34 protein-coding genes, 6 tRNA genes, 1 pseudogene and 1 riboswitch are annotated in these 41,125 nt (G+C 30.4%); of the genes and pseudogenes, 3 read left to right on the top strand and 38 right to left on the bottom strand.

What is annotated here, in order from left to right:
* Positions 1 to 74: 74 nt before the first annotated feature.
* The 9 genes from L3B96_RS25480 to L3B96_RS25520 form a co-directional block, all read right to left on the bottom strand.
* A tRNA-Arg gene (locus tag L3B96_RS25480) sits at positions 75 to 151 on the bottom strand.
* Positions 152 to 186: 35 nt separating this feature from the next.
* Positions 187 to 260: transfer RNA gene (locus L3B96_RS25485), tRNA-Gly, on the bottom strand.
* 16 nt (positions 261 to 276) lie between these two features.
* A tRNA-Pro gene (locus L3B96_RS25490) sits at positions 277 to 352 on the bottom strand.
* A gap of 7 nt (positions 353 to 359) precedes the next feature.
* A tRNA-Arg gene (locus L3B96_RS25495) sits at positions 360 to 436 on the bottom strand.
* A 156-nt stretch (positions 437 to 592) separates the two neighbouring features.
* Positions 593 to 666, bottom strand: a tRNA-Gly gene (locus tag L3B96_RS25500).
* A gap of 17 nt (positions 667 to 683) precedes the next feature.
* Positions 684 to 759 (bottom strand) — tRNA-Pro (locus tag L3B96_RS25505).
* 125 nt (positions 760 to 884) lie between these two features.
* Positions 885 to 1,364 (bottom strand): metallophosphoesterase, encoded by a 480-nt coding sequence (locus L3B96_RS25510; protein ID WP_077855961.1) that lies wholly within the window; start codon positions 1,362 to 1,364, stop codon positions 885 to 887.
* 85 nt (positions 1,365 to 1,449) lie between these two features.
* Positions 1,450 to 2,061, bottom strand: coding sequence for an XTP/dITP diphosphatase (locus tag L3B96_RS25515; protein WP_077855960.1), 612 nt, complete (start codon positions 2,059 to 2,061; stop codon positions 1,450 to 1,452).
* A gap of 213 nt (positions 2,062 to 2,274) precedes the next feature.
* Positions 2,275 to 3,252 (bottom strand): AIR synthase family protein, encoded by a 978-nt coding sequence (locus L3B96_RS25520; protein ID WP_077855959.1) that lies wholly within the window; start codon positions 3,250 to 3,252, stop codon positions 2,275 to 2,277.
* Between the two features lie 96 nt (positions 3,253 to 3,348).
* Here L3B96_RS25520 and L3B96_RS25525 point away from each other — a divergent pair, with 96 nt between their 5' ends.
* Positions 3,349 to 5,088, top strand: coding sequence for a hypothetical protein (locus L3B96_RS25525; protein WP_077855958.1), 1,740 nt, complete (start codon positions 3,349 to 3,351; stop codon positions 5,086 to 5,088).
* Positions 5,089 to 5,228: 140 nt separating this feature from the next.
* Here L3B96_RS25525 and L3B96_RS25530 read toward each other — a convergent pair whose 3' ends face one another.
* From L3B96_RS25530 to L3B96_RS25565, 8 genes are all read right to left on the bottom strand, one after another.
* Entirely contained in the window at positions 5,229 to 6,725 is a 1,497-nt protein-coding gene (locus L3B96_RS25530) for an ABC transporter substrate-binding protein (protein WP_077855957.1), read from the bottom strand.
* A gap of 165 nt (positions 6,726 to 6,890) precedes the next feature.
* The gene (locus L3B96_RS25535; protein WP_017209848.1) at positions 6,891 to 7,163 is read right to left on the bottom strand and encodes a hypothetical protein; all 273 of its coding nucleotides are present in this window, start codon (positions 7,161 to 7,163) and stop codon (positions 6,891 to 6,893) included.
* Positions 7,164 to 7,166: 3 nt separating this feature from the next.
* A complete protein-coding gene (gene ligA / locus L3B96_RS25540) occupies positions 7,167 to 9,158 on the bottom strand; it encodes an NAD-dependent DNA ligase LigA (RefSeq protein ID WP_011967701.1) in 1,992 nt (663 codons plus the stop codon).
* A gap of 19 nt (positions 9,159 to 9,177) precedes the next feature.
* Positions 9,178 to 11,445 (bottom strand): DNA helicase PcrA, encoded by a 2,268-nt coding sequence (pcrA, locus tag L3B96_RS25545; RefSeq protein ID WP_041893711.1) that lies wholly within the window; start codon positions 11,443 to 11,445, stop codon positions 9,178 to 9,180.
* Between the two features lie 270 nt (positions 11,446 to 11,715).
* Positions 11,716 to 13,353, bottom strand: a complete 1,638-nt coding sequence (locus L3B96_RS25550; RefSeq protein ID WP_011967699.1) for a methyl-accepting chemotaxis protein — start codon at positions 13,351 to 13,353, stop codon at positions 11,716 to 11,718.
* A gap of 179 nt (positions 13,354 to 13,532) precedes the next feature.
* Entirely contained in the window at positions 13,533 to 13,754 is a 222-nt protein-coding gene (locus L3B96_RS25555; protein ID WP_011967698.1) for a NifU family protein, read from the bottom strand.
* A 64-nt stretch (positions 13,755 to 13,818) separates the two neighbouring features.
* A complete protein-coding gene (locus tag L3B96_RS25560; RefSeq protein ID WP_017209844.1) occupies positions 13,819 to 14,253 on the bottom strand; it encodes a MarR family transcriptional regulator in 435 nt (144 codons plus the stop codon).
* 137 nt (positions 14,254 to 14,390) lie between these two features.
* The gene (locus L3B96_RS25565) at positions 14,391 to 14,735 is read right to left on the bottom strand and encodes a helix-turn-helix domain-containing protein (RefSeq protein WP_011967696.1); all 345 of its coding nucleotides are present in this window, start codon (positions 14,733 to 14,735) and stop codon (positions 14,391 to 14,393) included.
* Between the two features lie 134 nt (positions 14,736 to 14,869).
* Here L3B96_RS25565 and L3B96_RS25570 point away from each other — a divergent pair, with 134 nt between their 5' ends.
* Together L3B96_RS25570 and L3B96_RS25575 are read left to right on the top strand one after the other, a co-directional pair.
* On the top strand, positions 14,870 to 15,535 hold the full coding sequence (locus L3B96_RS25570; RefSeq protein WP_238948935.1) for an NAD(P)H-dependent oxidoreductase: 666 nt from the start codon (positions 14,870 to 14,872) through the stop codon (positions 15,533 to 15,535).
* A gap of 216 nt (positions 15,536 to 15,751) precedes the next feature.
* The gene (locus L3B96_RS25575; RefSeq protein ID WP_238948936.1) at positions 15,752 to 16,468 is read left to right on the top strand and encodes a pseudouridine synthase; all 717 of its coding nucleotides are present in this window, start codon (positions 15,752 to 15,754) and stop codon (positions 16,466 to 16,468) included.
* A 411-nt stretch (positions 16,469 to 16,879) separates the two neighbouring features.
* Here L3B96_RS25575 and L3B96_RS25580 read toward each other — a convergent pair whose 3' ends face one another.
* From L3B96_RS25580 to L3B96_RS25680, 21 genes and pseudogenes are all read right to left on the bottom strand, one after another.
* On the bottom strand, positions 16,880 to 17,698 hold the full coding sequence (locus L3B96_RS25580) for a transglycosylase SLT domain-containing protein (protein ID WP_238948937.1): 819 nt from the start codon (positions 17,696 to 17,698) through the stop codon (positions 16,880 to 16,882).
* Between the two features lie 46 nt (positions 17,699 to 17,744).
* On the bottom strand, positions 17,745 to 20,150 hold the full coding sequence (locus L3B96_RS25585; RefSeq protein WP_238948938.1) for a triple tyrosine motif-containing protein: 2,406 nt from the start codon (positions 20,148 to 20,150) through the stop codon (positions 17,745 to 17,747).
* Between the two features lie 253 nt (positions 20,151 to 20,403).
* Positions 20,404 to 20,835, bottom strand: coding sequence for a YaiI/YqxD family protein (locus L3B96_RS25590; protein ID WP_065418247.1), 432 nt, complete (start codon positions 20,833 to 20,835; stop codon positions 20,404 to 20,406).
* 7 nt (positions 20,836 to 20,842) lie between these two features.
* Positions 20,843 to 22,192, bottom strand: a complete 1,350-nt coding sequence (locus L3B96_RS25595) for a glucose-6-phosphate isomerase (RefSeq protein ID WP_017209837.1) — start codon at positions 22,190 to 22,192, stop codon at positions 20,843 to 20,845.
* Between the two features lie 413 nt (positions 22,193 to 22,605).
* Positions 22,606 to 23,421, bottom strand: coding sequence for an SDR family oxidoreductase (locus L3B96_RS25600; protein ID WP_238901152.1), 816 nt, complete (start codon positions 23,419 to 23,421; stop codon positions 22,606 to 22,608).
* Positions 23,422 to 23,503: 82 nt separating this feature from the next.
* Positions 23,504 to 23,872, bottom strand: coding sequence for a glucitol/sorbitol-specific PTS transporter subunit IIA (locus tag L3B96_RS25605; RefSeq protein ID WP_077830909.1), 369 nt, complete (start codon positions 23,870 to 23,872; stop codon positions 23,504 to 23,506).
* Between the two features lie 64 nt (positions 23,873 to 23,936).
* Complete coding sequence (locus tag L3B96_RS25610) at positions 23,937 to 24,617, bottom strand: fructose-6-phosphate aldolase (RefSeq protein WP_238948939.1); 681 nt, start codon at positions 24,615 to 24,617, stop codon at positions 23,937 to 23,939.
* Positions 24,618 to 24,733: 116 nt separating this feature from the next.
* Entirely contained in the window at positions 24,734 to 25,744 is a 1,011-nt protein-coding gene (locus L3B96_RS25615) for a glucitol/sorbitol-specific PTS transporter subunit IIBC (protein ID WP_077830911.1), read from the bottom strand.
* Between the two features lie 17 nt (positions 25,745 to 25,761).
* Positions 25,762 to 26,310 (bottom strand): glucitol/sorbitol-specific PTS transporter subunit IIC, encoded by a 549-nt coding sequence (gene srlA / locus L3B96_RS25620; protein WP_011967685.1) that lies wholly within the window; start codon positions 26,308 to 26,310, stop codon positions 25,762 to 25,764.
* A gap of 15 nt (positions 26,311 to 26,325) precedes the next feature.
* Positions 26,326 to 26,778 carry a transcriptional regulator GutM gene (locus L3B96_RS25625; RefSeq protein WP_077868522.1) on the bottom strand — a complete coding sequence of 151 codons (453 nt, stop codon included), beginning with the start codon at positions 26,776 to 26,778 and terminating at the stop codon, positions 26,326 to 26,328.
* Between the two features lie 14 nt (positions 26,779 to 26,792).
* A complete protein-coding gene (locus L3B96_RS25630; RefSeq protein WP_238948940.1) occupies positions 26,793 to 28,718 on the bottom strand; it encodes a PRD domain-containing protein in 1,926 nt (641 codons plus the stop codon).
* Positions 28,719 to 29,159: 441 nt separating this feature from the next.
* Positions 29,160 to 29,483, bottom strand: coding sequence for a hypothetical protein (locus L3B96_RS25635; RefSeq protein ID WP_011967682.1), 324 nt, complete (start codon positions 29,481 to 29,483; stop codon positions 29,160 to 29,162).
* Positions 29,484 to 29,901: 418 nt separating this feature from the next.
* Positions 29,902 to 31,434, bottom strand: a complete 1,533-nt coding sequence (gene guaA / locus L3B96_RS25640; protein ID WP_011967681.1) for a glutamine-hydrolyzing GMP synthase — start codon at positions 31,432 to 31,434, stop codon at positions 29,902 to 29,904.
* Positions 31,435 to 31,621: 187 nt separating this feature from the next.
* Entirely contained in the window at positions 31,622 to 33,079 is a 1,458-nt protein-coding gene (gene guaB, locus L3B96_RS25645) for an IMP dehydrogenase (RefSeq protein WP_011967680.1), read from the bottom strand.
* Between the two features lie 146 nt (positions 33,080 to 33,225).
* Positions 33,226 to 33,323, bottom strand: a riboswitch (purine riboswitch).
* A 112-nt stretch (positions 33,324 to 33,435) separates the two neighbouring features.
* Complete coding sequence (locus L3B96_RS25650) at positions 33,436 to 33,912, bottom strand: type II secretion system protein (protein WP_238948941.1); 477 nt, start codon at positions 33,910 to 33,912, stop codon at positions 33,436 to 33,438.
* A 323-nt stretch (positions 33,913 to 34,235) separates the two neighbouring features.
* Entirely contained in the window at positions 34,236 to 35,861 is a 1,626-nt protein-coding gene (gene groL, locus L3B96_RS25655) for a chaperonin GroEL (protein ID WP_171787321.1), read from the bottom strand.
* A 91-nt stretch (positions 35,862 to 35,952) separates the two neighbouring features.
* Entirely contained in the window at positions 35,953 to 36,237 is a 285-nt protein-coding gene (groES, locus tag L3B96_RS25660; RefSeq protein WP_008427174.1) for a co-chaperone GroES, read from the bottom strand.
* A gap of 407 nt (positions 36,238 to 36,644) precedes the next feature.
* Positions 36,645 to 38,135 carry a 4Fe-4S dicluster domain-containing protein gene (locus L3B96_RS25665; RefSeq protein ID WP_238948942.1) on the bottom strand — a complete coding sequence of 497 codons (1,491 nt, stop codon included), beginning with the start codon at positions 38,133 to 38,135 and terminating at the stop codon, positions 36,645 to 36,647.
* A 374-nt stretch (positions 38,136 to 38,509) separates the two neighbouring features.
* Positions 38,510 to 39,439, bottom strand: a complete 930-nt coding sequence (locus tag L3B96_RS25670) for a DNA glycosylase (RefSeq protein ID WP_238948943.1) — start codon at positions 39,437 to 39,439, stop codon at positions 38,510 to 38,512.
* Positions 39,440 to 39,960: 521 nt separating this feature from the next.
* Complete coding sequence (locus L3B96_RS25675) at positions 39,961 to 40,809, bottom strand: 3-hydroxybutyryl-CoA dehydrogenase (protein WP_011967675.1); 849 nt, start codon at positions 40,807 to 40,809, stop codon at positions 39,961 to 39,963.
* A gap of 191 nt (positions 40,810 to 41,000) precedes the next feature.
* Positions 41,001 to 41,125, bottom strand: a pseudogene (locus L3B96_RS25680) (electron transfer flavoprotein subunit alpha); the annotation flags it as partial.

Raw genomic sequence — 41,125 nt, forward strand, 5'->3', positions numbered from 1 at the left:
AACGATGGGACTCGAACCCACGACAACCAGTGCCACAAACTGGCGCTCTACCAACTGAACTACGTTCACCATAATGGTGCGTTTTAAGGGATTCGAACCCCCGGCCCACGCCTTAGAAGGGCGTTGCTCTATCCAGCTGAGCTAAAAACGCATATTTTTTATTATGTTACAAATACTAAATTTGTATGGAGCGGGTAGTGGGAATCGAACCCACCTTTCCAGCTTGGAAGGCTGGAGTATTACCGATATACGATACCCGCATATTTATTTTTTAAATGGTCGGGGTGACAGGGATTGAACCTGCGACCTCATGGTCCCAAACCACGCGCGCTCCCATCTGCGCCACACCCCGATTATAATGGTGCGTTTTAAGGGATTCGAACCCCTGGCCCACGCCTTAGAAGGGCGTTGCTCTATCCAGCTGAGCTAAAAACGCATATTCAACATTTAACTGCTTTTCAGACTTTTTTATTATACTCTATCCAAGCAATCTTGTCAATCACTTTTTCTTTGGAACGTTTTTTATTTTAACTGTTCCTTCAAACTTTGTCAAGACTTTTTAACCATTTTGATTAATATTATAATCTTTTAATGGAGCGGGTAGTGGGAATCGAACCCACCTTTCCAGCTTGGAAGGCTGGAGTATTACCGATATACGATACCCGCAAATATTAATCTTTTAATGGTCGGGGTGACAGGGATTGAACCTGCGACCTCATGGTCCCAAACCACGCGCGCTCCCAGCTGCGCCACACCCCGAGAATCTCAACCAGTTTTTTAACTTGTCACTCATCTCTCAGCGACAATGATTATTCTACAATATCAAATCTGTTTCGTCAATACCTTTTTTATAATTTTTCATAATAAATTTAAATATTTAATCATTATGCCCTGATTTCTTTTAAATATGCGTCTACTTCCCCATTATTATCGATGTTTATAAACCCTATACATCTCCCTTTAAATTTAGGTAATGATATACTTCCTGGATTCATTAATATCATATCATCTTCTTTCTCTACTAATTGTTGATGTGTATGACCGAATAACACAATGTCAGCATTTAATTCTCTTCCCCTATAATAGATATTATTCATAGAACTCTTTACCCCATACAGATCACCATGTGTAAAAAATATCTTTTTTCCATTCACTTCTATAACAGATTCCTTTGGATACTTAGTTGAATAATCGCAATTACCTGCAACAGCATATACTTTTCCTTTAAAAGTATTTTCTAATAATTCCGCATCATCAATGTTATCTCCTAGATGTATCAAAATATCGGCATCCTTTATTAGTCCCTTAGCCAAATTAATATATTTAGTCATCCTATGTGTATCACTTACAACTGCAATTAACATAATTTAATTTCTCCTCCTGCATTATTATTCATTTAACTCTTATATAGTAAAGAACCTATCTATCTAGAATAACTTTCTAAATAAATTAAATTAGTTTAATAATTACCTTTTTTAATTCCTTTAATGCCTTTCCTCTATGACTTATTTCATTTTTCTCCTCTGAAGTTAACTCAGCAAAAGTTTTATCTAATGGTTCGTAGAAAAATAATGGATCATATCCAAATCCGCCATCTCCATGTAGTTCTTCTATAATATATCCTTCCACTTCACCTGTAACTTTAAAATACTCCCCCTTATCTGTAAACATAGCTAATTGGCAAATAAACTTAGCTCCTCTATTGCTTTTTAAAACTCCTTTTAACTTGTTTAAAAGCTTTTCATTGTTTTTTGAATCATTTCCATGTTCCCCTGCATATCTAGCAGAATAAATTCCAGGCTCCCCATTTAAGTAATTTACCTCTAACCCTGAATCATCTGCTAATACAATAAAATTACTATCTTTTCTTTCTAACAAATATTCATATATTTCCTTTGCTTTCTTTTTTGCATTCTCTTCAAATGTTTTTCCATCTTCAACTACATCTATGTTTATACGCTCATCTTCCAATGATCTAACTTCTATATCTATATCTTTTAATATTTCTTTCATTTCTTTAATCTTTTTCTTATTATTACTAGCTAATATTAATTTTTTCATTATATATCTCCTTTTGCTCATTTACAATAAAAATTTCAAATTCCATAATTACCCTATAAGGTGCTTTAAAATCACTAGTTCTTTTGCCTTTCTATCACTAATAATAGTATCACTTTTTCATTTTTAAGTAACCTAACTAACGCTATATATTCCTAAATGACTTTTATATAACTACAACTAAATTACTTAAAACACATTAATCTTTTAGAATTCTTACTGTATGTTAAATAATTCATCTCTTTTAGGTGGTTCAACCTCTATTTCATTATCATTATCTATTAATAATGCTCCACTCTCACATATCTTTCCTATTATACTAGCCTCAATTCCACTTTCATTTAGAAGTTTTATAAACCCTCCACCATTTTTAGTAGTAATAAGCATACTCCCAGACGATATTAACCTAAGTGGATCTATTTTAAATTCCATGCAAACCTTTTTAGTTATATCCAACATTGGTATTTTCTCTTTAAATATTTTAAAGCCTTTATTTGATGCCATAGCAACCTCAAAAAGTCCTCCAAGTAGTCCTCCTTCTGTTATATCATGCATTGAATTAACGCCAAATTCTCCGCCTATTTTTCCTTCTCTAAGAACACTTAGCTTATTGATTAAATTACTTCCAAATTCTATCTCTTCTTTTGATAAAATTTTCTCAATTCTTGCTTTATGGTCATTTATTAAGATATATGTGCCCTCTAACCCTAATGTTTTAGTTACTATTATGTCATCTCCTAATTGCGCTCCTGCAGTTTTTACAGATTTACCTTTTAAATTTTTTCCTATCACTGTTACGGATATAACCATCTTATTTACTGCACTTGTTACTTCTGTATGTCCTCCTATAATCTCTACATTAATCTTAGCTGCTTCTTCATTAATTTCCTTCATGATTTCGTTTATCTCTTGTAATGTTGATGATGCTGGCGCTAATATTGTAACTAAAATACCTATAGGCTCTCCACCTGCTGATGCTATATCATTACAATTAATATGTACTGCTAGTTTCCCAACATTCTCACTTGCTCCTGTTATCGGATCTGTAGAAAATATTCCTTCATATTCTCCAAAATCAATAATAGAGCAATCTTCTCCAACATCATTTCTAATCTTTACCTCCTTTCTCTTAATTGTTTTATTATTTAATATGATATTTCTCAAATCCTCGAAATCTAATTTTCCTTCCTTCATTATAAAAACTCTCCTTTTATTTTTATTTTATGTACTTTTTGTTTACAAATTTCATATTAATGAATAAGATGAGAATTTTATGAGAGGTGTTATACATTGAGATATATAGGACCATTTTTTAGGATGAACAGTCTTTCCCAAAAAGAAATTAGTGGTCAACTTTTTTACTTATCCAAAGAATCAATAAAGACTTTGGTTCTAAACTCTAAATGCGGAATTTTAGCTCAAACTAGAGCTTCAAAAAAATCTCCTATAGAAGATATTAGCATATTAAATAATTTTTCTCCACTATTATGCTTATACAGGAAAGCTTCACCGTTATTTATTCATAGTAAAAGCAGCCCTAGTTTTGATGAGGCAAGTTTTAAAAAGGAAATAAGCCCTTCTACTAGTGCTCTTATGACTTTATGTTTACTTGAATTAAGCGAATATTATTCACATTATAGTGATGGAAAAAGAAATATAGTATCTCTTGAGAAACCATTTAAATTCCTTGCTAGAGAGCAGTTACAATTCTATTCTGAAAACTTACGAAATAATGAAGGCTTATTTATAGATAAAAAAAATATATCTGATGGAAATTCTAAGGGATTTTCTTTAATAGATAAAGATGATAAATTTAAATTTTCAGATCAAGCTTTTATGATGGCTGCTTACTTACTATACTCACATTATAATGATAGTGATGAACTTAGCAAAGATTATGCTGCATTTTCAAACGAAATTCTAGATATGTTTAAAACTTATAATTCTGTATTATATGATTTATCATTTAGTGAATGTATACAAATTTTTCTCGCTCTAAATATTCATTATAAATATTCGTGTTCACAAAATGCGAAAGAATTAATTTTAGACTTGGGTGACTTTTTGATTTCTAAATTTCAAGAAAAAGATTACTATATGGATTCTATAGATGATTGTGCATTATTTTCTATCTGTCTAATGGAAGCTTATAAACATACAGAAATAATTTCTTTTAAAGAATTTTCTAAAGAAATTACTGAAAAACTGATTGGTTTATATGATACAGATAAAAATATATTTATAAAATTGTCTGATAAGAAAGATAGTAAATACTCTTGCATTGAAATTAATCTATACCTTTTATGTTTACTTATGTATTCATTTCAAGAAGATAGGATTTCAGAACTACGACCTATTATTTCTGGTCTTTATAGAAAATTCTTCGTAAACGGCGGTCTTTTAACAAGTTGGCCTGAAGCACCAACCTTAGACGAGGTAGAACGATATAAGAGATTAAGCCTACGTTCTGATGATATGTTAGATGAGATATATTTTAGAATGCCAGTATTACCTACTCCTAAAAGCACAGGTTTAGCTCCTGTATTTGTTAAAAGCTTAAGTTATTCAAAGAAAAAAGATTCATTAACTACTAAAAGAACTTCTTTTGATAGTAGCAAAAATATATTCAACTTCTTTATGATTATCTACCTTCTTAAAGATATGGTTGAAGATTTTATGGAATTTATCCCACCATTAGGATTAGAAAGACTCTCTGATTTAGATAGCTCTATTGACTCAAATACTGGTTTTGCAACAACTGACGCAAATGAAAATAACTCTAATAATCCATTAGCTACATCTAGTCCAGAGAGTAATGTAAGTAACTTAAAGACACAATTAAACTTATCAAAATCAGAAGATCCTGTTGACTTTAAACAACCTGTACTCAATAGCTTTAATACTTTCAAAAAAAATACTAATATAGCTTCATTAAATAATGATAGTACGACTAAAATTAATCATTCTGTTAAAAATAAAAAACTAAAGAAAAATAAAGCACAACATCCACACAGTAAGAAAAAGTTTTAAGATTCATAGATATGGATATGACAAAAAACTATCCTTATATGTAAATCAAAATATAAGATTTACATATAAGGATAGTTATAATACGTTGTATTGAAAACATATGCTCTAGACAATCATTAATCTTAACCTTAAGACTATTGCTATTGTATTGTAGCAAAATTTATATTACCATTTCCATCTAATTTTAGATCAGATATCTTATCAGAAATTGCTATATTTTCATTATAAAACACCAACGGAAGAATATCGTAGTTATCAAATAGATTTTCTTCTAAGCTTGAATAATCTCCATTATTCTTAGTGATTAATAACTTTTCCAACAATTTATTCTGGTCTTCAGTTAGATATTTTTTAAAGTTATTATAAAAATCTGTTTTGTCAGATGAATTGGCATTATTATTAACCAAAATCATATCGTATCTTTTTTTCAATTCTTCATCTTCGAATTCTTCTTTTACTAAACTATATTTTATTGTTATATTTGTATTATTTTTAAACCAGTCTTCGATTGTTCTACATAAAATTCTATTCTCATCAGTATCTTCACATAGTAATGTTAATATCTTAGGTTTGTTCCATTCACCTTCTTTATTGCTAATAACTTTCCTTGCTTGCAATTTTGTTAGGTCCTGTTTATCCTCCCTAAAAAAACTTCCCTCTGCAAGTTCAAATTCTTTATTATTTGAATTTTGATACGATTCTGTAGCTTTACATACATCATTATAAATATCTCTTCTTCCTTGAAGAGGAATAGAGTTACTTTTACTGTTAATGACTAAATATGTTCCTTTTGTTTCTGGAAGTGTTATTAATTTTTTCTGCTCTGATAATTTATTAAGTTCACTTTCTGGTGGATTTATTACAATATCCCTTTCTTTGACTTCATATGATGCCATAGATGTTTCTACACTATCATCATTTAATATTTTAATAGTATCTATACCACTTTTATTATTATTCTCATTTCTTTTTAAGACAACCTGATCTTTGTTAAATGAATCAATCTTATAATCACCAGAGTAAATTAGTGTATTATAACTATTTTTCATATTACGCCACATTATTAAATATTTTCTTAGTGTATACTGTGGTTTGGTCAATTCGCTTAAGAAATTATCATCCGCTTTATTCAATCTAATGATAACAGAATTCTCATTTCCTTTTATTGCAACTCCAGTTTCATATACAACTTTCCCATCTCTGAATTCTTTTGCTCCATAAACATTAAGCAATGCTTGTATATTTTCTTCATCTTCTTCTTTAAGTAGCTCTTTAAAAAAAGTAGCTATATCATTGGGAGTTATTTTACTTCCGTCACTCCAAAAAATATCATCTCTAATTTTAAACTCATATTGAATGCCATCCTTGCTTTTTGTAATTTCACTTGCCAAAGATGGTACTATTTTATTATCCACATCTTTAGAAACCAGCCCTTTGCTTACTGCACATATAATGTCCTCATGGCGTTTAGATAAATTAGTAACCTTTTCTAAATCTTCTGGGATCTCATTTATACCATAACTTATTGCTTCTTGCGAATCATCAGTAGATAAATTGTTACTTTCTTTGTTCACAAATCCTAAACAAAATAATATTATAAAACTTAACATAATTGCATAGAAAAAAATTCTTTTCATAATTACACCCTTTGCCTTAATTTATATTAAGAATTATTTCCACAATTTACTTTGTCTAATCAAAAAACTGACTCAAATGTTTTTAAATAACTTTGAGTCAGTTCCTTAATCAAAAACTTCTGTTGCAAATCAACAGCTGCTAAGTTGGTTTTAATCAATATTTTATTACTTGATTAAATTTATCATAAAGAAAATTAAAGAAATTGATATTAAAAAGCTTAAGATACAATATACTATTCTCTTTTTTCCTGTCTCGTTAATAAGAAACCTAATTGCTAAAATTGCCATAGTGATACAGACTCCAAGTTGTATCGGTAAGTATGAATTAAAAATCTGACCAACATAATAAAATTGATATGTTGTCAAAAAAGTACAAATTATTAAGATGCTTGTTATAAAAGCTGATATAAATTCAAGCAAATTTATTAATTTTTTCATACTCTACCTCCTTAGCATTTCTTCAAACTCATCTTCCGAAAGGATCTTGATTCCTAGTTCCTCTGCTTTAGTTAATTTTGATCCTGCAGCTTCTCCTGCTATTACATAATCCGTTTTTTTACTAACACTTCCTGCAACCTTTGCTCCTAAGCTTTCAAGTTTATCTTTTATCTCAGTTCTAGAATAATTTTTAAGTGAACCAGTTGCAACAACAGTCTTTCCTTCAAAAGCACTTGCTATCACTTCTTTTTCTTCATATTTAGGACTGACACCTAGAGATAATAATTCTTCAATTGTTTGTAAAACCTTTTCCTCTTTAAAGAATGCCAAAACCCCTTGAGCAACTATATCTCCGACATCCTGAACTCCAACGAGTTCTTCAAAGGTTGCATTTTTCAAGCCTTCTATAGATTCAAATCTGCTAACTAAATCTTTTGCAGTCTTTACTCCTACATTTGGAATTCCTAAGGCATATATAAATGCGTATAACTCACAATCTTTACTTTTTTCGATAGCTTCCAGAAGATTTTGCGCTTTCTTAGCTGCAAACTTTTCTAATCCTATTAAATCCTCTTCTTTCAGTTTATACAAATCAGAAATAGATTTAATATTAAGTTTTTCAAATAGTTGTTCCGCTGTTCTTTCTGAAAAACCAGCTATATTCATTGCTTCTCTTGAAGCATAATGAACTATAGTTTTAACTAATTGAGGCTTACAAGATAAAGTATTTTCACAAAAATAATGGGCTCCATTTAACACTAAATGACTGCCACAAGCAGGACAAACTTCTGGAACTGATATTTCCTCTGAACCTTCTAAAGATTCTGGTACTATCCCCATTATCTCTGGTATAACATCGTTACTTCTTCTTACAAATACTTCTGCACCAATTCTAACACCTTTTCTCGCAATATCATCCATATTATTTAAAGTCGCTCTTTTAACAGTAACGCCTGCAAGTTCCACTGGTTCTAATATTGCTGTTGGACCAACTCTACCACTTCTTCCAACATTCCATTCAACATCTAAAAGTTTAGTTGTTGCTTCTTGGGCTTCAAATTTAAATGCAATCGCCCATTTAGGGAACTTTACTGTATATCCTATCAATTCTCTTGTTCTAATATCATCTATTGCAATTACTAATCCATCTATATCATAATTTAAATCAAATCTAATATCTCTTACATAATCTATCTCTTTCTCAATTTCTTCTATAGACGTACATACCCTTATATAATCATCAACAGGGAGCCCTTGCTGTTTTATAAACTCCATCATTTCCATATAAGTCTTAAATGGAGTTCCTTCTTTATAGCCTACATCATAAAAGAAAGCCGAAAGATTCCTTCGTGCAGTTTCTTTTACATTTAAGTTTCTTAAAGCGCCTGCAGCCCCATTTCTTAAGTTCTTTAGTGGTGTATCAGAAGTCTCATTATATTTATTAAACGCTTCTTGCGTCATAATAGCTTCTCCATGAACTTCTAAAATATCATTGCTATTAATTTTAAGTGGAATTGATTTTATTGTTTTGACCTGTGCTGTAACTTCTTCACCAATACTTCCTGTTCCTCTTGTTGCAGCTATTTCAAGTATACCTTCAGTATTATATGTTAAATTAATTGTTAATCCATCAAATTTCTTTGTAACAACATACTTTAGATCAGGCAGATTTTCTCCTCTGCCCCTAGCCTCTTCTACAAACTTAACATTTCTATTATGCCAATCTATAATTTCTTGCAAACTTTGCGCTTTATCTAAGCTCCAAAGCCTTGCTTTATGTGTATACTTCCTAAATCCTTCTAGCACTACATCCCCAACTCTTAATGTAGGCGAATAAGGAAGTACATATTCCGTTTCTCTTTCTAGCTCTTGAAGTTCGTAGTATTTTTCATCATAGTCCTTGTCGCTTACAGATGGACTATCTAAAGAATAATATTCATATGAATATCTATTTAACTTTTCAACAAGTTCTTTTATTCTTTCAATCTTATCCATATTAGCCTCCAAATCTCCACTAAATCATTTTAAGTTTTGCAAAAGATAATAATAATGACTTAACACCTTGTTTATCGAACGCAACCGTTAATTTCTTATCGTTACCTGAATCCTGGACAGCCACAATTGTTCCTTTTCCAAACTTTTCATGAATTACTTTTCTTCCAAGGGTTGCTTCACTAACAGATATATATTCTTTAGCCATTTCATTCATAGTACTTCTATCAATTACATTATTAATACCGCCATTATTAAGAGTATATGCTCTATTACCTGTAACACTATTTCTTAAACTGTGTGGGTTAGTGTAGGAATTGCTTTGCATAATCTTCTCCCTGCTTTTAGCACTTTCCTTTTTAACTCCAACATATTCTTTTAAGTCTGGCTTTATTTCATTAATAAAATCAGATTGAGGATATGCTACTGTTTTACCAAATACTCTCCTAACCTCTGCCGAAGTCATAAACAATGTCTGTTTTGCTCTAGTTATACCAACATAACATAATCTTCTTGACTCCTCCATCTCTGATTCTTTTTCAAATGACGCATTCCCTGGAAAAATACCATTTTCCATACCAACCATAAATACAACAGGGAACTCCAACCCCTTTGCACTATGGATTGTCATTAATACTACTGCATCATCTTCCTCTTCAATCTTATCCGTATCCTGAACTAGAGAAACTCTCTCTAAATAAGCAGATAACGATTTGTCTTCATTGTTCTTTTCAAAATCAGCTGCATCTGAAACAAGCTCTTTTAAATTTTCAATTCTACTCTTGTCTTCAATTTCATTTGATTCCTGTAATTGTTTTAGATATCCAGTATCTTTTAATATTGATTCAATAAGTACTGAAACAGGGACTGTCTCACTGAGTTCCATGAAATTTTCCATGAGCGCAACAAAGGGTTCAATTGTTGAAACATTTCTTGACGTTAATGTTGGAATGCTCCTTACTTCAGCTAATGCGTCCCATAAATCAAACTCAAAGCTGCTTGCAAATTCTTGAACCTTTGCAACAGTTGCATCACCAATGCTCCTCTTAGGTACATTTATTATTCTTCTAATGCTAATATCATCTTGAGGATTAACAATAACTTTTAAATATGCTAATACATCTTTTATCTCTTTTCTGTCATAGAATCTTGTGCCTCCTACTATTTTATAAGGGACTCCCTTCCTTCTAAAACTTTCTTCAAAAATTCTCGACTGAGCATTTGTTCTGTATAGTATAGCAAAGTCATTATAATTTTTATCTTCTTTATTCTTTATATCTAAGATTTGTTTACTAACAAAGTCTCCTTCATCACTATCAGCATAGGCCCTATATATTTTAATTTTATTTCCTGGCTCTTGTTCTGTCCTTAATACTTTACTTTTTCTATTTGCATTATTAACAATTACTACATTAGCTGCACTTAGTATATTTCCTTTTGATCTATAATTTTGTTCTAGCTTAATTACTTTAGCTCCTGGATAATCTTTTTCAAAATCTAATATATTTTGAATATCCGCACCTCTCCACTGATAAATACACTGATCGTCATCTCCAACAACACATATGTTCTTATATTTTGAAGCAAGTAATTTAACCAACTCATACTGAGCACCATTAGTATCCTGATACTCATCAACCATGATATATTTAAATTTATTTTGATAAAACTCCAATACTTCAGGATTATTTTTGAAAAGCTCAACTGTTTTGAAAATTAAATCATCAAAATCCAACGCGTTGTTTTCTTTTAATCTCTTTTGGTACATTTCATAAACATCTGCAATTTTCTTTTCCCTAAAGTTAGCTTCATTTTCTAACATAAAGCTTCTAACACTTTGCATTCTATCTTTAGCTTTTCCTATCTTTCCCATTATCTCTTGTTCTGTTATATCTTTATCATTAATATTAAGTGTTTTCATGCACTCTTTAACTAATGTCTTTTGATCTGAGCTATCGTATATAGTAAAACTGCTCTTGTAGCCTATCTTATCTATCTCTCTTCTTAGTATCCTAACACAAGTTGAATGGAAAGTGGATATCCACATATTTTCTGCTCTTTCACCAATAAGTGCCTTAACTCTATCCTTCATTTCCTTTGCTGCCTTATTTGTAAAAGTAATAGCTAATATACTGTAAGGTGCAATATCTAAATCTTCAATCATATGTGCCATTCTATGTGTCAAAACTCTTGTTTTACCTGAACCAGCTCCAGCTAAAATAAGTACCTGCCCATCAATTGTAGTTGCCCCTTCATATTGTTCTTTATTAAGTAATGATTTTAAATCCATTTACTTATTCCTCCTTTCCCAATCCTTAAATATTATACCATATGTGCTTATGTTTAAATCATTAACCTAACTAAAATATTATTTTAATTGCATATATTCAAACTTATATTCTAGGTTAGTCTATATCTACTTAGAAAAATTATAAATTTTTAGGAATAAAAAACACTTGATATTTTAATCAAGTGTTACTCACGCATTACTCAGTAATTTAATACTTTTACTCATCATATATTAATCACTCTAACTTTTATAATTCACCAATATAAGGAACTATATTCTAAAGTTTAAGATGTCTTTTTCTAATACCGATGAAATATTAACTAGTTTTTTTGCTGTCATAGAAAATTCATTTGTTATAGCTGCTTGCTCTTCTGTAGCTGCTGTAACCTCTTCTGAAAGGGCTGATATTTCTTGCGATTTTGAAGCTATATTTTCAACTGTATTTAAGATCTTATTTCTTCCTTTCATAGTTTCTTGAAGTACCACATGAACCATATTAATATCACTAGGAATATTATTAACCTTGCTAATAACTCCTTCAAATGAGTTTGTTACGGTATTGATATCATTTTTACTTTCTTCTACTATTTTAGTTACAGCCTCTGTAGTATTAGAAACATCATGAGTCTCTTTCATAACTGTATTTATTAATTGAGTTATGCTTTTTGATGAATTTAATACTTCTTCTGCAAGCTTTCGTATTTCTTCTGCCACTACTGAAAATCCTTTTCCAGCCTCCCCTGCTCTTGCTGCCTCAATGGATGCATTTAATGCTAAAAGATTAGTTTGTTTTGCAACTCCATTTATAACATCAACTATGGAATTAATCTGCGATATAGTGCTATCTAAATTTTCAACCTTTGCTCTTGATACCGAAAATGAATTTAACATATCATCGATAGTGTTCGCTAGCTTATTTATAGTTTCTGCTCCCTTATTTGTATCATCTTTTATTACTTTTCCACCATCAGCTAATAATGTTAATTTATTATCCACATTATCTAAATCTATTGAAAAACTTTCTAATAAGCTAACAGCCTCTTCTAACGCTTCTGCTTGTTTTATACCTTCTTGAGATACATTGGTTACTGAAGTTGCGATTTCTTCACTAGAGGATGCTACAGTGCTGCCGCCAATTTCAATATCCTTTGATAGTTTAGCCAAACTTTCTGATATTACTTTTGTTTTTCTAACAAGCTCCCTCATGCTCTTTCTAGTTTTACTACTTGCAGCTGCTAATTTTCCTATTTCGTCTTTACCTGTAATTTTATATTCTGCTGTAAAATCTCCATTCCCTGCTTTTTCAATAACATCCTTAATAATTTCTATAGGTTTCGCAATTCGCCTTCCTATATATACTCCTACAACAGCTGCTAATATCAATACTACTATGGCATAAATTATGCTTTTTATAATAGTGCTTCTAATAGACTTTTGCATGTTATCAACAGAAATTCCGATTGAAAGAGCATATCCTATATCATCTCCGTCTTTGACAGGAACTGTTACATTATATGCAGGAGTCCCCTTCCATTCGTACATATATGCTCCTGTATCACCTTTAAATACTGCATCTAATCCTGTTGAATCAATCTTCTCTCCAATTGATTCCTTAGATGTTCCTGCAACAAGAGTTTTATCACTTGATATTACACCTATGTAGCATAATTCTCCATCTGAATATTTATATGTTTGATCTATTATTCCCTGTATTTTATCTGTATTTGTAACTCCTACACTTTCTATATTTGCTTTTATATTATTAACTAAAATAATTCCATCTGCTTTCATTTGGTTTTGTATTCCATTTACCATTTGGTATGAAAAGAAAGTTATACAAATTAAAGTTATTATTGCTGCTATTAAAACAAAATTAAAGATTAATCTTTTTCTTATTGAATTAAACATATTACCCCTCCCTAATATTTTAGTATCTACCTTAATATCTTAATTATGATTTCTATATGTTTTTTATATTTCATTTAGTACCCGAAACGAATCTTTTCAGCATATACTTCGTTCGCGTACGAAGTATATACCAACTTTAAAAACATTTTATTTACATTAACTTATTAAACTCTTTAGTTTTACACTCCTATGACTTCTGTAACTCCAGGAACCTCTTCCTTTAATTTTTGCTCAATAATCATTTTTATTGTCATCATTGCTCCTGGACAATTTCCACAAGCCCCTTGCATTTTTACACTTACAACTCCATCGTTGCTCACATCCACTAATTCAACGTCTCCTCCGTCTCTTTGCAGCATTGGTCTAATTTTATCTAGTGATTTCATTATTAATTCTTTCATAATCTACACTCCTTCTCTTATATTCTTCGTACGCGTACGAATTATCTATTTAAAAAAAATGCCTTTAGAGCATTTTTATTATATTTTTAAGAGCTTTATCTATATTATCTTCAAAGACCTTTTTTTCATCTTCACCAAAATCTTTTAATATTATATCTAGAAATTCTCTTTCCATAACTTGAAGTTTTTGCTTTATAACTACAGCTTCAGGAGTCAAACTTATATATACACTTCTCTTATCTTCGCTACACATGCACTTGTTTATTAACCCCTGACTCTCATACTTATTTATGATGTCAGATAAAGATGATTTTGATATTTTCCATGTGCTTGCTATTTCATTAAAAAGCAACTTCGAACCATCTTCAGGTAATATATCAAATAGTGCTGCGTGATTTTGCAATATAGGTAGTCGCTCATCCTTTATTTTCTTTGTCAAAAATTTGTTGGACGCTTCAACAATTATACTCATTCTTCCAACGATACATTTGTTTTTCATTTTTACCACCTCGTTCGTTCGGGTACGAATTAATTATAGAATTCTAATATTTTTTTGTCAATGCTTTTTTTTATTTTAATATAGTTTTAAATTTTTATTATCAATTTAAAACGCTAATTAAATATCTAATTTCTTTTTTAAGACTTTAATTCTGATTGATAATTCAGCCCCCAATCATACATAGATTTAATTATCGGTGACATAGACTGGCCAAGAACCGTCAACTCATATTCAACTCTTGGAGGAACTTCCGCATAAACTGTACGTTTTAATATTTTATCTCTTTCAAGTTCACGCAATTGAAGTGTTAATGTTCTGTGTGTAACATTTGGAATCAATTTTTTTAATTCATTAAATCGTTTCTTGCCACCTAATAAACGATATAAAATAATCCCCTTCCACTTACCACTAATTATATTTAGTGTTGTCTCTACTGGGCATGGGTGGTTGGGACAATCCGGATATATAACTTGTTCATGCATATTTTTCGCTCCTTTAGTATAAAATAGATACTTAGGTAAGTTCATTTATATTATATATCAAATTTGTGCGTACTTCAATGAAGTATCCAAGTGTGTTAGACTCAACTTATACTTAGATAAGAGGTGGTTTTTAAATGAATAACAAAAACAAAGAAATTATAGATGCATTTCAATTTCGTCATGCTTGTAAGCAATTTGACCCTACAAAAACAGTATCTGAAGAAGATTTTAATACTATATTAGAAGCTGGGCGCCTTTCTCCAAGCTCATTCGGTTTTGAACCTTGGAAATTCCTTGTAGTTCAAAATAAATCTCTTAAAGAAAAATTATTTCCTGTATCTTGGGGAGCTCAGAATAGCTTTAATGGGGCTAGTCACTTTGTAATTCTTCTTGCTCGTAAAAAAGTTGATACAATTTATAATTCTGAATATATAACTAAAATTATGTCTGAAGTTCAAAATCTTCCTGAAGATGTAGCCAATCAAAGAAAATCAGCTTTCGAAAGCTTTGAGAAGAATGATTTCAATTTATTTGAAAGTGATCGTGCAATTTTTGACTGGGCAAGTAAACAAACTTACATTGCTCTAGCAAACATGCTAACTGCTTCAGCTTTCTTGCAAATTGATTCATGCCCAATTGAAGGATTTAATATTGAAAAAGTAGAAGAAATTCTTAAGAATGAAGGTATTTTAGATACTGAACACTTTGGTGTCTCAGTTATGGCTAGCTTTGGATACCGTGCCAAAGAACCACATGAAAAAACAAGACAGCCATTAAATTCTATTGTACAGTGGATATAAATCTATTGAAAGAAAACCATGCATATGAAATAATTTCATTTATGCATGGTTTTCTTTTATAAATATTATAATTTGTATAAATCCTATTAGTTTTATTAAAAATAAAAATGAAGTAGATAAATTACAAGTTATATATGCATGTGTTAAGATATTTATTATTATGGTACAATAAATCAATGTATAAATTAAAGTAAACAAACGATTGGAGTGAATAATTTGGAAAGATTAGATAAAGTAATTTCTAATTTAGGATACGGAAGCAGAAAAGATGTTAAATCTTTTGCCAAAAAGGGAATTATAGAAGTTGATGGTCTAATAGTAAAAGATAGCGCCATGCTTGTTGACCCTGAAAAATCTGTTATAAAAATTAATGGTGAAGAAGTACTATATCGTAAATACATATATCTAATGATGAATAAGCCAGATGGAGTTATATCAGCTACCCATGATAATAGAGATGAAACAGTTATTGATTTATTAAACCTAGAGCATCAGGTTTTCGACCCATTCCCTATTGGTAGATTGGATAAAGATACCGTTGGATTATTATTATTAACCAATGATGGTGAATTAAACCATAGATTGATTTCACCTAAATGGCATGTTGATAAAGTATATTATGCTGAAATAGATAAAAGCGTTGATGAAAAAGATATAAAAGCCTTTAAGGATGGAATTACTTTAGATGATGGGTATAAATGTTTAAAAGCTAATCTTGAGATATTATCGAGCAGTAACGATGGATCTGAAATAAGGCTTACAATTCAAGAAGGTAAATTCCACCAAGTAAAAAGAATGTTTGAAGCTGTTGGAAAAAAGGTAACTTATCTTAAACGAGAAGAGTTCGGTGGGTTATTATTAGATCCAGATTTAGAAGAAGGCGAATATAGAGAATTAACAGATGAAGAATTAAGCCTTTTAAAGAGCTATTAACGAATATTAAATAATTTTGCAATAAAATAATTCATTTCTTTCAAAAATATTCACATTTTTTATTAAATCACTTGCATTATTAATAATAATACCCTATAATATTCTTGCAAGGATAAATAAAAGGAATATATAGCCCCCTTTTTATTTATTGCTTATTGCTTATTGCTAAAGCGCAACCTAGCCCCAAGGGTTGCGTTTTTTATTATGGTTTTCTGAAAACATTTACCTAGTATTTGAATACGATAACAAAATAAATTTAGCTTAAAAATGTACATATTGTTAACAATATTAACAAACAGCAAAGAAACTGCATGAAAAAAGTCATCCAAATGTTACTGATGGTTTTTTTGATGCAGTTTTTATATGATTATAATTATTTTATTCCTTAAAAAATCTAGAATGTAAAACATCCTAGATTCCATCTCTATAGTACCCCATTACTTTCGGAACATAGTTCTGAGTTTCTTGTGGCATTTTATATAAGTCAGAAGATGATGATACACCTCTTCTTTGCATAGTTCCAGGTCCTCCATTGTATGCCATAAGAGCCATCTCTGAACTTCCATTATATTTATCTAAATATTCTTTAAGCAACTTAGTTCCACCGTTAACATTTTGCTCAACATCATATCCATCAGTTATACCTAAATGTGAAAAATTTTCCGGCATTATCTGCATTAATCCAGCAGCTCCAACACCAGATGTTGAATTAGGATCAAAATCAGACTCCTGCTTAATTACAGCTAATATTAGATTAGGATCTACCCCATATTTTTTAGCTGCATCATCTACAGCCGAATATATTTTCTTAATATCAGCTCCACTTTTATTAGATAATGCAGACTCCGATTTTTTTGTAAAACCTATATAATTATTAGTTAAAACCATTGGTATTTCTTCTAAGTTTTGTCCTGTCACATATGTTTGTCCTACTCTGGCTGCACTATTTAAATTTATATTATCTTTTGAATTTAATTTCTCACTGTTGGCTGTTTCACTTTTTACTTCATTTGGATTCCCATTTGATTCAGCATTACCATTTTCTTTAGATTTTTTTGATGATTCCAAGAGATTTTTCATAACTAGTTGAAATGCTAAATCTTTTTCACCACTCGTGCTATTAGTAGAATCCGAATCAGAATCAGAATCATTTGTTACTTGTCCATTACTTAGCATATTCATTGCTAATAATTGTTCATTTGATATTTTATCTAAACCATCTATTGCCATATTAAAACAACCTTTCTCCAAAATTTATCCTATGTTTATTTTCGAGTTATCCTTTTAAACCTTTAACATAAAATGTTGCTTCAGCATAATCCTCATAACTAACTTTTTTATAATAGCTTTTGGCTAAAGCTAAAATTTTATATTTCCCTTGAGTAAACGGCATAAAGCTATAATAATGCTTTCTACTATATGCTTGCACCTTTCTCCACTCGTTATTCTCCATTAAATAAAATTCATAGCAAACATTTTTCCCGCCTCTGCTTATAGCTTCAAATGTAAGTTCCTCATTTATATGGCCCTCTAGTGTATTTGCTATTATATTAGTTTCTATTACAGGAGACGCCTCACTTACATACAAGTTTATCTGCTTCTTAGAATCATACTCACTAGTGCATTTAACATTCTTAGCATAAACTTCTATAGTGTATTTACCAGCAGTTTTAGGTATAAATCTCAACTTTTTATTTTTTGAGAACTCTGTTTTCTCAATAGAATGTCCATTAATTTTGGTTTCATATTTCAATAAAGTATTCTGTGTATTTTGAACAATGCATTCAAATTCCACAGCTTCCCCAATCAAATGCGTTTCCTTATAAGGCAATATTATATAATCTATTTCACCGGGTAGGTATTCTAGAGCCTTCAAATATATAACCGTTTGGGCATCATAAGATTTATCTGAGTACTTATCCTTAAGTCTTATTTCTACTTCATACTCTCCTGCCTGGTTAGGAATAAAATTGATCCAGTTAGATTTATTATAATCTACTCCCTCTAACCTTCTTCCATCTTTTCTAATTGTGAATGCATATTGGAGCTTTATTCCGCCTTCAGCATTTACCGTTATACCAACAGGCTCCCCGACAATAATCTTCTTTTCTTTATCAACCACAATATCTAAAATCTTTACTGGCTTTTCACTCTTTTTCTCAATATTAAATGTAATTCTTTTTAAATCCTCATATTCACCTTTATAAGTAATATCCTTAACATAAAGTATAATGTCATATTCTCCAGCTTCAGATGGTTTCCATACAAATTCACTCTTTTCTATAAAGCCCGTGTCCTCTTTAATGGGTCCATTAACCTGATATCTATATATAACTTTGTTTCCACCTTCTATTTCTGAAGTAAACTTTATACTACTTCCACTTATATTAGGAGAATTCGAATCGGCTACAAAATTATTAATCTTAATCGTTTTATATGGTTTAACACTATATACTAAAATAGCTCTATCATCATATTCTTTATTTGAAAATATGCTTTTTACTAGACATAAAATTCTGTAGCTACCCGCTTCTGTTTCCTTATAATACACATTATTTTTGGTTGAATAGTCTTGTATACAAATTGATTTTCCATCTTTATATATTTTATAAAATTTATACAGTAATACTATATCTTCATTACTAACAGATTCTTCAATATTTGTTTCTACTATAAAACCAAGCTTTTCTCCCGCTATTAATGAGTTATTTAAACATTTAAAATTGGTTATTTCTACTTTATCAATTTCTCTCACTTTTAGTGTGATAATTCTATGATCTTCAAAAGTTTCAGTGGAATCCATTCTTTTACACTGAATTAAAAATTCTTTATTTCCAGACTCATTTGCTGTATATTTTAAAATGTTACTTTTATCATAATCCTTAATTATATCCCATTCATTATTCTTTTTTATATAATATCTATATAAATATACATTCTCATCATCTGTCCTTATTTCAATATAACATTTTTCTCCAACCTTTATTTCCTCTTTGTCTATACGGATATCTTTTATAAAACTTGGTTCTATTTGAGCATTGTTTTGAATTAATATTTTATTTAGAACTTCTTCATTATATTGAGTATTATCTACTGTATCTTCAACTTCCTCGATATCATTAGAATATGATATTTCTTCATCAGCATAGCTATTTGATATTAATACTTCTTTTTCTTCTCTAGAAATTTCTTTAACTTCAAGAAACACCACATTGTCTTCTATACTATTTATTGCCTCTTTAAATTCAATATTGCATAAAATAGGGTCTTCTTTTTCAGACGCTAGCAAATTACTTTCTTTATCATTGCAAGCGTTTTTAATTTCTTCATCATTAGTAACATCTTGAATACTAGTCTCTTTATCCACAGTATTACTCACTTCCTCTGTCACTATAGAATAGTCCTCTTTGGCTAAATAGTCTAAAGGTTTTTTTCCATCCCTCTCTCTGGCTTGTACCATAACCATATACTCCCCTTCTCTTCTAGGTTTCCATATGCAATAATTTTTTTCTGAAAATTCTTGTATAGTATTCCAAACCCCACCTTTGCCAACAATAAATTTATATTCTAAATTTTCTATTTCCCCATCTATTTTACCAGATATATTTATCTCCGTGTCAACTTTTTGCGGTGTTTGCTTATCAAAAGCTATCTCAACATACTTTAACTGAAGTTCCTCCATAAATTCATACTCCTCTCATACCAATTCTCAAAATGATCCTTATTATTATATTATACATTTATACCATTTTTTGTAAATAACTTCAGTTTATTTTTTATTTGATTATATCATAAATGCCTATATAAACTCATATGTTAGTAAGGTTGTCTCTTTTTACAAAACTTTCCAGTCATAATTGAAATAATATCCAAAATATAAATTTATAATTTTTATAGCATAAAAATAGAAGCTCTTATCTAAGCTTCTAAAATTATCAACTAGTTATAAGTTTTAATAAGTTTTTTTCCAGTCTAATATTATCTTCGTCAGTTCTTTTTTTGGGGTTAGAGGTCTTTCCTCCACTCCTTCTTATTTTCTGTGATATATGTCTTTCTTCCAATAATCTATCTATGTTTTTCTCATCATATATATATCCCTTAGGGTTTATTACTTTCGCTTTCTTAGATAGACATATTGCAGCCACACCATAGTCTTGAGACACAATTATGTCACCTTCTTTAGTTTCATTCATTACATACATATCCACACTTTGAAATCCACTATCAACAACTTTAACTACAGAATAATTGCTCTGTATAAAATGATGAATATCGCAATAAATTATCACTGAAATATTGTGTTCCTTTGCCGCTTTTTCAATAATGGAGATGCCTGGACAGGCATCTCCATCAATAATAATCTTCATAATTAAACTAAAGTCTCTTTTCTAGTTCAGCCTTCATATCTTCATATCCTGGCTTTCCTAGTAAAGCAAACATATTCTTTTTATAAGCTTCAACACCTGGTTGATTAAATGGATTTATTGCTAAAAGATATCCACTTATTCCACAAGCCTTTTCAAAGAAATAAACCATGTATCCGAAATAATATGCTGAAATTTCTGGTACACTTAATACCATATTAGGAACTCCACCGTCATTGTGAGCTAATAGTGTTCCTTCAAATGCTTTCTTATTAACGAAATCCATAGTCTTTCCAGCTAAGAAATTTAATCCATCTAAGTCATTATCAGCTTCTTCTATATTTATTTCATATTTTGGTTTTTCAATATTTACAACTGTTTCAAACATTATTCTTCTTCCGTCTTGGATATATTGACCCATTGAGTGAAGATCTGTTGAAAAATCTACTGCCGCTGGGAATAATCCTTTATGGTCTTTACCTTCTGATTCTCCGTATAATTGTTTCCACCATTCGTTAAAATAATGAAGTGATGGTTCGTAATTTACTAATACTTCAATTGATGCTCCTTTATTATACAAAGCGTTTCTAGCTGCTGCATATTTATAAGCATCATTTTCTTTAATTGATGGTACTGAATAAGCTGTTCTTGCATCTGCAGCACCTTTCATCATTTCATCAATATCGATTCCAGCCGCAGCTATTGGCAATAATCCAACCGCTGTTAATACTGTAAATCTTCCTCCAACATCATCTGGAACTACAAAAGTTTCATATCCTTCTGAATCAGCTAATGTCTTTAAAGCACCTCTAGCTTTGTCAGTTGTTGCATATATTCTCTTTCTTGCTTCCTCTACACCATATTTCTTTTCTAAATATGATTTTAAAATTCTAAATGCAATTGCTGGTTCTGTAGTTGTACCTGATTTTGAAATTACATTTAAACTTACATCTTTTCCTTCAATTACTTGTAGAAGTTCTGCCATATATGTTGAACTTATATTATTTCCAGCAAAAAATATTTGTGGAACTTTTCTCTTATCACTTCCTAATACGTTATGGAAATTATTTGTCAACATTTCAATAGCTGCTCTAGCTCCAAGATATGATCCACCTATTCCAATAACTATTAAAACATCAGAGTCTGATTTAATCTTTTCTGCTGCCTTTTTAATTCTTGCAAATTCTTCTTTATCATAATTTACAGGAAGGTCTACCCAACCTAAAAAATCATTACCTGCGCCTGTTTTATTGTGTAGATCTTCATGAACAGCTTTAACCATGCTTTCCATATTTTCAAGTTCTGCTTCTTCTAAATAAGGAGAAACTTTTGATAAGTCTAGTGATATACCTTTATTCATTCTTCTATCCTACCTCCATATATAACTAAAAATAATTTTATTATTCAATTATATCATAAATTCTCAATATCTCATCTTTGCTTTTAACTTTTTTACAAATAATATATCAAATAATAACCTTAAATTAATCTTATTTAATCTTTACTCGATTCTATTTTTTCTAATTGCATGAATTAATATTCATCTTATCCTTATTGATATTAACTTATTTTTAATACTAACCATAATATATTGTTTATTAAATATCAATCAATTCTAAAATTTTAAAAGAGAAAACTAAGTTTTCTCTTTATAAAATGTAAATTATATATTTTTCAATTATTAAAATCTAGATAACTTTGTTAATTTTTTAACTTTATTCTGTGCTAATTGGCCAGATAATTAAACTTATTCTGTACTAATATCGTTTTTATTTAGCCTCTTGTTTTCCCCCCAGCAATATTGTAAGTAACTCCATGAATATAACTTGCTCTATCACTAGCTAAATAGCAAACTAAATCTGCAACTTCTGAAAGCTTTCCTGATCTTCCTAATGGAGTTGTTGAAGTTTTACTATATCCTGCTCTTAATTCTTCTACAGTAATTCCTCTAGTATAAGCTAACGCTGTCTCATATTCTAAAGTTCTGAGTCCTGTAGCTTCTAAAATCCCTGGCGCAACTCCGATAACTCTTATACCTAATTTTCCTAGTTCCTTTGCCCATGAGCGAGTTAAAGAATTTACTGCATTCTTACTTGCTGCATAAACACTTTGCCCCTCAGATCCTTCCAATCCGCTTTCAGAAGACATATTTATAATAACCCCTTTTCCTTGACTTGCCATCTCTCTGGCAGCTACTTGAGCACATAGAAATACGCCTTTTACATTTACATTCATAACTTTATCCCAAACATTTTCATCTAGCTCAAATTTTCCTTTTGGTTCCCTTTTATCAACTAGTAATCTAGGAATATTAATACCTGCATTATTTATAATTATATCAATAGTTCCAGTAATCTCTTTAGCCTTCTCAATCATTTTTTCTACGCTATCTCTATCTGCAACATTAGTAACTATATATTCCATATGTCCATTATGATCATCAAATTCAGGTTTGTTTGGATTCATATCACAAACAACTACATTTGCGCCATTATTTAAAAACTCTTGTGCAACTGCCTTACCAATGCCAGATGCTCCCCCTGTTACAATTGCTGTTTTTCCTTCTAAATTAAGCCATGTATTTTTCATAAAAATTCCTCCTGATTATTTAACTTCATTATTTAATGTCATTTTATTATTCATTTTGATTTCATATAAATTTTAGATATAACTATGCTAATATAGATATTTCACTTCCTATTTTAAGTTTAGGAATTTCTTTTTTCTCCACACAAATTGTTCCTGATAAAGTAGGTACTTTAGAACCATTAAACGCAACAGTTATATGTCCTAAACTCACTAGATTCTTCTCAGCCACATCTCCAACAGCTGTTATTTCAAAAGCTATTCCATCAATCATAAATACTTGTCCAGATTTAATTGTTTCTTTAACTTCCTTTATATTAATAGAGTAACAGTAATCTGCTAGTGTATCTGGTGCATTATCTCCAAAAAATATTATCATTCCCTCTTCTAAGAATGTTTCTGCTAAATCTCCTAAGGCTTTTACTTTATTTTCATAGATTATCTTACTACTCATAGATACTTTCGTCCCTTCAAATATATTTCTTTCTAAAATTATTATTTATTCTAAGCTACTTAGATTATCGGCAATTTAACATGGTATTGCCTTGACCACACAATATCTCAAAATCTTTTCTAAAGTTCTCTACAGCTACATTCACGCAATCGTTTTTAATTAAACCTTCAATTACATCAGGTGAAATTGTAGCCGCTCCAATTCCATACTTGCATAACTCTAATACTTGTTGTGAATTCTTAAAACTAGCTGCTAATACTTCCGTTTTAAAATTGTTTTTCTCAAAAATATCGTGAATGTCTTTTGCCACTTGAACACCATTTGCTCCCAAATTATCAATTCGGTTTACATATGGAGCAGCATATTGAGCACCTGCTTTTCCAGCTAGATATGCTTGCATTTGAGTATATATAGCAGTAGCAGTAACATTAATTTCTTCTTTTCTAAGAATTTTTATAACCTTTAAACCCTCTCTAGTTACAGGTATCTTTACATAAGTATTTTTACCTAGTTCTTTAATAATTTTATATGCTTCTTTAATCATACCTTCTGAACTTTCAGAAGTCACCTGTACATGTAATTCCGAGTTTTCCCCAATAAATTCACGTATTTTTATTAATATTTCATACGGCTGTTTTCCATACTTATACAAAATACTCGGATTACTAGTTACCCCATCAATTGGGAATATGCTGAAAACATCTTTTATTTTTTCAATATTTACATCATCAATAATTAGTTTCACTATGGATAAACCTCCTTTTATTCCACTCCTTGCATCTAAATCAACAATATATTTTCCTTGGTGCAATTGAGCGATTCATAAGAACCACTCAATCGCAATTAAATAAATTTTATAGTTTATTGATACAATCCTATACTTGCAACCCATGCAACTGCTACTCTAGGTACACCAATCATGAAACGTGAATACAATACAGATGGAACACCAACCTCTACTGTTTCTGGTTCTGCTTCAGCTAGACCTAAACCTACTGGAATAAAGTCACATGCACATTGTGTATTAATAGCGAATAATGCCGGTAATGCTAAGCTTGGAGGAATAGTCCCTTTGCCTATTTCAACACCAATTAAAGTACCTACGATTTGTGCTATAACAGCACCTGGTCCAAGTAATGCTGATAATAGAGGAATAGAGCATATGAATCCAAGAATCATAAGTCCAATTCCGTTTCCTGCTAATGGTACTAATATTTTAGCGAACCAATTACCAAATCCCGAACCTTGTATAATTCCTATTAACATCGCAACAAATGCCATGAATGGTAATATTGTTGTAATCATTGATTGAACTGCATCACGGCCTGCTTGGTATAGTGTATTTACAACTTTACCTGCTCCCATACCAATTTTTTGAACAATGCTTGATTTACTGTTTTCAGCCAAACTTTGTGATACTTTCTTATCCGCACTATATTTAAATTCTCTTTTTCCTTCTTCAGGCGCTTTTGTGCTCTTTATAGGTTCTGCACTTGAATCAGCTAAAGAAATTTGATTTAAACCAACTGCAGATACATAGATGTCTTCTGTAATGAATTTTGCTAAAGGCCCACTTTTACCTACTGGCATAACATTTATTGTCGGAATTCTCTTTTGTGGGTATATTCCACAGCGAAGTGTTCCACCACAATCAATAATAACTAAGAAAATTTGTTCCTCTGGTACAGATGTTTTAAATCCATTTACCGCTTTACATCCTGTTAAGTTAACAATCTTTTCTACAATTTCAGGTTCAGCTCCACCACCTGTAATATATAATAATGTATCTTTTCCTTCTTCAGGTTTTACTGTAAGTGGACCGCCAAAGCCTCCACTACCTTTTACAATTTTAATTGCATTATATTTTTCCATATGAATACCCTCCTAAACTAATTTGCCTTAAGTTGATTACTTAATTCAATACCTTGTTGTCTCATAACAATCTTTGTAGTAAAATCAGTTACCCATCCTGCAAAGAAATTCATTACTAAACCTACTAATAAATAACGAAGTCCTAAAGCTGTTGGATCAAGGCCAAGAGTTGTAATACCATTTGCAATACCTAGGTAAATGAATATTTCACCTACATTAATGTGAGGAAAAATACCGCTGTTTGTATGACAATGATACGATGCTGATGCATAGTAGCTTGGTTTCATTCTTTCAGGAAGAAATTTTCCCATTGATAATGCCATTGGATTACCTAACATAAAGGCTGATAGGAATGGTAAAACTCCATAAGCTAATATAACATTTCTAGATGCAAACTTTGCAAATCTATCAACTTTATCTTGTCCAATAAAAGCAATTATTGAATTCATAAAAACTAAAAGTAATAATACCTTTGGGATAATTCCTGTTACCCAACTAACAAATGTATTTCCACCAACTTCAAATAAATACATAAATCCTTTTGCAAAATAAACAATTGCGTCCATATTAATATCTCCTTTCTAATTGTGAGCTTTTAATTTTTTAGCTGTAAAAATATTACCTAATCTTTGTAATGGACTTTGAGGTTCTACAACTTCGCCACCACCCATGATAACGTTATAATTGGAAGAGGCTTCTAGTACTGCTTTGGTTAATGGTTTAGCTAAGTTCTTACAATCTGCTTGAGTTAATCTACCAACATCTTTTCCTTCAAATCCGTTTAGTTTCTTAACCCTTGCAAGTACTGTTATTCCTTGCATATAACCGCCTTCAAGTATAATTCCATTTTGATCGATAGCAAACATTGCAATACATCCAGCACGGAAACCACCTTTTACTTTACCAATGGCAACTCTTCCTCTTCTTCGCAATTTACTATAGTAAGCCGTGAAACTTTTCATTTGAGCAAATGTTAGTATATATTGGAGTATAAATGCAATTCCAAAGCATATAATCAAAAACCAAAAATTCATCATAAACCTCCTACTTATAAATCAAATATATCGTTTTCTTTTGTAAAATGTAGAATTAATTCTTTATAACTTTTTACCTTTGAAAGAGCTTCAATGGTATTCTTATCATTGGCAATAGCTATAATTTCGTCATAAATTTTAACTAAGAGTGTATCATCTTTAGTTTGTTCTGGAAGTCCTACCAAGAATACTAGTTTTCTTTGATTGTTTTCTCCAGCCTTTTCTGGAATTATTCCTAGACTGACTACTATTTCATCATTTTCATAATTGATAGTATGAGGAAATGCTATAGATTCATTAAAAACCATCGTAGATTTTTCTTCTCTTTTTCTTATTCTTTCCTTAAATCCATCGTCTACATAACCTTTTGAGTATAGACTATCAATCATATGATCAACATTTTCTAAATAACTCAATTGATTATCCAAAATAAAGAAGGTATCTTCATCTAAAATACTTAGTAATATAGAATCCATTCCCTGCATGGATGGCATGTCTAATTTATCTATATACTTAATACTTTTTATTCTTTTCTTCAGCGCTTCTTCATCAAATATTTTCTCTAAATATATTACAGTGGCTGTTGTCTTAAAGTTAGCTTGGACAGTAGATAGAACCAAATTGTACTTATCTAGTATTTCGCTAGTAACTGTGCTATCTGAATACAAATCTATAACTGTGTTCGCATCAAAAATACCTTTTAATTGACTAGCAACCAACCTAGCTGTAACTCTTCCAGTTCCGCATATAACTGCAACTTTGTATATTTTACTTTTTTCTATTTGCTGTTCTGAAATAAAAACTCCAAAGTATGCTGCTATAAATCCAACTTCATCTTGCGTCATTTTTACATCAAGACTTTTTTCAATAACATCTCGCGCTAACTCTGCCATTTTGTACGCTACTTTATATTTTTTCCTGATCTCATCTACTATAGGATTATGAATATGGACCCCATACTTTAAACGATTTACCAAGAAGGCCATATGGTATACAAAATCTTTCAAGATATCATCTAGCGTAATATTTAAACCCATGTCATATTTAATGCGCTCTAATATATGATTTACTAAATTTGATACTTCTTCTGTAATTTCAACATGCGGTGAAATCCCTTCTATGTTAGTCGGAGTATTCATTCCTATAATAGGCAATGCTAGGAAAATTCTTTCTTTAATTGGAATACTTATAGTAAGCCTTTTTTCAACTGCATCTGATATAGTATTTACCAATGTAAATTCCCAACTTCTTAATAATTCACTATATTTCTCGCTTAATGTATTGATTGTATGTCCATTTAAAAGACGATCTAAAGTTACAACTAGGGAATGTATGAAAGATTCAAATGTCGTTGTATCGAACTGATATTGATCTGTTATCTCTTTTACTAAATCAATAACATCTTCATCTAATTCGTATTCTCCATAAATCATTTCATAAAGGTTCTCAAGTACAAGAAACCTTATATTTAATTCTGTGCCTTTTAAGGCTAGTCCATTATTTGTTTTGCCTATAATCTTTAAATCGTAGTTATTAAGTATCTCCCTCATTTTCTTTAAATCACTTATTACTGTCGTTCTTCCGACATTCATCTCACACGCCAGATCATCAGTTAAATATGGCTCTTCACTATTCATAAGCTTATACAAAATAAATGCCATTCTTCTTTGAGGTGAATTAAGAAATTCTTTTTGGTTATATATATTAGTCTTAATTTCCTCAAATTTGCTATTATCAATAATATAAATTTTATATATTCCTTGCTTATTATCAATTAGCGCAGATCCTTTTAATAAACTATTCAACTCTTTCACATCATTTTTAACGGTTTTTGAACTAACCTCAAATTTTTCAGCAATGGCGTCAACAGAAATGGAATGTCTTCGTTCAATTAATTTTAGAATTCTTGTCGAACGGTTTTCAGTATAAAAATACTTCATTTTTGCCTCCTTGAAAAGAATCAATACTTATTAATTCATTTAAATTAAAATAAAATTATTGCTATTAATCTTACTTTAACTTGTTATTCTCTGATTTTAGAAGTCTTTAAAAATTATACTCATAGTATAATCTTATGACTATCTTATATTCAAAGGTTGATTTTTTCAAGCGTTTTCGATGCCCCCTTTCTTTAATGTAATTATACTTTATAAAATGATAACGATTAATGCCGTCTTTTTCCTCTACAGAGAAAATGTTTGCACAATTGTATTCAATTAGTATTAAAAGTAACTTTTTAATTAACTCTTATCTAATATGAACTATTTAAATTATCACTATAACCATATTTATATTAAATAAAAAGGGTGTTTAACAATGATTTTTCAATCACTTATAAACACCTTTTTTATATAACTACTTATTATATAATTTAGTTCTGCTTAACAGCATCTACAACATCTATTTCTTCTAATATAATCTAAGACCTCTTGTTTTGCTTTTTCATACCCAGCGCAATATCCTTGCTTGTATCCAGCTGTCTCCCCTGCTGTTTCTCCTGCAGTATTTCCATCCTCATACCCATCACGATATCCATCTTTATAGCCATCATTATATGCATCTTCCAACGCATCAGCTAAACAGTCATTATTTGCGTTAGCTCCAAGAGTTCCATTGCCACAAGGATTACAATTTCTACTATCCATCTCTCCACGTTCTTCTTCACAATTACAACGTCTGCAATTTCTATTATTTCTGTTTTCCATTATTTCCTCTCCTTCGTAATCAGCATTAATTTTCGTTTAATCATTGCTAAAGCGCTTAGTTAAAGTATTACTAACATCAAATCATTATTGATTTGCCTATAAAACTTAATAACTATCTAATAATATATTATGCTGTTGTACTTTATTTGCTATTAGTTAGAGAAAATATGTATTTACTGCTTTAAAAAGATTACTCAGACAATCTAACATTAATAATATATTTATAAGGATTTATTCTATCAAATAATAACTATTATTAATCATCTCTATTCATATTAATAAATAATTAATACTTTATATTATCAAATTTTCCACTTAACATACGAAAAAGGCTTAGATACTAAAAATTCAGTAGTATCTAAGCTTTATCATCAAATTTAATCTAAATTCTTATCGATGTTTTGTTTAACTTATCGGTTTATTCCCATTCTATAGTAGCTGGTGGTTTTGAAGTTATGTCATAAACAATTCTGTTTACTCCCTTAACTTCATTTACAATTCTTCTGCTTACTAAATCTAAAATTTCGTATGGAATTCTTGCCCATTCAGAAGTCATTGCATCACTTGATGTAACTGCTCTTAAAGCTATTGTATGAGAATATGTTCTTTCATCTCCCATAACTCCAACAGAACGGATATTAGGTAAACATGCAAAGTATTGCCAAATAGATTCATCAAGATTTGCATTTGCAATTTCTTCTCTGAAAATAGCATCTGCTTCTCTAACTATTTCAAGTTTTTCTTCTGTAATCTCACCTAAAACTCTAATGGCAAGACCTGGACCTGGGAAAGGCTGTCTCCAAACCAATTTATGAGGAATGCCAAGTTCCTCTCCAACTGCCCTAACTTCATCTTTAAATAATTCTCTTAATGGTTCTATAAGTTCAAATTGCATATCTTCTGGAAGTCCACCAACATTATGATGGGATTTTATAGTTGCCGATGTCTTAGTTCCACTTTCTACGATATCTGGATAAATTGTTCCTTGAACAAGATAATCAATTTGACCAACCTTTTTAGCTTCTTCTTCAAAAACTCTTATAAATTCTTCACCGATTATTTTCCTCTTAGTTTCAGGATCAGATACTCCTGCAAGTTTTCCAAGGAATCTATCTGCGACATTAACTCTCTTAATGTTCATATCAAATTCTTTCTTAAACACTCTTTCAACAGTATCGCCTTCATCTTTTCTTAGTAAACCATGGTCAACAAATATACAAGTTAAGTTGTGACCAATAGCCTTATGTACAATCATTGCTGCTACTGAAGAGTCAACTCCACCAGATAAAGCACATAACACTTTCTTATCTCCAACTAATTCTTTTATTTCTTTTATTTTTTCTTCTGCAAAAGATCCCATAGACCAGCTGTTTTCTAACCCACAAATATTGTGTATAAAGTTTTCTAGCATTTTTTGCCCAAATTGAGTGTGTTCAACTTCTGCATGGAATTGAACTCCATAAAGCCTTTTTTCTTCATTTTCCATAGCTGCAACAGGACAAACTTCTGTAGTTGCTATTACCTTAAATCCTTTTGGAGCTTCTTCAATATAATCAGTATGACTCATCCAAGCTATACCATCAGTTTCAATTCCTTCAAATAATTTAGATGATTTATCTACTTTTACATTTGTTTTTCCATATTCTCTTACTGGTGCTGTCGCAACTTTTCCACCTAGCAAATGTGCCATTAGTTGATCACCATAGCATATTCCAAGTACTGGCACGCCTAATTCAAATACTTCTTTTTCTACAGTTGGAGTATCTTCCCCATAAACACTGTTAGGACCGCCTGTAAATATTATACCTTTCGGATTTTTAGCTTTTATCTTTTCTATAGTATAGTCATATGGAATAATCTCGCAATAAACGCCACATTCTCTTACTCTTCTTGCTATTAGTTGGTTATATTGTCCACCAAAATCAACAACTAAAACTAAATCTCTTTTCATGTTCTCCTCCTAAACTCTTCTTATAAATTCTATTATCAACTAAATAAATCTTTTTATCAATAAATTGAGACAATTTTCACCGAAAATTATAAATACTAATTTAAATAATCTCTATAATTATAAATTAATCAAATAATGCACAGTTCACATAAGTGGTATATTTTATGATTGTGAACTGTGCATTTTACTATTGTCCTACACTATAATTAGGTGCTTCCTTAGTAATGTTAATATCATGTGGATGGCTTTCTCTTTGACCTGAAGCTGTCTGAACCACAAAATTAGCTGTTTCATATAAAATTTCAAAATTCTTTGCTCCTAAATATCCCATTCCTGATTTAATTCCACCCAATAATTGGAATATAGTATCTGAGACAAAGCCTTTATAAGCTACTCTACCTTCAACACCTTCTGGTACTAATTTCTTATTTCCTTCTTGGAAATATCTATCTTTAGATCCACATTCCATAGCAGCTAAAGATCCCATTCCTCTATAAACTTTATAACTTCTTCCTTGATATATTTCCATTTCCCCTGGTGCTTCTTCACATCCTGCAAATAATGATCCCATCATTGCTGCAGAAGCTCCTGCCGCTAGTGCTTTCACTATATCCCCTGAATACTTAAGTCCACCATCAGCAATTATAGGAACTCCATACTTCTTACCTACTTCTGCACAATCCATAACTGCAGTTAATTGAGGGACTCCAACCCCAGCTACTACTCTCGTAGTACAGATTGATCCCGGTCCAATACCAACCTTAACACAATCTGCTCCAGCCTTTATTAGATCTTCTGTTGCTTCCGCTGTAGCAACATTCCCAGCTATAACTTGAAGATCAGGATATACTTTCTTTATTTGTGAAACAGCATCTAAAACTCCTTTTGAATGTCCATGTGCTGTATCAAGAGTTATAACATCAACTTGTGCTTTAACTAATGCATCAACTCTTTCCATCATGTTTCCAGTTACACCTACTGCTGCTCCACATAATAATCTACCCTTCTTATCCTTTGCAGCATTTGGAAACTTTCTAACTTTTTCAATATCTTTCATTGTAATTAATCCCTTTAGACGGCCTTCACTATCAACTAAAGGTAACTTTTCTACTTTATGCTTTTTTAATATTTCTTTTGCTTCCTCTACAGTAGTATTTTCTGAAGCAGTTATTAAATTATCTTTTGTCATCACTTCTGAAATTTTTCTTTGGTAATTTGTTTCAAATATTATGTCTCTGTTTGTAATTATTCCAATTAATTTTCCATCTTGAGTTGTTATTGGAACTCCTGATATTCTGTATTGTGCCATTAAGTTCTCTGCATCCTGAATAAGATGATCTTGAGATAAAAATATAGGATCTGTAATTACTCCATTTTCTTGTCTCTTAACTCTATCTACTTCTTTTGCTTGCTCTTCAATAGTCATATTTTTATGTATTATTCCGATTCCGCCTTCTCTTGCAACAGCAATTGCCATCTTCGACTCAGTTACAGTATCCATTCCTGCACTCATTAAAGGAATATTTAATTCTATAGTCTTTGTTATTTTTGTTTTTGTGCTCACTTCTCTTGGTAATATATCCGATTTATTAGGTACCAATAATACATCATCAAAAGTATATGCAGTCTTAATTATTTTTCCCATTATAGTTCCTCCTATTTTTTGAATTATTTATTTCATTTTCAGTATTTTATGATTTTTTGCTTGCATTGCTTGTACTATTTTTTTGTACAAAAAAAGCACATTAACCTCAAAAGTGATGTTAATATGCTAATAAATCTATAGATTTAGCCTATACTAATATCACTTATAGTCGGAAATTTACGGCTCCCGGTAGATACTCCTTGCCATATTCAAGGTATATATAAGTTTTCAAATGTGCTATATTTTAAATTAAAATTATTATAATGTATGTACAATCTAAAGTCAATAAATTTGAAGCTAAAATTGCAAATTTACTTCAATAATGTAAGTTAAATTTTTTGTTATCGATATCTTTTCTATTTTTTTACATCATCTTTGGTAGATCCATTATCAATCGTCGTCGGATTTAAAATATCTGTATTTTCTGTGAAATCAAATTCTGCACCATTTACTACATCATAACAATTTTTTAAACTTGTGCTGCTAGTATTTAAATTACCAAATTCAACTCCATCTAAATACTTACTAATCCCTTTGTTGCTTATAGCCGAACTTACACTAGTGCTTTCACTTAGAGGCGAATCATTTTTCAAATTATATGATTCAACGGCCATTATTACTTTTCTGCACTGATCTACAACTTTAACTTTTTTCGCTTCATTTATATAGCCATTTACTTTAGGTAAAATAGCAACAGCTAAAATACCAATAATTGCAATTACTGCAATCATTTCAATTAAAGTAAAAGCTTCTCTCTTTCTCTTCTTACAGAATCTTTTCTTTTGCATACTATCTTTGAATCTAAATTTACATTTAATGTATAAAGAAATCATTATTCATTATCCATCTCCTATTAATGTTTTTATTTAAATTATGTCTAATAGGAAATCTTTTATACAATAAATGGAAAATATTCTCTAATAATTTATAATATTGACTTCTAGTATATAAATTTTGTATAAAGTTGCATTGCTATGATTTTCATAAGCTTAAACGTTAAACATATAATATAAAATACTTTTTAAAATTGCATAGATATGTTAATGGATATTAAGCACTTTATTTTTTAATACTAAAAAGCAAAATAGAGAAAGTACTTATAAGCACTTTCTCTATTTATTAAATTAAATATTTATAACTCTTTAATTTATATATTTTAGTACATTCCGTCCATTCCCATTCCTGGAGCACCTGGCATTGGTGTTTCCTTTGCTGGAATATCAGCAACTGCTGCTTCTGTTGTTAAGAATGTTGAAGCAACTGAAGCTGCATTTTGAAGTGCTGATCTAGTAACCTTAGTTGGATCCACTATTCCACCTTTTATCATGTTGATATATTCTCCATGTAATGCATCATATCCTATTCCTGGTTCACTATTCTTAACTTTTTCAATTATTACTGAACCTTCTACACCTGCATTAGTAGCTATTTGTCTTACTGGCTCTTCTAATGATTTAACTATTATATTAATACCAATTTGTGTATCGGCAACATCTGAAGTTAATTTTGCAACTTCGTTTATTACATTAACATAAGCAGTTCCACCACCTGCTACTATTCCTTCTTCAACAGCAGCCTTTGTTGCCGCTAATGCATCTTCTATTCTAAGTTTCTTTTCTTTTAATTCTGTTTCAGTTGCTGCACCAACTTTAATTACCGCAACACCTCCAGCTAATTTAGCTAATCTTTCTTGTAGTTTTTCTTTATCAAATTCTGAAGAAGTTTCTTCTATTTGAGCTTTAATTTGGTTGATTCTTTCTTTTATTGCATTAGAATCACCTTTACCATTAACTATAACAGTGTTTTCTTTACTTACTTTAACACTATCAGCTGTACCTAGCATATCAATAGTAACATCTTTTAATTCTCTGCCTAATTCTTCAGCGATTACTGTTCCACCAGTTAATGTTGCAATATCTTGTAACATTTCTTTTCTTCTATCTCCAAATCCTGGTGCCTTAACAGCTACACAAGTAAATGTTCCTCTTAATTTATTAACTACTAATGTAGCCATTGCTTCTCCTTCAATATCTTCAGCAATGATTAATAACTTTTTACCTGATTGAACTATTTGTTCAAGTACTGGTAATATTTCTTGTATGTTAGAAATTTTCTTATCAGTTATTAATATATATGGATTTTCTAAAACAGCTTCCATTTTTTCAGTATCTGTAGCCATGTAAGGTGATACGTATCCTCTATCGAATTGCATACCTTCTACAACATCTAACTCTGTTCCCATTGATTTAGATTCTTCTATAGTAATAACTCCTTCATTACCAACTCTCTCCATAGCATCTGCTATTAACTTACCAACTTCTTCATCAGCAGCTGAGATTGCAGCAACTCTAGCTATATCTTCTTTTCCATCTACTTGCTTAGAAATCTTTTGGATTTCTTCAACAGCTTTATCTACAGCCATTCTAATACCTGTTCTAATTAGTATTGGATTAGCCCCAGCTGTAACATTCTTTAGACCTTCTCTAATTATTGCTTGAGCAAGTAATGTTGCAGTTGTAGTTCCATCTCCTGCTACATCATTAGTCTTTGTTGCAACTTCTTTAACTAATTGAGCACCCATGTTTTCATATGGATCTTCTAATTCTATTTCTCTTGCAATTGAAACACCGTCATTTGTAATTAATGGTGCACCAAATTTTTTATCTAAAACAACATTTCTTCCCTTAGGTCCTAAAGTCACTTTAACTGTATCTGCTAATTTATCTACACCTATTTGCATAGATCTTCTTGCATCTTCTCCGAATTTTAACATCTTAGCCATTTATATCACACGCTCCTTATATATGTTATTTATTATCGTTTCTAATTGAATTTCTTTTTTATATTTAAATATCTAGTTATGAACACTTTAACTATTCAACTATTGCTAGAATATCATCTTGCTTTAATATAGTATATTCTTCGCCATCAACCTTTACTTCTGTTCCAGCATATTTTGAATATAATACTTTATCTCCAACTTTTACTTCCATAGCTACTCTATTTCCGTCTACAACAGCTCCAGGTCCTACTGCAACCACTTCTGCTTCTTGTGGTCTTTCCTTTGCAGTACCAGTTAAGACTATTCCACTCTTAGTCTTTTCTTCTGCCTCTAATTTTTTAATTACTACTCTTTCACCAAGTGGTTTAATGTTCATGAAAAAACCCTCCTTAAAATATATATTATCATATCAGTTTATTTTCTGTTAGCACTCATCATTGTTGAGTGCTAACATAATTATAATATCCTTTATATCCATATAATTCAAACATTACTTCTAATATTATATCCCATTTTTCAGCGAATATTACTCCTTATCTCAAAATATATCGCATTTACTTAAATTTTCTCCATATTATTATTAATATTATGAATTTTTAAAATAATAAAAAAACTCTAACCAAATAAACATATTACTGATTAGAGTTTTTATGACATTATATAGAGAATAAAGCTCTTAAATTTCATAAATAATTTTAAATCCTAAATACCTCATTGCCTAGAGCACCTATATAATAATAGAATTTTTAATTACTTAATTATATTTCAAAATCAAGATTTATATTATCTTTCTAAGTTTATTTCATTGTATTCGTCTAATGTCGTATTAGCTAATACACTCTTAGTACTTGTTTGCTGATTTAATTTTGTAAATGGCGCTTTAGCTTTCATTACTGATACAATTTTAGCTGCCCCATTTATACAGCCACCTTCGCACATCATTCCTTCAATAAAGTTTCCTTGTAACTTTCCAACCTTAGCCATTGTCATAGTCTTTTTAATTTCTGCTCCGCCTGAGATCTTTACTGGCTTAAAGTCAATATTAACACCTTTTTCTTGCACATAGTTCTCTATAGCAGCAGTTAATCCACCACCTACAGCAAAATTTCTACCAAATATTGAAGCTCCATCAACTACTATATCTTCACAAGTTGTAGGATCAACTCCAAACGCATCAAATAAGGCTACTAATTCTTCAAACGTTAATGCATAATCTATAGCATCTTTTATTGATTCTATTAGAACTTCACTTTTTTTAGCTGTACAAGGCCCTATAAATATCACTTTTGCATCTTTATCTTTAGATTTTATATATCTGCCCGTTGCTACCATAGGTGAAACTGTCCCTGAAATCTTATTAGCTTGATCTGGCATCATTTTTTCAATATAGCTTAGGAATCCTGGACAACATGAATTTGTCATGTAGCTGTCCCCATTTTCCATTCTCTCTACAAACTCATTACTTTCATGTACAGTAACTGCATCTGCTCCACATGCAGCTTCTACCATATCTTTAAAGCCTAATGCCTTAATTGCATTCTTAACTTGTCCATAAGTTGTTTTAGGCCCAAATTGCCCTGTTATTGCTGGTGCAACTACGGCATAAATTTTTTCTTCTTTATCCATCAATCTATTAATAACTTTAACTAATGAGCTTTTGTCTTCTATAGCTCCAAATGGACATGCTGACATGCATGCACCACAGTTTACACATTTACTTTCTGTAATTTCAGCACTCAAATCTTCTGCATTATAGCTTAATGCACCTGTTGGACATGACTTCTTACAAGGTCTCATATCTTCTGCAACAGCATCATACGGACATGCCTTTTTACACATTCCACATTCCTTACATTTATCTGGATCTATATAAGCTCTTCCATCAACATATGTAATTGCTCCAAAATTACACGCACTTTGACACTTATGAGCTATACAATTTCTACATGCATCAGTAACTTGGAACTTCTTTGTTGGGCATCTATCACATGCTTCTTTTATAACATATAATATTTGTTTTTCTTCTTCTATATTAACTAAATCTTGTCCATGTTTGCCTGTTGGTTTAAATCCTGCTGCAAGTTTTGCTCTCTCTAATACTACATTTCTTTCTCGTTCAACTGAATCTCTATACTTAGGTTCTTCTCCTACAATCATAGCATAAGGAATTTTTTCTATTTCCTCTTTACTAATATTATTTTCTTTTGCTAATACAGCAACTCTAGTAAGAACCTCGTGTTTTAAAGCTAGAAGTTGATTCTCAAACTGAAACATTACACACACTCTCCCATGAATAATTTTTATCTTACATTTATAATACAAAATAATTATAGCATACTCTTGTTAAAATTATAACAAATATTATATAATTTAAATTTTCTAAATTTTCTTAATATACGTTCTATTTTCATATGTATATAGCGATATTTCTCAACTACTTTAGTTAAAGTTTTTTCCTGCATTTCCACTTCTTTTCGGATCTGTTCATTTACCTTATATTAGTTATATCAAGGGATTTATATGATATTTATATTATTACATCAATGATAAATTATTAACATTATTGAACATATTATTCTGATATTTCTTGACGAAATAAAAAGTCTAGGAAATAAAATCCTAGACTTTTTATTTTACGCCAACCTTTTTTAATCGACATTTATTTTATTTTCTCTTGCATAATAAAATAAATATTGCTGTGCAAAGCCTGCTAATTTACCAAACTTGTTCCTTCCAAAAATTCTAATCTTACTTAGAGATGCATCCTCTGCCCCATAAAAATGAATCATCGCACGTTTAACCCATACATCTACTGGAAATGCTGAAGTCTTTTCCATTGAAAATAACATTATGCAGTCAGCTACCTTTGAACCAGCACCTTTAAATTCTTGAAGTGCATTATGACATTCATCATCATCTAAATTTTTAATGTAATCCAGATCATACTTTATATATTCATTTGTATCATTTGTTTTTAAGTTACCTTTTCCACTCTTAGAATTAAATACATTTTTTATTGTATCAAATATGTATTTACTTCTGAAAGATGCTCCTGTCCCCTGTATTTCTTCTAATGTAGCACCTTTTATTTCTTCTATATTAGGAAACGCATAGTAAGTTTTATCCTTATAAATAATTTCTTTTCCCCATTTATTAGATATTTTATTTACAGTCTTCTTTATTGATGGTATATTATTTCTCGCTGAAATAATAAAGCTAAGCAACATTTCAAATGGATCTTGATTCAAGACTCTAACACCATATCCAAATTCAATACTTTGTTTAAGTAAAACATCTTTTGAAAGTTCATCTTTTATAACTGAGTAATCTCTATCTAAATCAAAATACTTAAGCCAAATATTTTGAAAATCTTCCTTTGTAGAATTATAAATTATTACGTCATTTCCATCTTCTTTAACTTCAATTAATCTTCCAAACGCAATTACAATAAAATCATTTTCTGCTACCTCTTCAAACCTAAAAATTTGTCCGCACTCAAATATATGTTTTAATTTAAAATTTCTTAATTCTTTTATTATTAAATAATTATCATAAAATTCTACAGATTTATAATCCATTTTATTATCCGTCTCCCTTACAGTATAAAATTATTTAGTTTGCATCATCTCATAATCTAATATGCATATTGATGAACCCTACCCTTTGATTATGAATATTCAAAATATATTTTTATCTTTTTAGTAAAATCATTGATAAACATAATATCATATCAACCTTAGTTTTAACTTATTTCATTCATATATTCTTCTTTAAATAATATATTCTACACTAAAGTTTTTTTCTAAAGATTATGTCACAGTTTATATTGCCCATTTTCTGATGTGTACCACCTATATCATATTTTTTAACTATTTATTTTTTTAATATCCAATATCAATTAAATTATACAATTAATCTTAAGAAAATAGTTATTATTTAATATATTATATCACTTACTTAACAGTAATAAAATGTTTTGTTGAATTTTACAATATTCTTTAGTTTAAACTTATTTATGTAATCTAGTAGTTATTTATATATTTCCCTAAAAATAAAAAAACCCAAGCATAAACTTGAGTTTTTCCATATATTCATGATATTATTTAGAATAATCATAGAATCCTTTTCCTGATTTTCTTCCAAGCCATCCAGCTCTAACATATTTTCTTAATATGCTACTAGCTCTGTACTTGTTATCACCTGTTTCAGTGAATAAAACATCCATGATAGCTAAGCAAACGTCTAATCCAATAAGATCTCCTAAAGCTAAAGGTCCCATTGGATGGTTAGCACCATATTTCATAGCTGTATCAATATCTTCAACTGAAGCTATTCCTTCTTGTAGGATAAATGAAGCTTCGTTAATCATTGGGATTAATATTCTGTTTACAACGAATCCTGGAGCTTCTGCAACTTCTACTGGTTCTTTTCCAATAGCAACTGATAATTCCTTAACAGCATCAAAAGTTTCTTGAGAAGTAGCTATTCCTTTAATAATTTCAACAAGCTTCATTACTGGAGCTGGATTAAAGAAATGCATTCCGATAACTTTATCAGGTCTCTTTGTAGCTGAAGCAACTTCAGTAATTGATAAAGATGAAGTGTTTGAAGCTAAAATCGCTTCTGGCTTACAAATTCCATCTAATTCAGCGAAGATTTCCTTCTTAATTTTCATGTTTTCGATTGCAGCTTCAACTACTAAATCACAGTCAGCAGCTAATTTCATATCAGTTGTTCCTGAAATTCTTGAAAGTATAGCTTCTTTATCTTCTTCAGACATTTTTCCTTTAGCAACTTGCTTTTCTAATCCTTTAGTGATTCCAGCTATTCCTCTGTCAACAAATTCTTCCTTTATGTCTCTTACAATTACTTCACAACCTTTTTGAGCGAATGCTTGAACGATACCAGCACCCATTGTTCCTGCTCCAAGTACAAAAATCTTTTTCATAAATTATTCCTCCTCTAAATCTTTTCATTATAGATATCCTTAGCTAAAATATATATTTTAACTAAGGATTAACTTCATAATTATCTAATTGTTACTTATTGAATAATATTGTTAATTAATTATCTTTAATGTTACATTATTAACTTTCAATAGTACAATCTAACAAAAACATATCTAAATTAACCGAATAATTATTCAGCGCTCTTTATTTCTTTAACTTGAGCTATTAATTCTGGTACTACCTTAGTAAGATCACCAACTATTGCATAGTCAGCAATTTTCATTATTGGAGCTGAATCATCTTTATTTACAGCAA

The organism is Clostridium sp. YIM B02569 (assembly GCF_022320765.1).
Lineage (GTDB): Bacteria > Bacillota > Clostridia > Clostridiales > Clostridiaceae > Clostridium > Clostridium beijerinckii.

What these genes read in the sequence shown, in the direction of transcription:
- groL (WP_171787321.1), bottom strand. Translation starts at nt 35,861, where the DNA reads ATGGCTAAGATGTTAAAATTCGGAGAAGATGCAAGAAGATCTATGCAA.
- L3B96_RS25615 (WP_077830911.1), bottom strand. Translation starts at nt 25,744, where the DNA reads ATGGAAAAATATAATGCAATTAAAATTGTAAAAGGTAGTGGAGGCTTT.
- L3B96_RS25580 (WP_238948937.1), bottom strand. Translation starts at nt 17,698, where the DNA reads ATGGCAATAGATGGTTTAGATAAAATATCAAATGAACAATTATTAGCA.
- L3B96_RS25595 (WP_017209837.1), bottom strand. Translation starts at nt 22,192, where the DNA reads ATGAATAAAGGTATATCACTAGACTTATCAAAAGTTTCTCCTTATTTA.
- L3B96_RS25605 (WP_077830909.1), bottom strand. Translation starts at nt 23,872, where the DNA reads ATGAGTAGTAAGATAATCTATGAAAATAAAGTAAAAGCCTTAGGAGAT.
- ligA (WP_011967701.1), bottom strand. Translation starts at nt 9,158, where the DNA reads ATGGATAAGATTGAAAGAATAAAAGAACTTGTTGAAAAGTTAAATAGA.
- L3B96_RS25530 (WP_077855957.1), bottom strand. Translation starts at nt 6,725, where the DNA reads ATGAAAAGAATTTTTTTCTATGCAATTATGTTAAGTTTTATAATATTA.
- srlA (WP_011967685.1), bottom strand. Translation starts at nt 26,310, where the DNA reads ATGGACGCAATTGTTTATTTTGCAAAAGGATTTATGTATTTATTTGAA.
- L3B96_RS25515 (WP_077855960.1), bottom strand. Translation starts at nt 2,061, where the DNA reads ATGAAAAAATTAATATTAGCTAGTAATAATAAGAAAAAGATTAAAGAA.
- pcrA (WP_041893711.1), bottom strand. Translation starts at nt 11,445, where the DNA reads ATGGATTTAAAATCATTACTTAATAAAGAACAATATGAAGGGGCAACT.
- L3B96_RS25550 (WP_011967699.1), bottom strand. Translation starts at nt 13,353, where the DNA reads ATGTTTAATTCAATAAGAAAAAGATTAATCTTTAATTTTGTTTTAATA.
- groES (WP_008427174.1), bottom strand. Translation starts at nt 36,237, where the DNA reads ATGAACATTAAACCACTTGGTGAAAGAGTAGTAATTAAAAAATTAGAG.
- L3B96_RS25590 (WP_065418247.1), bottom strand. Translation starts at nt 20,835, where the DNA reads ATGAAGATTATTATTGATGGAGATGCCTGTCCAGGCATCTCCATTATT.
- L3B96_RS25585 (WP_238948938.1), bottom strand. Translation starts at nt 20,150, where the DNA reads ATGGAGGAACTTCAGTTAAAGTATGTTGAGATAGCTTTTGATAAGCAA.
- L3B96_RS25520 (WP_077855959.1), bottom strand. Translation starts at nt 3,252, where the DNA reads ATGAAGGAAGGAAAATTAGATTTCGAGGATTTGAGAAATATCATATTA.
- L3B96_RS25650 (WP_238948941.1), bottom strand. Translation starts at nt 33,912, where the DNA reads ATGATTTCTTTATACATTAAATGTAAATTTAGATTCAAAGATAGTATG.
- L3B96_RS25630 (WP_238948940.1), bottom strand. Translation starts at nt 28,718, where the DNA reads ATGAAGTATTTTTATACTGAAAACCGTTCGACAAGAATTCTAAAATTA.
- L3B96_RS25560 (WP_017209844.1), bottom strand. Translation starts at nt 14,253, where the DNA reads ATGAAAAACAAATGTATCGTTGGAAGAATGAGTATAATTGTTGAAGCG.
- L3B96_RS25565 (WP_011967696.1), bottom strand. Translation starts at nt 14,735, where the DNA reads ATGCATGAACAAGTTATATATCCGGATTGTCCCAACCACCCATGCCCA.
- L3B96_RS25625 (WP_077868522.1), bottom strand. Translation starts at nt 26,778, where the DNA reads ATGAATTTTTGGTTTTTGATTATATGCTTTGGAATTGCATTTATACTC.
- L3B96_RS25555 (WP_011967698.1), bottom strand. Translation starts at nt 13,754, where the DNA reads ATGAAAGAATTAATAATGAAATCACTAGATAAAATTAGACCAATGCTG.
- L3B96_RS25675 (WP_011967675.1), bottom strand. Translation starts at nt 40,809, where the DNA reads ATGAAAAAGATTTTTGTACTTGGAGCAGGAACAATGGGTGCTGGTATC.
- L3B96_RS25600 (WP_238901152.1), bottom strand. Translation starts at nt 23,421, where the DNA reads ATGAAAAATACATGGCTTAATTTAGAAGGAAAAACAGCAATTGTAACA.
- L3B96_RS25635 (WP_011967682.1), bottom strand. Translation starts at nt 29,483, where the DNA reads ATGGAAAACAGAAATAATAGAAATTGCAGACGTTGTAATTGTGAAGAA.
- L3B96_RS25570 (WP_238948935.1), top strand. Translation starts at nt 14,870, where the DNA reads ATGAATAACAAAAACAAAGAAATTATAGATGCATTTCAATTTCGTCAT.
- L3B96_RS25670 (WP_238948943.1), bottom strand. Translation starts at nt 39,439, where the DNA reads ATGGATTATAAATCTGTAGAATTTTATGATAATTATTTAATAATAAAA.
- L3B96_RS25535 (WP_017209848.1), bottom strand. Translation starts at nt 7,163, where the DNA reads ATGAAAAAATTAATAAATTTGCTTGAATTTATATCAGCTTTTATAACA.
- guaB (WP_011967680.1), bottom strand. Translation starts at nt 33,079, where the DNA reads ATGGGAAAAATAATTAAGACTGCATATACTTTTGATGATGTATTATTG.
- L3B96_RS25665 (WP_238948942.1), bottom strand. Translation starts at nt 38,135, where the DNA reads ATGTTTCAGTTTGAGAATCAACTTCTAGCTTTAAAACACGAGGTTCTT.
- guaA (WP_011967681.1), bottom strand. Translation starts at nt 31,434, where the DNA reads ATGAAAAGAGATTTAGTTTTAGTTGTTGATTTTGGTGGACAATATAAC.
- L3B96_RS25510 (WP_077855961.1), bottom strand. Translation starts at nt 1,364, where the DNA reads ATGTTAATTGCAGTTGTAAGTGATACACATAGGATGACTAAATATATT.